Genomic DNA, 57671 nt, shown 5'->3' on the forward strand with positions numbered 1-57671 from the left:
CGTTTACGGCGTGGACTACCAGGGTATCTAATCCTGTTTGCTCCCCACGCTTTCGCGCCTCAGCGTCAGTTACAGCCCAGAGAGTCGCCTTCGCCACTGGTGTTCCTCCACATCTCTACGCATTTCACCGCTACACGTGGAATTCCACTCTCCTCTTCTGCACTCAAGCTGCCCAGTTTCCAGTGCGACCCGGGGTTGAGCCCCAGGATTAAACACCAGACTTAAACAGCCGCCTGCGCGCGCTTTACGCCCAATAATTCCGGACAACGCTCGCCCCCTACGTATTACCGCGGCTGCTGGCACGTAGTTAGCCGGGGCTTTCTTCTCAGGTACCGTCACTCCGTTAGCAGTTACTCTAACGGACGTTCTTCCCTGGCAACAGAGCTTTACGATCCGAAAACCTTCATCACTCACGCGGCGTTGCTCCGTCAGACTTTCGTCCATTGCGGAAGATTCCCTACTGCTGCCTCCCGTAGGAGTCTGGGCCGTGTCTCAGTCCCAGTGTGGCCGTTCACCCTCTCAGGTCGGCTACGCATCGTCGCCTTGGTGAGCCGTTACCCCACCAACTAGCTAATGCGCCGCAGGCCCATCCGTAAGTGACAGATTGCTCCGCCTTTCCCAAGTCCCTCATGCGAGAGACTTGCGTATCCGGTATTAGCTACCGTTTCCGGTAGTTATCCCAGTCTTACGGGCAGGTTGCCTACGTGTTACTCACCCGTCCGCCGCTAAGTTTATCAGGAGCAAGCTCCCGATAAACTCCGCTCGACTTGCATGTATTAGGCACGCCGCCAGCGTTCGTCCTGAGCCAGGATCAAACTCTCCAATAAAGTGTTTGACTTGCTCATTTAGAAAAAACTGACGAGATTTAATCTCGATTTATTACTCACTCGTTGTTCAGTTTTCAAAGATCAACTTCGTTATCACCTTATCGGCGACAACTTTTATAGTATATCACCCTTTTGAGAAACTTGCAAGACTTTTTTATTCAACTATTCAATTCCAGTCTTACTCAGCCTTTCACAAATCTCAGCGGGTAAGTAATAATATACCCCAAAACGAACCTAAAAATCAACCCTAGGAAAGAACTTCCTCGATATACAGCTGTCTGTCCACAACCAAATTGACAATTCGTCCTTGAACGGAGACCATTGGGCGCGTCGGGTGATTCCGGTCAGAGAATATAATCTCCCCTTCACTCCCATCGCTTAAACGTACCCGCGTCCCGTTATGGAATTGGGTCACCTTATCCATGAAGGTTTGCACAACGCCAGGATCCAGCTTGCCAAATGCCTCAGACCGGATTTCCTCCAGCACTAAATAAGGAGATTTCGCTTTACGGTATCGGCGGTTTAACGTCATGGCATGAAAAATATCCGCCACGCTAACGATTTTCGCGTAGATATGAATTTTATCGCCGGTCAACCGGAACGGATACCCCGTACCATCCATCTTCTCATGATGTTGCAACGCCGTCAGCCGAACGCCCTCATTAATCGCAGCAGTTTTGCGCAGCTGCTGATAGCCATAGGTCGTGTGCATTCGCATTTCATCAACTTCTTCTGGAGTCAACTGCGTTGGCTTATACAGAATCATCGGATCGATTTTCGTATTACCAATATCGTGCAGCAATCCGGCAAATGCCACCTGCATCCAATCTTTCTGGGGCAACCCATGCCATTGCGCCAGCAAATAGGACGTAATCGAGCAGAGAATGGCGTTATGATACATATAATCGTATTCGTTCATATTGCGCGGGATAAACGTCAGCACATTGTAATGCTTCAACTGACGGAAGAGCGCCTCCAACTGATTGCGGAGCTCGTAAATCGGCAACTCTGCAGCCAATACGGATTGAAACGCGCTTTTCGTTAAATGCAACATCCGGTCGTATTCGAGGTGCAACGAAGTCAATGGACTCATCGTCACTTGACTTGCGGTCCCGGCCGTCGCCTTTCCTGCTGCTCCTGTCGAAGCTAACTTGGTAGATTCATGGACCTCTGTCGCTTTACGCTCGGGAACCACAAAGTCTTCCACTTCAATCTGTTGGATCATAAAGGCGCGCAGGATGTCCAAATCCCTCGGAAGCAAAACCTTGCCCTTCTGCAACAAAAGACCACCCAATGGGCTATATACGTGATTATTCAGTTTAACTCCCGGTTTAACATCTGCGATTGAGATACTTACCATCCTTTATTCTCTCCTTAGGGTAAGACTAGGAATCCCGAGTCATTTTAAATCCCAGTATTTTCTAGGTACAAAGAACTAGTGTTCTTTAATCCTATTATAGTACTTCGGCAAAATAGCAAGCAATCTTTCTTTTTTCTAGATAAAAAGTACACCGCAATCACTTCCGTACCGTCAATCAAAAAAACGAGCCTTAGACTTGATTCTAAGGCTCGTTTACTCCTAAGGTTGGGCCGTTATTCCTAACTTTCCAGCCATGTTGTCCCGTAAACCAGGAAACTCAATTATTCTTCGTTGTGATCTTGTTCAGATTCCAAGCTTTGACCTTCAACTGCTTGGCCTTCGTCCTGGGAGGACTCAGCTTCTACGTCTTGGTCTTCTTCCTCGCTCTTATCCGTACGGCAAACCGTCGCCACGGCATCGTCCTCACGGATATTAATCAGCTTCACGCCTTGCGTGTTCCGACCCATCGTAGAAATGCCTTCCATGCTGGTCCGAATCAGCGTACCGCTGGCGGTAATAATCATCAGATCCTCTTCATCCTTAACGACTTTGAGTCCGACGACCGTGCCGTTCTTCTCTGTGACATTAATCGTCTTAATCCCCTTACCGCCGCGGCTTTGCGTGCGATATTCGGAAACTGGGGTCCGCTTCCCGTAACCTTTGGCGGTTACGATCAGGACATCCTGCCCCGGAACCACAACATCCATGCCGATGACGGAGTCGCCTTCATCCAGCGTGATCCCTTTTACGCCGGTAGCCGCCCGCCCCATGGAGCGTACATCGCTTTCTGGGAACCGGATCGACATCCCTTGTGCCGTACCCATGATCACTTCTTCATTGCCATCGGTCAGCTTCACATCAATTAACGTATCGTCTTCGCGCAGGTTGACGGCAATCAATCCGCCTTTGCGGATATTGATATAGTCTTCGATTGGCGTCTTCTTGACGATCCCCTGCTTCGTAGCAAAGAACAAATACTTGTTATCATCAAAACGCTCAACCTCGATGACCGCATTAACCGTCTCGCCCTGTTCAATCTGAATCAGGTTAATAATTGGCGTCCCCCGAGCCGTACGTCCCAGCTCTGGGATCTCGTACGCTTTGAGGCGATACGCCTTCCCGCGATCGGTGAAGAACATCAGATAATGGTGGGAGTTCGTCACGAACAAATGCTCCACGAAATCATTATCCTTGGTGTCCATCCCGACGACGCCGCGCCCGCCGCGCTTCTGGCTGCGGTACGTTGTCACCGGCAATCGTTTGATGTAGCCGGTATGCGTAATCGTGATGACCACTTCCTCTTGAGGAATCAAATCCTCGTCGAGGATGCTTTCTTCGCCGATCGTAATTTCCGTACGGCGTTCATCCGCGTAGCGGTCACGGATTTCCTGCAGCTCATCAGCGATAATTTTCAGCACGAGCTGTTCATTGGCCAGAATTTCACGATATTCAGCGATCTTCTGGAGCAATTCGTTATATTCTTCTTCAATCTTCTCGCGCTCCAATCCGGTTAACCGGCGGAGTCTCATATCGAGAATCGCTTGGGCTTGTTCGAGGCTCAGACCAAACCGAGTCATCAAGCCTTCACGAGCTTCTTCATCCGAATTCGATCCCCGGATCAAAGCGATCACTTCATCGATGTGATCCAAGGCAATTCGCAAGCCTTCCAGGATATGTGCCCGGGCTTCGGCTTTCTTCAAATCAAATTCAGTACGCCGGCGAACCACTTCAACCTGATGCTGCAAGTAATGACTTAAGACATCTTTCAGCGTCAGAATCTTCGGTTCATTGTTTACAATCGCCAGCATATTAATGCCAAAAGTGCTTTGCAGCGCCGTATGCTTATACAGGTTGTTCAGCACGACGTTCGGATTGACATCCCGCCGAAGCTCGATCACCACACGCATGCCTGTACGGTCCGACTCATCGCGCAAATCGGTAATTCCGTCAATTTTCTTCTCGCGAACCAATTCGGCGATTTTTTCGACCAGACGGGCCTTGTTGACCTGATAAGGCAGCTCTTCCACGACGATCCGCGCTTTGTTGTTATGCTCCTCAATCGTGGTCTTCGCCCGCATCGTAATGGAGCCGCGTCCTGTTGTATACGCCTGACGGATCCCCGAGCGGCCTAAAATATAAGCAGCCGTAGGAAAATCCGGACCTTTGATATAATCCATCAATTCCAGCGAACTGATCTCCGGATTCTTAATCAACGCATGAACCCCGTCGATGACTTCCCCTAAGTTATGCGGAGGGATATTCGTTGCCATCCCAACCGCGATCCCCGATACCCCATTCACCAGCAGGTTCGGGAAGCGGGAAGGCAGCACGACCGGTTCCTGCTCCTCACCGTCGTAGTTCGGCATGAAATCGATGGTTTCTTTATTGATGTCACGCAGCATTTCCATAGCGATTTTGGATAAACGCGCTTCCGTATACCGCATCGCTGCAGCCATATCCCCGTCGACCGAACCAAAGTTACCATGGCCTTCGACAAGCATATATCTCATCGAGAAATCCTGCGCCATCCGTACCATCGTCTCGTAAACGGCGGAATCACCGTGAGGATGATATTTACCGATGACTTCACCGACGATTCTCGCTGACTTCTTAAATGGTTTGTCCGGATGCATTCCTAAATCCGACATCGCATAGAGAATGCGACGATGCACCGGCTTCAAACCATCCCGCACATCCGGCAACGCACGGCTGACAATAATGCTCATGGCATAGTCCATAAAAGACTCGCGCATTTCCACATTAATGTCCCGATCTATGATTTGAGAGAATTTTTCTTCCGCCATGCTGGACCTCCTTCATAATCTATCCACGTGCCTTCGTATGGGAAAAAGCCCGAAAAACCGCCACTTTCATTATATTACTTTCACAATTCAAGCTCAATTAAACGTGACCGGCCTTGAAACACGATCCATGTAGACAGCAAAAAATTAGGGATGTGTCCACTCCCATCGAATCGAACGTTCATACACTACGGATATAGGCATTTTCTTTGAATCGCTGAAAAAGCTTATAAAATCCCCATATCTTATAATTATACCATTGTTTTTCTCTTCTGTCCTATGTTTTTCGCATAACGCGCAGATGACAACGGGCCGTCTTTCCGGTCCGAAAGAAAGGAAGGATAAACGTTTTGACGATCCAACGTATTGCAAGCAAGTGGGAGAAAACGAGAGTGATCTACCAGAAGGAATCTCTTCGTCCCTACATTCCGGATACGCGAAAATATTCCTATGAGCATCTTCAGGATATGCTGGAGGAATACGGCTATGTCTTCGTCAAACCGGATCACGGCACCTATGGCATCGGTGTGATGAGCATTGAGAAATGGACGGATGACCTGAGCCCAGGCAGCCCGCTTCAGTATAAGCTTAGATACGGAATTGAATACGAGCTCTACCCCACGATCGAGGAGCTTCATGACGCGCTTGTCGCCAAGATGGGATCTAAACCTTACCTGATCCAAAAAGGCATCCGTCTCCTCACCTACCGCCGCCGCAGGTTCGATATCCGCGCGCTCGTCCAGCAGACCCCGCGGAAGACCTGGGAAACCACCGGATTTATCGGGAGGATTGCCGCCCAGCAGAAGGTCATCACCAATTATCACGGCGGCGGCAGCGTAATGCTGATTGAGGATCTGCTCAGCCCCTATATGACCCCTAAAGAGTTTGCCGAAAAATACAAGGAAATGAAGTCCATTGGCGTTCAGGCCGCCATCCAACTTGCTCGGAAGTTTCCGCAGCTCAAGGAAATCGGATTGGACATCGCTATCGACGAAGATCATCGGATCTGGATCTTGGAAATCAATACAAAGCCCGCTCTCTTCCCCTTCAAAATGCTCCATCCGAAAGAGGTCTATCAAAAGATCCGGCGTTACGCCACCGCTTACGGCCGACTGAAAGCGAAATCCGCCAAAGCAAAATAGAAAAAAGGCTGTTCCCATTCTTCCGGATGTAAGTCCGGAGAGTATAGAACAGCCTTTTCTATTGGCTCCCGCTATCCCTTAGATATCGAGATTCTTAACGTATTTCGCATGCTCGTGAATGAATTCGCGCCGTGGTTCGACGTTATCCCCCATCAGTGTATCAAAGATCGCATCCGCCTGGATGGCGTCAGAGATCGAGACTTGCTGCATTACACGGCTCTCCGGATCCATTGTGGTCTCCCAGAGCTGTTCCGCATTCATCTCGCCTAGACCTTTGTACCGCTGCACATTCACTTTCGCGCCCTCACCAAATTCAGCGATGATTTGATCGCGTTCTTTCTCAGAGTTCGCGTAACGAACCACCTTGTTGCGTTCGATCTTAAAGAGCGGCGGCTGCGCGATGTAAACATACCCTGCCTCAATGATTTTACGCATGTAGCGGAAGAAGAACGTTAAGAGCAATGTACGAATATGCGCCCCGTCGACGTCAGCATCCGTCATGATGATAATCTTATGGTACCGTGCCTTCGAGATATCAAAATCTTCACCAATCCCGGTGCCAAGTGCCGTGATGATCGCCCGAATCTCCGCATTCCCGAGGATGCGGTCAAGCCGTGCTTTCTCGACGTTCAAGATCTTACCGCGCAGCGGCAAGATCGCCTGGAAGTGACGATCCCGTCCTTGCTTCGCCGATCCGCCCGCCGAGTCACCTTCGACGATATACAGTTCGCTGATCGAGGCATCCTTCGAAGAGCAGTCTGCCAGCTTGCCCGGCAGGGCGCTGACTTCCAGTGCACTCTTACGCCGCGTCAGTTCGCGAGCCTTCCGGGCAGCTTCCCGCGCCCGCGAAGCTTGAAGCGATTTCTCCAAAATGCGCCGGGACACGGACGGATTCTCATCCATGAACTCCTGCAGCTTCTCGGCAAAGAGCGATTCCACGATCCCGCGGACTTCACTGTTGCCCAGCTTGGTTTTCGTTTGCCCCTCAAACTGAGGCTCTGGAATTTTGACGGAAATGATCGCTGTTAACCCTTCGCGCACATCATCCCCGGTCAAGTTGGAATCGTTCTCCTTAATCATGCCCGACTTGCGTGCATAATCGTTAATGATCCGGGTCAGGGCACTCTTGAAGCCGGACTCATGCGTCCCGCCCTCGTGAGTATGAATGTTGTTGGCGAAAGAAAAAATATTCTCCGTATAGCCATCGTTATATTGCAGTGAGATTTCCACCTGGATCATATCCCGCTGACCTTCAACGTAAATTGGATCCTCATGGAGCACTTCACGGTTCTGATTCAGGAAGCGGACATACTCCATAATGCCGCCTTCGTAGTGGAACGACTCGCTCTGACCTGTCCGTTCGTCCGTCAGCGAGATGTTGATCCCTTTGTTCAGGAAAGCGAGTTCGCGAATCCGCGTCAGCAACGTATTATAATCAAAGACCGTCGTCTCTGTAAAAATTTCAGGGTCCGGGTAAAACGTCGTTTTCGTTCCCGTTTCCGTCGTGTCGCCGATTACCCGTACGTCGTATTGAGGTGTGCCGCGGTGGTATTCCTGCTGATAGATATGACCGTCGCGCTTAACTTCAACGATCACCTTTGTCGACAGGGCATTTACGACGGAGACACCTACACCGTGCAAGCCCCCGGATACTTTATACCCGCCGCCGCCGAATTTCCCCCCGGCATGAAGCACAGTCATGACGACTTCCAGCGTCGACTTCTGCAGCTTTTCATTCATCCCAACCGGAATCCCCCGGCCGTTATCCTCAACCGTTACGCTGTTATCAGGATGCACCGTAACACTAATTTTGTTCGCATAGCCGGCCAGCGCTTCGTCGATACTATTGTCTACGACTTCCCATACCAGGTGATGCAGGCCGCGTACGCTAGTAGACCCGATGTACATCCCTGGACGTTTGCGCACCGCTTCTAAGCCTTCAAGCACCTGAATATTACTCTCGTCATATGTTTGTTCGTTCATTGACAATGCCTTCACCTACTTCTTTAGAATCAAATTCAAGGCTAAACCGCCAAAATCACGTTCGCTTTCTTCTTCAGCGTAGCGGAGGAGATCGGCGAGTAATAGATCTCGTTTTGGGTCACGACAATAGACTTCGGTTCCTCCTCACCGATGCGTACCATGTTCTTCGTCTCCAACGCATGGCTGAGGAATTGCTTGGATATTTTTGAAGACTTCTCGATCGTGATATCGAAAATTGCAATCAATTCCGAAGAGAGGATCACCTTTTCTCCGCCCAAATGTATATACATCCGTTTCCCTCCGTCCTTAACCTTGGACTTGTCCTTCCTGAACATGAAAAATGCTGGCGTCCTGTAACCGGCTTGCATTGATGCTCTCGATCCCTGTAGCCGTGATGAACGTCTGCACTTTACTCTGAAACGTTTCGATCAATTGGGTTTGGCGGTACGGATCCAGCTCCGACAACACGTCATCCAGCAAGAGAATCGGGTATTCGCCGATTTCCTCATGAATGAGTTCAATTTCCGCCAGTTTCAACGATAATGCCGTCGTCCGCTGCTGGCCTTGGGACCCATACACCTGTGCTTCATTGCCGTTGATAATAAACGACAGATCATCGCGATGCGGTCCACACAGCGTCATCCCGCGGCGAATCTCCTGATCCTTCATTTGTGATAACTTTATCATAAATTGCTGCAATAGGACAGCTTCATTTTCTTCTTCGGCTGTGCCAAAAGAGGGGAGATATGCCAATTTCAAGGTTTCGCCGCCTCCGGTGATTCCCTCGTGAATCTGCTCCGCCCACTTTTGCAGTTTACTTATAAATTGTTTCCTTTTTTTGATAATTTTAACACCGTGTTGGACCAGCTGTTCGTTCCAAATCTCCAACATCGTCGTGATTTCGGGACCAGCGCCCCAAGCCTGTTTGAGCAAGTTATTGCGCTGGATCAGCACCTTCTGATACTGCTGCAAATGATATAAGTAACTCGGCTGTACCTGCCCGATCTCCATGTCAAGAAACCGGCGCCGTACCCCGGGAGTTCCCTTGACGATTTCCAGATCCTCCGGAGCAAACATCACCACATTCATTGCCCCGATAAAATCACTCAGCTTCCTCTGTTCCAGACCATTGAGCTTCGCCTTCTTGCCTTGTGGAGATAGTCGAAGCTCGAGTTGGACTGGGCCGTACTTCTTCTCCACCTCCGCGGACACCAGCGCATGGTCGCTGCCGAACGCGATCAGCTCCTTGTCTTTGCCGGTCCGGTGCGACTTCGTCAGCGCAAGGACGAATAACGCCTCAAGCAGGTTCGTTTTCCCTTGGGCATTCCGCCCGATGATCAGGTTCACGGCGCCGAAGGCGTCCAGCGTAAGGGTACCGTAATTCCGGTAGTTTTGCAGCGATAAACGATTTACAAACACGTTCTAAGCCCCCTCATTCTCCGCCAGTCCTCGGCCACAGGGCCACAGGCAGGCCACTTCAGGGAGCTTGTTCTCCCGCCACCTGAAAAGAGCCGCAACCTTCCACCTCAACGCGATCGCCCGGATACAATTTCCGGCCCCGCCGCTCTTCCGGTTCGCCATTCACCTTCACAGCACCTTCCTGGAGGATCGCCTTGGCCATCCCTCCGGTTGGCACGCAATCCGCCAGCTTCAGGAAAGAATCTAATTTAATATATTCGCTCGAGATGGGAATTATTTTCATGAGGAATCGGTTTCCTTTCTGTTGGTATCGCCAAAATGCTTCCGCTGGAAACATGCTATGACGCCAATGATCTTAGTTCGTTGTCCGGTATGGAAGAATCAGATATAAGCTCTGGCTGTCGTCCACCGGTTTAATGATGATCGGGCTCATCGCGCCTGTAAACCCGATGTGCAGCTGCTCGCTCTCTACGACCTTCAGAACGTCCAACATATATTTCGAGTTAAAGGAAATGCGCAGTGGATCCCCCGAAAAATGGGCTACATCCAACTGCTCCGTAACCTTACCCAACTCCGAGGAGCTGGAGGAAATTTCGATCGTTCCGTCTTCCATCGTTTGCAGGCGGACGATATTCGTCTTTTCCTCACGAGACAGCAAATAAGCGCGGTCGATCGAATCGCTTAATTTCTTCGTATCCAAGATCAGTTCTGTTTTATACGTGGTCGGAATAATCTTGGAAGTATCCGGATAAGTCCCGTCGAGAATGCGAGTGTAGAACAATACGCGATCAATTTTGAATAACACCTGGTTGTCAGCAACGACGATTTCAACGCGCGTATTTTGATCCGGGATGATTTTGCTCAGCTCGTTGAGCGTTTTACCGGCAATAACAATGTTGCTGAATCGTACGCCCTCTGCATCATCCAGACCGGCAATCCGGCTGGCCAGGCGGTGGCGGTCCGTTGCTACGAATTTGAACTGGTTATCTGCCAGGTTCCAGAGTACCCCAGTTAAGATCGGCGAAGTTTCGTTTGTTGAAATGGAAAATACCGTTTGCCGAATCATGTTCTTCAACAAATCGCCGGGAATCGAAATGACCTGATTTTCTTCGATGCTCGGCAATACAGGGAATTCCTCTGGATCCAGACCTACCATTTGGATATCAGTTGATCCGGAACGGATAAAGGTTTGGAATCCGTCCTGCACCTCCATTTCGATTTCGGAGGAAGGCAGCTTCTTGATGATCTCGACAAAGAACTTCGCAGGCAACACAACGCTCCCCGGACGCTCGACTTGTACGATTTGCTTCTCCTGATCCTCCGCCGGAATAAAGGCCTGAATCGAAATGTCCGTATCGCTGGCCGTCAGAGTCATCCCTTGAAAGTTCACATCCAGCTTGATCCCGGTCAAAATCGGAATCGTGGTCCGGCTCGAAATCGCCTTGGATACGTGTTGGATCGATTCATTGAGATCATGCTTCAAAATACGGACTTTCATAAATTCAACTCCTAAAAGTGGTTATGAAGCCTAAAGCTTCTATGGGCATACTTCACATGAAACATTAAGCAAAATTTCAACACTGCCTCGAAAGGGAACCGTCATAATTTTGACCTCCGAAGCATAATTTTGAGGTATGTACGGTGTTGAGGCGGTTCATGCATCCATCCTTATGATCTTCTTCGTTGAACTGGACAAGCGCAGCGGTTGTGACTTCTGCAGTGAGCGGCTTGTCCGCTACTTATGAAGATGTTTATATCTTTATAGATTAGAAGAAGTAGTAGGGGCACTGAATATGTGGATAACAATTGAAAAAATATGAAATGAAGCCTATCCACATGTGCATATCATGTGCATAGGCTTATCCCTTATTCAGGTAGCACTTTTTATTTTTTCGGTTATGTTGTTGATGATTTTATAGAGCTCCTGATCGGTTTTGAGCTGCTGGGTGATTTTCTCATGCGCATGGATGACGGTTGTATGGTCTCTTCCGCCAAAAGCATCGCCGATCTTCGGCAGCGAGAAATCGGTGAGCTCCCGGGCCAAATACATGGCGATTTGCCGCGGAAACGCGATCGCTTTGGTTCTTTTGCGCGCCTTGAAGTCGTCCAGCTTCAAATTGTAATACTCGCCAACCTTCTGTTGAATGTCCTGGATCGTGATCATCTTCGGACGACTGGATGGGATAATGTCCTTGAGCGCTTCAGCGGCCAAATGAGTCGTAATGTCCTGATTGATCAAGGAAGAGTAGGCGACGACACGGATGAGTGCTCCTTCCAGCTCGCGGATGTTCGTATCGATCTGATTGGCGATGTACATCATCGCTTCGTTAGGGATATCGAGGTTCTCCGCTTTAGCTTTCTTCCGCAAAATAGCGATCCGGGTCTCCAGATCCGGCGGCTGTATATCGGTGATCAGTCCCCATTCAAATCGGGAGCGAAGCCGTTCTTCCAGCGTCGGAATTTCCTTCGGCGGACGGTCACTGGAAATAATGATTTGCTTGCGTTCTTCATGCAACGCATTAAATGTATGGAAGAACTCTTCCTGAGTTGATTCCTTGCCGGCCAGAAACTGAATGTCGTCGATCAGCAAAATATCAATATTGCGGTATTTGTTACGGAAGCTTTCCGCGCGGTTATCCCGGATGGAGTTGATGAATTCATTCGTGAATTTCTCGGAGGAAATGTACACGACTTTACTGCTGGGGCTGTGTTCCAAAATGTAATGGCCAATCGCATGCATCAGATGCGTCTTGCCAAGTCCCACACCGCCGTAGAGGAACAGCGGATTGTACGCCCGCGCCGGTGCCTCGGCGACCGCCAACGAAGCGGCATGAGCAAACCGGTTGCCGGAGCCAATAACGAAGGTGTCAAACGTATACTTCGGATTAAGCATATGGGAAACGCTTTCCTCGCTTGGGACGGGAGCGGGGGGTTCCTTATAAACCTGAGCTTGCTCGGGGGGAGCCGACTCTTCGATCACGAATGAGACATCCACCTGCTTGCCGATCACCTCGAATACCGTCGTTGCCACCAGCTTGGTGTAGCGGCTCTCGAGCCATTCCACAGCGAACGTGGTCGGAGCGGAGATCACAATTGACCGATCGGTTAAGGAGACGACCTTCGTCGCCTTAAACCAAGTGTCAAAGCTCGGTTTGCTTAATTTCGTATTAATAATAGATAAAATATGTTGCCATATTTCCGAAGTATGGCTGTCCACAGACTGTCACTCCTTTTAAATCTTCCAATTGTGGCTTAAGCCATGCAGAAAGAAGTCGAAAAAACATAAATAAAGGGGAATTTTATCCCCAATGTTCAGTAAAGTATAATCATTATAAAATAATTTATTTTCGAATTGTTCACAATGTTATCCACAGCCTGTTAATAATTCAGCGGATAAACAGAGATATTCACAACGAAAACAATATAATCATAGCAAAAGAAGGCTTGTTTTTCAATGAGATCTCGGCTTTTATCCACAAATTCAATAACTTGTGCATAATTCTCATTCACACCACTACATATTGTTTATAATTTGTTTAAAATTCGACAGACAGCTGCAAAATCTCAAAAAAAATATTCACAGCTTATTCGGATCTCTCCTCAATCTTCGAGTTTCGGCTGTGAATAATTCAACCATCGAGGATAGAGAGCAAGTTCTGGCTATTATATAGAAAATAAAAATCCGACCGCCCAAAGGGACGATCGGATTCGTTTTTGTATGGATGTCAGAGCGTCTTTACTGCTCAGATTGTTGTTGCTGTTGCTGCTGGAACTTGGCAATCGCCTCGTATTCTTCCTCCAGCTTTCGCGAGATGCGGATGTAGATGGGCAGCAGCTGCTTATAAATCGCCGCATGCTCCGGGTTTGGCGAATGCTCATGGGTGCCGCCAACCATATCTTTGACGACTTCAAAGGAGTCAATCTCGCCTAAAGCATACAGACCGAGTACTACAGCCCCTAAGCAGGAGCTTTCAAAGCTCTCCGGAATGACGACCTGCTGGTCGAAAATATCAGCCATCATTTGCCGCCATAATGGGGAGCGGGCGAAGCCGCCTGTGGCTTGAATTTTCTGAGGACGACCGATTTGTTCCTCCATCGCCAGGAGCACGGTGTAGAGGTTGTAAATGACACCCTCCAGCACGGCGCGGATCATATGCTCCTTCTGATGATGCAGCGTCAGCCCGAAGAAGGAGCCGCGGGCATGAGGGTTCCAGAGCGGCGCCCGTTCGCCGGCCAGGTAAGGGTGGAAGAGCAGGCCGTCTGAACCCGGAGCGACGCGTTCACCGATTTTGGTCAGCACGTCGTACGGGCTGATCCCAAGCCGTTTCGCCGTTTCAACCTCAGAAGCGGCGAATTCGTCCCGCACCCAGCGGAAGATGACGCCGCCGTTGTTGACCGGACCCCCGATCACCCAATGCTGATCCGTCAGCGCGTAGCAGAAGATTCGGCCCTTGGGATCGGTTCTCGGCCGGTCGACCACGGTGCGAATTGCCCCGCTGGTGCCGATCGTGACGGCGACAACGCCGGGGTCGATGGCATCGACCCCGAGATTGGACAGGACGCCGTCACTGGCGCCGATGACGAAGCGAGTGGAGGGAGCGAGTCCCATGGCATTGGCGTAGTCAGGCGCCAGGCCTTGCAGGACGTGTGTCGTCGGCACGAGCTTGGACAGATGCTCCGGCGTAATGCCGGCCACCTGCAGCGCTTCTTCGTCCCAATCTAAGCGTTCGAGGTTCAATAATCCAGTGGCCGATGCAATGGAATAATCGACGACGTACTCCCCAAACAACTTAAGGAAAACATATTCCTTAATCGATACGAATTTGCGAGCCTTTGCAAAAATGTCAGCCTTCTCATGGCGCAGCCAAAGCAGCTTCGTGAGCGGAGACATCGGATGAACTGGCGTGCCGGTGCGCAAATATATCTCGTGTCCGCCCAGCTCATTCTTCAGCTTCTCCGACCAATCCGCACTGCGATTGTCCGCCCAGGTGAGACAGCGCATCAGCGGTTTGCCCTCACTATCCAGCGGGATGACGCTGTGCATCGCCGAGCTGAAGGAAACGAATCCGATTTGTTCGGGAGCGATGCCGCCGGTTTTCATGACCTTGCCTACCGCGGCGATCACGGCCGCAAAAATCTCTTCCGGATCCTGCTCCGCCACGGCGGCGGAAGGGGTATACAGCGGATACTCCTCATTGGCCGTAGTGATCACTTGGCCGCTGCGTTCGTATAATACCGCCTTCGTGCTGGTCGTTCCGATATCGAGGCCGATCATATGTGTAACGGTACCCATAACCTACCTTCTCTCTATTTCATATTTTCGTATTTCCATTGTAATGAGGTTTACCTTAGAAAATAAAGCTCAACACGAGGATTAGCAACAATCCTGCAACGGACAGGAGCGTTTCCATGACGGTCCAAGATTTGAGAGTTTGCGGTACCGACATATTAAAGAACTCCTTCACCATCCAGAACCCGGCATCGTTTACGTGGGAGAGTACGATTGACCCTGCACCGGTAGCAAGTACGGCTAACTCGACGTTGGCTCCAGGGGTCATCGCCAGCACAGGCGCGACAATGCCCGCTGCCGTTGTCATGGCGACCGTGGCCGAACCGGTAGCGACACGGATCAAAGCTGCCACGAACCAAGAGAAGAGAATCAGGTTCACGTGTGCACCGGTGGCGATTTCTGCAATGGCTTCGCCGACGCCGCTGTTGATCAGCACCTGCTTAAATGCACCGCCGGCACCGATAATTAACACGATCCCGGCGATCGGTGCCAGACATTCGCTTGTGAATTTGGAGAGATCCTGTTTGCTGAATCCGCGGCTGTAGCCGAGGGAGAAGAAGGAGAATACAACTGCGATCAGCAGCGCCATGATCTCGTGTCCGATAAATTCACAGAACAGCGTGATCGGATGCGTAGCCTCCGGATCGAGGATATCAGCAATCGAGCCAATTTAACATGAGAATGACCGGCAGCAAAATGGTAAACAGCGTAATCCCAAATCCCGGCAGCTTGCGATCCCCTTTGACAGCGAATTGCTCCGCTAACTCGGCCGGAGGTTCCAGCACAATCCGTTTACCGATATATTTACCGAACAGAGGACCGGATACGATCGCTACCGGGAGGCCGATTAGAATTGAATACAACAGCGTTTTGCCGAGATTTGCGCCATAAGCATCAATGGCGATCATCGGCGCGGGGTGCGGCGGGACGAGTCCGTGTACAGTGGACAGACCCGCTAAGATCGGGATACCGATTTGAAGCAGGGACATTTTTGTTTTCTTAGCAACGGTAAAAACAATTGGAATCAGCAGAATAACACCAACTTCAAAAAATACCGGGATGCCAACGATAAAACCAACGAGCATCATCGCCCAGTGCACCCGTTTCTCGCCAAATCGGTCAACCAGCGTGGTGGCAATGCGTTCTGCGCCGCCGGATTCGGCCATCATTTTTCCCAGCATCGTACCGAGACCAATGACGATGGCGATCGTGCCGAGCGTTCCACCGAGACCACTTGTGATGGAGCTGACCACGTCCAGCGGCTTCATCCCCGCCAGAAGTCCAAGCAGCAAGGCGGAGATCAGCAGTGTCACGAAGGGATTCCATTTATATTTGGAGATCAACACGATCAAAAAAACGATGGTGAGCAGCGTCCAAAATAAGAGCGTAGCGTTATGGTTCATACCAAACAGGGTGTCCAAAGGAATTCCTCCTCTTTTGGGTCATCTTGATGCGATTAAGTTCAGCGCTTTCATAAATGATCGTGCTGGAAATGTTCTTAGTATGATCAGAACCAGCGAAATTTGATTATTGTATACTTGTCGACAACAAAATAGGCACAAAGGGCCGATAGGCCGCTTCGGTTAGTTATTGTGGAAGGCTCGTATGCAGCGTGCGGTGGGAGTCAGCGAAGTATTCTTCCACGTTCCGTGCGATAATCCCGGGGTCACGGGATTCCAATCCCTGCAGCAGCTTGCGATGTTTGCCGATCACATAGTTAATTTTGTCATCGTCTTGTGACAACACCTCACGCGTTGTAATCAGCATCACCGTCATGACAATGTGGCGGATGCTGGTCCATAGATGCATGATACGCGTATGGTTAGCGCCAGCGATAATCGTTTCGTGAAAACAGAGATCCTGGTAAGCAAATTCCGCGATATCCCGGTGTTTGCCGGCAAGCTCCATTTTGTCGATGATTTGCGCGAGCGGGGCGAGCAGCGCTTCCGGATTCTCGGCCACCTGTTTCGAGGCGAAGCTTTCGATCAGATAACGAACATCGTATAATTCGTCGACGTCTTTAAGGCTGAGGCCGTTTACCACCACCCCCATGCGCTGAAGGTTGATCAGCCCTTCATTAGAGAGCGTTTTCAGTGCTTCGCGAACCGGGGAACGGCTCGTGCCGAAATCCGCGGCGATGCGGTTCTCGGACAGAACGGTGCCCGGTTTGATCGTACCGCTAATGATCTGCAGGCGAAGCTCCGCGGCGATTGACTCACCCAGCGAGCTGCCTTTTAACCAAGAAGAAGGGTATTGCATGCGATATTTCTCCTATCTAAGGGATATGATCCCGCTTAATGATCGTGAAGTTTTAAATACTTCGATCATAGCATGAAAATCGTAAAGATGGGGGAAACTCGCGCTAGGTTTCAGCAATTTTTCAGCAGTTATTTCGCAGATTCGACCGCGTGGCCGCCAAATTCGTTGCGCAGCGCTGCAACAACCTTGCCGTGGAAAGTGTCCTCCTGGAGTGAACGATAACGCATAAATAGGGACATGGCGATCACCGGCGCATTCGCTTGCAAATCCAGCGCGGTTTCCACTGTCCATTTGCCTTCACCGGAGGAGTGCATCACACCGCGAATGCCTTCCAGTTTCGGATCCTTGGCGAAAGCACTTTGCGTCAGTTCCATCAACCAACTGCGGATCACCGAACCGTTCGACCATACGCGGGCAACTTGCTCGAAATCGTAGTTGTACTGGCTTTTGTCCAGCAATTCGAAGCCTTCGGCGATCGCTTGCATCATGCCGTACTCGATTCCGTTATGGACCATTTTGAGGAAATGACCGCTGCCGGATGGTCCTGTATACAGATAACCTCCGGATACAGCGATGTCTTGGAAGACCGGCTCAACCAGACGGAAGGCTTCCTCCTCGCCGCCAATCATAAAGCAGCCGCCTTGGTGCGCACCTTCTACGCCGCCGGAAGTTCCAACATCCAGGAAGCGAATCCCGTGCTCCGCCAGTTGCTGAGCAAGTTCCAGCGAATTTTTATAATGTGAATTTCCTCCGTCGATGACAACGTCGCCTGCATCTAACAATGGTGTTAATTGGTCCACAACCGATTGCAGCGGGGCACCGGCTGGGACCATCACCCAAACGACCCGCGGTGCTTCTAATGATTTTACGAGCTCCTCCAGACTGGCAGCGGGAACCGCGCCTTTCTCAGCGGCGTTTGCTACGGACTGGGAATTCATATCGTAGGCCACGACGTTATGTCCATGCTCCAGCAGGTTTAGAACGAGATGGAAGCCCATTTTTCCAAGCCCAACCATACCTAATTTCATCTATAAAACACCTCGCAATTCTCTTTTGTATACTTGTATACAACTTACAATTTGAATATACTCCGATTCGATTCGGCTGTAAACCATAATTATGAAAGCGTTTTGGCGAGAACTTGAAGGATTAATGATGAAAATACTTTTCCACATGTGAATAACTTCTATGCGAAAAAAAATCTTAGTCAGGCCTGTGGAAAACTGTGCGGATTGAAGTTCAAAAACGAAAGCTGTGGATTGTGTATAACGGAAAAGAAAAAGGGAGGAAGGGGAAGTTCGGTTGACTTTTCCCAGGCGTTGTGGTTAAATGTATGAAGGCATTTTCTGTGGATATGAAAATGGGTAACATAAAGATAATGATGATATTCCTGTAAGGGGGTGCGATAGATGAAACCAACTTTCAAACCGAATGTGAGCAAACGTAAAAAGGTTCACGGATTCCGTAAAAGAATGAGCACGAAAAACGGCCGCAAGGTTCTCGCTGCTCGTCGTCTCAAAGGCAGAAAAGTACTGAGTGCGTAAAGCGTGCGTAAGGACCACCGCGGTGGTCTTTTTTTTTATATATTTGTACCTTGTGCGATCATTACGGCAATTTGGTCTATACTATTTAGATAACTGACTTTTGAACCACCTCGAAGTAGAAGTTTGAATCAAGGAGATAGCTCGTGCATAAACAACTTCGTTTGAGAAACCGCGCCGATTTTAACCGGATCTACCGGTTTGGCAAATCCTTTGCGAATCGCCAACTGGTGGTGTATTGGTCGAATAAACCGGAGATTGAACGTTTTCGGCTAGGGGTTTCGGCTAGTAAAAAAATCGGAAATGCCGTCGTTCGCAACCGGATGCGGCGAATGCTGAAGGAGATCGTCCGGCTGCATGAAGCCGAGATTCGCGACCATGTCGACCTGATCTTGATCGTGCGGAACGGGGCTGTCGGAATGGAATATAAGGACCTCGAAAAAAGCGTGCTCCATGTGCTTCGGAAAGCTTCGCTGCTGCGGGATTCCGGGCGTTAGGCAGGCTTGTTTCTTTGTCTCTTCAAATATGTTATGATTTACGTTGAATGGATAGGTTAAGAGAGGGGTTTTGAAGTGTCGCGATTGATGACTAACCGAAGAAGATGGCTTCTTCTCCTTCTGGCGGCCGTGATGGTGGCGGTTCTCGCAGGCTGTGCGCCTTCGAATGCACATCAGGCAACCACGACGGCTGATATGAGGACAAGTGGATCATGGTGGACTTCCAATGTGGTTTACTATTTCTCGCTCGCGTTGGATACGTTTGCAGAATGGTTTAACGGCGCTTATGGGATAGCGATTCTGATTATGGTGCTGATTGTGAGGACCTTGATTCTGCCGCTGACCTTAAAGCAAGTGAAGAGCTCCAAAGCAATGCAGGCCATTCAGCCGCAGCTCCAGAAAATCCGGGAGCAATATAAGGATAATCCGGAGAAACAGCAACAGGAGACAATGAAGCTCTTCCAAGAACACAAGGTGAATCCGATGGCGGGTTGCTTCCCGTTGCTTATTCAAATGCCGGTGTTCATTGCGCTGTATAACTCGATTTACTACAACTCGGCGATCCGAGATCATTCCTTCTTATGGTTGCAACTTGGAGAGCCTGATAAATTATTCATCCTGCCGGCGATCGCTGCGATTACGACGTTTATTCAAACGAAGATGATGTCGAGCATGAACCCGCAAGGGATGCAAGGCCCAATGGCGTTTATGATGTGGGTCTATCCGATTTTGATTTTTGTGATGGCGTACAATTTCGCCGCTGCGTTGCCGTTGTACTGGATCTTCAGTAACCTGTATACGATCGCGCAAAACTACTTTATCTACCGCAAGAAAGATCCAGCTTTGTCCGCAGCTGCCGCTACGGCAGGCGGAGGCAACGGTTCTTCTTCCGGGTCAGGGAAGAAGCGGGGCGGCTCCAATCTAAAAGCCGGTCATCCCGGTAGGGGTGCCAAGGAGGCCAAAAAATCGAAATGAATAAAATTGTGACGTCGGGAAAAACCATTGAAGATGCTGTTAAACAAGGATTGGCCAAGCTCGGCACCACCGAGGATAAAGTCGCCGTGAACGTGTTAGAGCAGCCGTCAAAAGGATTCCTGGGGCTGATTGGGGTGAGGGAAGCGAAGGTTGAGCTGACTTTGCTTGAACCACCTACACCTGCACCTGAACCTGCATCAGTACCTTCCTCAAATAGGACCCCTTCGATGTCTCACTCATCTGCTTCCTTGGTGGAGGAGAAGAGTACGGGCAGCGAGAAGGATCCCTATGCGGAGGCGGCGTCATTCATTCGGGAAGTCGGGGAGAATATGGGCTTGGATGTCAAAGTCGAAATCTCCCATAGCAAAGACCATACCGTGCTTAACATTTCGGGCCAGGATTTAGGTTTAATGATTGGGCGCAGAGGGCAAACCCTCGACGCTCTGCAATATTTGGCGAATATCATCGCTAACCGTTATTCGGACAGCTTTATTCGCATCGTCCTCGACGCGGAGAACTTCCGGGAGCGCCGGAAGAAGACGCTGGAGGACCTTGCCGTCAGATTGGCCGGACGGGTCGTTCGAACGCGTAAAGAGGTTACGCTCGAGCCGATGTCGCCGCAGGAGCGCAAAGTGATTCATTCCAAACTTCAGGATCACCCGGAGGTCAAAACTTATAGTAAAGGTGAAGAGCCCAACCGGAGGGTCGTTATTACTCTGAAGAACAGCAAATGAATGAGACGCAGGTGACGTTTGCTCGGCGTAAGCTGGGGAAGCGTCATTTTTTTTAGGGTGGACTCCTCAACCCTCCCCACCCCTCCCTTACCGTAAGGGAGGGCGCCCGAGGGCCTGCGGCCCTCTGGTCTCCCGCAAAGGGGAAGAACGTAGGAGGTCAAGAGGCGCTCCTGCTCGCTGTCCCCTTCGGGGATGCGCTCTATGTTGGTGCAAGGAACGCTTTTCCCCCCTTCGGGGTACGTCTTACTTGGGGAGCACCTGGGCTACCTGGAAAACCGTGCTGCTCAAAACTGCTGCTTTCAGCTCACCCGAGGAACGTTGAGGTTGAAGTCACTTTTCGCCCCTGCGGGGCCCACCTCTACTTTAGAGCTCCTGCTGGCTGTGAGGGCTCATGCTTAGAAGGGGAGCGAGGAGAGACGGCGGTGTTTTCGGAGGGACTGTGAGCAAGGAGGCGCTGTCTCCTACGGAGATACGCTCACGTTAGCAGGATAATGAGGGCGGATGCTTCGAAGAGGAAACGTAGAGAGACGGCGGCGATCTCGGAGAAACTATGAGCAAGGAGGCGCTGTCTCCTGCGGAGATGCGCTCACGTTGTAGAGGTATGTGGGCGGAAGCTTCGAAGGGGAGAATAGAGAGACTGCGCTGTCTTGAAGGAACTATGAGCAATGTCACGTTGTCTCCTTTGGGATGCGCTTAGGTTTGAGTGGAACCCTAGGGGATACAATGGAAAGACCAGCGCGGAGCTGTTACAATTACGAACTTTCTTATATAACAAAACTACTAGCGAGGTGAAACCCATGCTTAGTGATACAATTGCTGCGATATCGACGGCGGTGGGCGAAAGCGGCATCGCCGTGATTCGCGTTAGCGGGCCGGAGGCGCTCTCCGAAGTGGGGCGGCTATTCCGCTCCAAGACGGCGCTGCCGGAGGCGGAAAGCCATACGGTACACTATGGCTTTATCGTGGACCCGGCGACGGGCGAGAAGCTCGAAGAGGTGCTCGTCAGCGTCTTTCGCGCGCCGCGCTCCTTCACCACGGAAGATGTGGTGGAGATTAGTACGCACGGCGGGATCATCTCTGTTAAGCGCGTGATGGACCTGCTGCTCCAGCAACGCGGGATTCGCCTCGCCGAGCCGGGCGAGTTCACGAAGCGCGCGTTCCTGAACGGGCGGATCGACCTGTCGCAGGCGGAGGCGGTCATCGACCTGATCCGATCCAAGTCGGATCGGGCGTTCTCCGTGGCGCTGAAGCAGGTCGAAGGCCAGCTGTCGCGCCAAATCAGCAAGCTGCGGCACACGTTAATTGAGACGTTGGCGCATATTGAGGTGAACATCGATTATCCGGAGCATGACGTGGAATCGATGACGATGGCGTTTATCAAGGAGAAGTGCGCGGAGGTGTCGGAAGGCATCGACGCGCTGCTGAAGACGGCGAACCAGGGCAAGATTCTGCGCGAGGGGATTACGACGGCGATCGTCGGCCGCCCGAATGTCGGCAAATCCTCGCTCATGAACGCCCTGGCGCGCGAAAATAAAGCGATCGTCACTGACATCCCGGGCACAACCCGGGACGTGATCGAAGAATATGTGACGATCAATAATATTCCGCTGAAGCTGCTCGACACGGCGGGGATCCGCGAGACGATGGACGTCGTCGAGCAGATCGGCGTGGAGCGCTCCAAAGCGGCGGTGAGCGAAGCGGACCTGATCCTGCTCGTACTCAACAGCGCCGAAGCGCTGCATGAGGACGAGATTGCCTTAATGGAGCAACTGCAGGGGCGGTCCACGATCGTGCTTTTAAATAAGATTGATTTACCGCAGCAGTTGGATCGAGAGGTGGTCCGGCGTTATTTTTCCGAGGAATCGATTGTCGAGTTGTCGGTCAAAACGGAGGAAGGGCTGGATCATCTGGAGGACGCCATTGCCCGGATGTTCTTTGGCGGGGAGCTGGAGTCCAATGATTTGACGTATGTCAGCAACGTGCGGCATATCGCTTTGCTGAAGAAGGCCAAGCAATCGCTGGCAGATGCCTATGAAGCGGCGGACAGCGGCATTCCGATCGATATTTTGCAGATCGATGTTCGGCTGGCGTGGGAGCAATTAGGTGAAGTGATTGGCGATTCGGCGCCGGATGCGTTGATTGATCAGATTTTTTCGCAATTTTGTTTGGGGAAATAAAGAGGTCTTTCGTATCAGCAGCGCCTGTTCATGGTATGATGATACGGATAGCGTTTTGAATGGTGCAAGGTAAAGGAGGTTGACGATAGATGGGTTACGCTGCCGGAAATTATGAGGTGATCGTGGTTGGCGCCGGGCACGCGGGCTGTGAAGCCGCATTGGCTGCAGCGCGGATGGGCTGTCGGACGCTGATGGTCACGATCAATTTAGATATGGTTGCTTTTATGCCGTGCAATCCTTCGATTGGAGGTCCGGCTAAAGGCCACGTCGTCCGTGAAATTGATGCCTTGGGCGGCGAAATGGGCCGTAACATTGACAAGACGTTCATCCAAATGCGGATGCTTAATACCGGGAAAGGCCCGGCCGTTCATGCGCTGCGCGCGCAGGCGGATAAATTCTTGTATCAGCACGCGATGAAGGAAACGTTGGAGAAGGAGCCTAATCTAACGATGCTCCAAGGGATGGTCGAGGAGCTCATCGTGGAGGACGGCCAGTGTGTGGGCGTCATTACGAAGACCGGCGCAGAGTATCGTGCGAAAGCGGTAGTACTGACGACCGGTACGTATTTGCGCGGGAAAATCATTATGGGCGAGCTGATGTACGAAAGTGGTCCAAACAATCAGCAACCTTCGGTACATTTGGCGCAAAACTTGAAGGACCTGGGCTTTGAGCTCGTTCGCTTCAAGACGGGAACGCCGCCGCGGGTGCATAAGGATTCGATTGATTTCTCGCAAACCGAGATTCAGCCGGGGGACGAGAAGCCGAAGTTTTTTTCCTATGAGACTAAAAGTTCGGACAATGAACAACTGCCCTGCTGGCTGACGTATACTTCCGAGGAAACTCATAAAATTATTACAGATAACTTGCATCGCGCACCGATGTTCTCAGGGGTTATTGAAGGCACAGGGCCTCGCTACTGTCCTTCCATCGAGGACAAAATCGTACGTTTCAGCGATAAGCCAAAGCATCAGATATTCCTGGAGCCGGAAGGCAAAAACACGTCGGAATACTACGTACAAGGCTTCTCCACCAGCATGCCGGAAGAAGTTCAACTGCAGATGCTGCGTTCGGTTCCTGGCTTGCAAAATGTGCAAATGATGCGGACCGGTTATGCGATTGAATATGATGCGGTAGTGCCAACGCAGCTGTGGCCTTCGCTGGAGACGAAGCGATTGCCGGGGTTGTTCACGGCGGGGCAAATCAACGGTACGTCCGGTTATGAGGAAGCGGCGGGACAAGGCATCATGGCCGGGATTAATGCTGCGCGCAAGGTGCAAGGCAAAGAGCCGATTGTGCTTGATCGTTCGCAAGGCTACATTGGCGTGTTGATCGATGATTTGGTGACCAAGGGAACCAATGAGCCATACCGTTTGCTGACTTCACGGGCAGAATATCGGTTGCTGCTCCGCCACGATAACGCCGATTTGCGTTTGACGCCGCTAGGTTATGAAATTGGATTGATTTCGGAAGAGCGGTATGCTCGGTTTTTGGATAAGAAGCAGAAGGTCGAGCAGGAGATTGAACGGTTGAAGGCGACAAAGATTCGCCCGTCTGAAATCAATCCGCTGCTGGAGTCGATTGGTTCTGCCCCCATTCAGGACGGAAGCAATTTGCTGACGATTTTGCGCCGTCCGGAAGTGACGTATGCGCATATCGCTTCGATTTCTCCATCTGAGGTTGAGCTGGATGAGGAAATGCAGGAGCAGGTTGAGATCCAAATCAAGTATGCCGGTTATATCGAGAAGCAATTGATTCACGTTGAAAGATTACAAAAAATGGAAAAGAAAAAGATCCCTGAAAATATCAACTATGACGATATTCAAGGCCTGGCCATTGAGGCGCGGCAAAAGCTGTCCAAAATCCGCCCGATCTCCATTGGGCAAGCTTCGCGGATTTCAGGGGTTACGCCTGCGGACATTTCCATTTTGTTGGTGTATTTAGAGCATTATAACCGGGTCACGGCTGCGGGAGGGTAACTATTGGATTCGATACAAGCCCAGTTTTGCTCGCTGCTCCAGGAACATGGCATTGCGGTGTCGGAGGAGCAGCTCAAGCAATTTGAACGTTATTATGAAGAACTAGTTTCCTGGAACGAAAAAATGAACCTCACCGGGATCACCGAACGGGATCAGGTTTATATCAAGCATTTTTATGATTCGATTAGCCTGGCTTTTCATGTCCCGATGGGGGAGATCGAATCCATGGCGGATATCGGTTCTGGCGCCGGGTTTCCCGGCATTCCTCTAAAAATTTGTTTTCCGCATCTACAGCTCACGATCGTAGATTCGTTAAACAAACGGATTCAGTTCTTGCAGCATGTGGTGGATGAATTAGGGTTGTCCCAGGTGCGTCTGCTTCATGGACGTGCAGAGGATTTAGGACGCCAGGAAAACCTTCGTGATGCCTTCGATTTGGTTACCGCCCGGGCGGTGGCTCGTATGGCGATTCTTAATGAGTTCTGTTTACCATTTGCGAAACCAGGCGGCTTATTCGTGGCGATGAAGGGGAGTAATCCAGAGGATGAAGTGAAGGAAGCGGCCCGAAGTTTATCCGAACTGAACGGGAAATGGGTCAGCACGCCTGCATTTTCTCTTCCATTGGAAAACTCTGAACGTCATTTGGTGCTGATCCAAAAAACCGCTCCTACGCCAAAGAAATATCCGCGAAAACCAGGAATACCAGCGAAAACGCCGTTGGTTTAAATGATTATAGATGTATCCCCCTTAGCAAAATGTTCCACGTGAAACATCGCTAAGGGGGCTTTTTGTCCGTTTGCAGGCCTATCCTATTTCTTTTCTATAACTTATCTAAATTAGAGAATAGGATTATAGAGGAAAAAGTGGTAGAATAGATATATCGGGTTGGTTGAGGGTTGGATGGACGTGTTGAAGCCACGGTTTATTTGGTGGACAAACCCTTAACGAACGTGCATTTCGTTTAGAGCAATGTCATCCAACGGGGATGATCCGTAAGGCTTAGCCTTATGTCACTTTGAAATTAGGTGGTAATCGACGGAATGAAAGAACAATTTTCTAAATTGTTTGGGCTAACCGAACGAAATAGCGGAGATGAAGTGAGACAAATTCCGGTGGGGGAAATTGTCGGCAGTCCTTATCAGCCGCGGACGATCTTTGACGACGAGAAAATCGATGAACTCTGCCAAACGATCCGTACTCATGGCGTGATTCAACCAATTGTCGTACGGTATCGGAATGATAAGTATGAGATCATTGCCGGAGAGCGTCGCTGGCGTGCCGTCAAAAAGCTGGGCCTAGAGTCCATTCCTGCGATCTTGCGCGATTTCAATGATTCGCAAGCCGCGTCTATTGCTTTGATCGAGAACCTCCAACGGGAAGGGCTGACTTCGATTGAGGAGGCGATGGCTTACCAAAACTTGATCGATTTGCATCAATTGACGCAAGAGAGCTTGGCTCAACGTCTTGGGAAGAGCCAATCCACGATCGCCAATAAGATCAGGCTGCTTCAGCTTCCAGATGAGGTAAAGAATGCGCTGATGGAACGGAAGATTACAGAGCGTCATGCGCGTGCTTTGCTATCCTTGGACTCGGAAGAGCTGCAACTGAAGGTGTTGGGTGAAATCATCAGCAAAGAGCTGAATGTAAAACAGACAGAAGCCCGCATTGCCTTTTATAAGGAAGTAGCTAAAAACAAAAAGTCTCCTTCGAGACGAATCTCCTTTACTAAGGATGTTCGATTGGCTCTTAATACGATTCGCCAGTCGATTGATATGGTTACAGGTTCGGGTTTGCAAATTAAAACGGAAGAGAAGGATCATGAGGATCATTATGAAATTGTGATTCAGATCCCGAAACGTTCATAAACTCGCTCGCTGACCCTAACCGCGAGGTTCTGGTCAGCTTCTTTTTCGGTCTTTCTTGAATAGTTGTGAACATGCGATTGCTGAACTATCTATGCACATGTGGATAATGATTATCCTTATGTACATGGGGTGGATATATCGGTTCATAGCTGCTCATCTCTCGATATCGACCGGCAGGTGTATTCACCACGCATTGCTATAGGTCTTTTTGTAGCTGCAGCCTAGAATGCGTACATGAGTACTACAAAGAGATTCTTCTATTATATTGAGGTGAACTGGATTGTCTAAAATCATCGCCATAGCGAACCAAAAAGGGGGCGTCGGTAAGACGACGACTTCTGTCAATTTGGGAGCGGGATTAGCTGCCATCGGAAAGAAAGTACTGCTGATCGATATTGACCCCCAAGGGAATACGACAAGTGGTGTTGGCATTAATAAAGCGGATGTTGCGAATTGCATTTATGATGTACTCATTAACGAGGTTCATCCAAAAGATGCAATTGAACATACGGAGATTGAAAATTTGCATATCATCCCGGCTACGATTCAACTCGCTGGGGCTGAAATCGAATTGGTTCCCACCATTTCGCGCGAAGTCAGACTTAAGAAATCGTTACAACCGATTCGGAACTTATACGATTATATTTTGATTGATTGCCCGCCTTCGCTAGGAATTCTTACCATTAACTCCTTGACCGCCGCTGATTCCGTTCTCATTCCTATTCAGTGCGAATATTACGCTTTGGAAGGACTTAGCCAACTATTAAACACGGTGAGATTGGTTCAAAAGCATTTAAATACTTCGCTGCAAATCGAAGGGGTCTTACTAACGATGTTTGATGCCCGGACAAATCTGGGTATTCAAGTCATTGAAGAGGTTAAGAAGTACTTCCAGCAGAAGGTTTATAAAACTGTGATTCCACGTAATGTGCGTTTAAGTGAAGCGCCGTCCCATGGTCAATCCATTATTACGTATGACCCTCGTTCGAAGGGTGCGGAAGTATATCTTGAGTTGGCAAAGGAAGTGGTATCTTATGAGTAAACGATTGGGCAAAGGATTGGATGCTCTGATCCCGGCACTGTCTATTCAGGAAGATGATAAGGTTATAGAGATCCCACTTAACCAACTACGTGCCAACCCGTATCAACCACGCAAGACCTTTGATGAGGAGGCTATACGGGAATTGGCCGAATCGATTCGGCAACATGGGGTTATTCAGCCAATTATTGTACGCAGCGTACTTAAAGGTTATGAAATTATCGCAGGGGAGCGCCGGTTCCGTGCTTCACAATATTGCGGTAATACAACCATCCCGGCGGTTGTTCGGAGTTTTTCAGACCAACAGGTTATGGAAATTGCGCTAATCGAGAACCTGCAGCGTGAAAATTTGAACGCGATGGAAGTGGCGGTAGCGTACCAAGGGCTGATGGATCAATTCCAGCTCACACAGGAAGAGCTTTCGTTGAAGGTAGGAAAGTCTCGTTCTCATATCGCGAACTTTTTGCGATTGCTTTCCTTGCCGGACGAAGTGAAGGAATATGTTTCACGTGGAACATTATCGATGGGACATGCCCGAGCTTTGGTTGGGTTGAAGGATCCAGACATAATTAAGCAGTTGGCTCAGCAATGTATCGATCATGAATGGAGCGTTCGTGATCTGGAGAATGCGGTGCAACAACTGGATCGCAAAAAGCAGGAAAAACCAAAACCGGCTGGAAAGAAACGGGACCCTTATATCGAAGAAGTGGAAGAGAGTCTGCGTGAACGGTACAAGACGACAGTCAAAATTAAAGCGAATAAAGATAAAGGGAAAATCGAAATTAACTATTACAGCCAACAGGATCTGCAACGGCTGCTCGATATGTTAACTTCGGGATAAATGAAATGACATATCCAACTTTTGGATAGCTCCTAAAGTGGGGGCTACAGAAGGAGGGTATGTCATTTCTTGGTCTGGCATTCGATTGAACTGGAATGAATGGTGAGGTTGAAACTCTAATCCAAACTTACACCAATATCCTAAGGAGGGAATGTGTTTGCGTGAGGGAAAATCCATTATCTATTTGGATCATGCGGCGACATCTTGGCCAAAACCTCCTAGGGTAGGAGAAGTGATGTTGGAAATACTAAACGGACCAGCTGCTAATGCAGGACGAGGGAATCATGGGATGGCGCTCCAAGCAGGAAGGGTGTTGTACAAAACGCGTGTCAAGCTGGCCCAGCTATTTGGAGTCTCCAATCCCAATGATATTGTGTTAACCTCCAGCACAACTTCGGCTTTGAACTTAGCCATTAAAGGATGGCTAAAACCAGGGGATCATGTGGTGGCGACCACCGTTGAACATAATTCGGTAAGACGTCCTCTTGAGTTTTTGAAGCGGACTTCAGGCATCGAAGTAGATTATGCTGAGGTGGATGCTTACGGTCGATTAGATTTGGAGCAGGTGGAGAAACTTTTTCGCCCTCACACACGTTTACTTGTATGCTCTCATAGTTCGAACTTGTTGGGATGTATTTTACCGGTTCAAGCTTTAAGCCAGATAGCTCATGCACACGGAGCGATTTTATTGGTGGATGCTGCGCAAACGGCAGGGTGCTATCCGGTGAATGTTCAGGAAATGGGGATTGACTTGCTTGCCTTTCCAGGGCATAAAGGGTTGCTTGGTCCACAGGGGACTGGGGGATTATACATCCGCTCGGATCTTGATCTAGAACCGCTAATGCATGGGGGAACAGGCAGTCAATCCGAAGAACTTGAACAGCCGTCGGTACGTCCTGACCGGTATGAAGCTGGCACGGTGAATACGCCCGGGATTGCCGGGTTAGGTGCTGGCGTGGAAACCGTGCTGGAACGTGGTGTGGAGCAGATTCATCGTCACGAGTGGGAGTTAACCCAATTTTTAATGAAGGAACTGTATGAGGTTCCTGGTGTTCGTCTGATCGGTCCAGAGATCGGTCAGCCTCGAACGGGTATCGTATCGTTTACAATCGAAGGACGAGATGCCTCGGAGGTCGCCTTTGTGCTGGATCGGGAATATGGCATCGCAGTTCGTGCAGGATATCACTGCACGCCGTTAGGCCATCAAACGGCCGGCACACTGGAAGGCGGAGCCGTTCGCGCCAGTGTAGGTTATCTGACGACCGAGGCAGATCTTCAGAAGTTAGTGGATGCAATTCATAAGTTGATGAACTGATCTCAAGCACAGAGGAGTAGAAAGTCGCATGCGGGAATGGAATGATCTCATCTTTGAGCAACTAGTCTGGATCGTTGGAGGTTTCGTTCTCCTGATCCTTTGGATGTTGATCTGGAATTTGATTCAGGGAAGTAAGCTTCGTAAGATGAAACGAAGATACGAACTGATGATGAAAGGTGCCGGCGTACAAGACCTGGAGACCTTGCTCATCGATTTAAAAATGCAGCAGGACAAAATCGAAGATGTCCAGGAAGAACAGAAGCAGCAACTCACACAAATTCAAAAGTGGATGCCTATGCAAAAATCAAAAATCGGAATCAAACGCTACAATGCTTTCGGTGAAAAGGGGAACGACTTGAGCTTCTCCATTGCGATCATTAATGATCAGCAAGATGGCGTAGTCCTAACGGGCCTGTACAACCGCGATGGTTCATTTGTATATGCTAAGGGCTTGGAAAAAGGGGAGTCACCGCATGCGCTCTCTCCGGAAGAACGGGAAGCTATAGCTCTTGCCGGGCTAAAGAAATAGAACCCTGAGTCCACTCTTTGATCGCGGTATACAAGCATTTTGATATAATTTCTGAAAGACGCATAACTAGACTGAGACGTGTGTTCTGCAAAACAAAGTATTCCATGAAGCCGCCGACATTGACGATGCCCGTAAGATGGATATCGCCGACCGGCGGTAATTCTTTATTTACCCCTGCGCCAGGACGGAGGGGGCCTTGCACTACTTGAATCGATCCAACGCTGGATGTTTGACCGAGGCAGGCGTCTATGCTGATGATATAAGGGTCAGGGAATCGGGCGTGGATTTCATCTAACGTTTCTTTTAGATTCATAGCATGTACAGGCTCATCGAGAGTACCGTAGAGGTGAAAGTATGGGCAGCGATACTTTGCCAACGCGCTGCCAACCAGAGGGCCTAAGCAATCTCCGGTGGAACGATCGGTCCCGATGCAGACGACAACGATGTCTTGTCCTGGGGTAACCTGTCCAAAATGCAGAAGCAACCGGTGAATGATGGCCGAATGAATGCCGGGTTCGGTATGAGGGATTTTTAAATAAGGAATTTCTTGTCCTGGAATGGTCGGTTGAATCTGTGACATGGAATCTTCCTTTCCGCTGAAGATCAAGTGCGTATCCGCACTTTAAAGATTTAGTAGATAGTATATGGAAGAAATGCGTATTATATACTCGTACCAAAGTCTTAATGAGTAAAAAGGAGAGGAATCTGAGTGGAAGAGGAATGGTTGGTGATGGCGTTTGATTCAACCCAGCAGGCACTGCGTGCAGAGATGCTGCTGGAGTACGCTGAGGTAGAGATCGATTTGTTTCCTACCCCCAAAGAAATCACGGCAGGATGTGCGTTATCGATTCGTTTTCCGCAAATGTCGTTAGACGTGGTGAAACAAATCATCACTTCGGAATCCGTAGAGATTCGAGGGATTTACTCCCACGACGGGATGAGCTATCATAGCATCAAGCTTTAGAGCATTGCAGTTTTTGACTCATATCTCATATATTGATGAAACTCACAAAGGATTGATAGATATGCTGCTGGCGAATGAATCGGAAGTGATCCAGGATGCGGCCGAAACGGTGACCACTTGGAAGGATAAATTATGGAATTGGTTTACAGATATGGATATGTGGACGGATGTGCTTTTTTCAGGGATTAAAATCATTTTAATTTTTGTCCTTACCCGATTGTTTGTTCGAATTTTATTTCGAATAATCGATCGATCGTTGCAGAAGAGGGAGAAAAGCCGGTTACATATGAACCCGCGACGGTTAGTTACCGTTGGCGAACTACTCAAGAATGTCACCACCATCACCAGCAATTTTATTATGGTTATGTTAGTGTTGGGGGAGATTGGGTTTGATCTGGCACCGCTGCTGGCGGGTGCCGGAGTTCTTGGCTTGGCGATTGGTTTTGGTGCTCAAAGCATGGTGAAGGATGTAATTACCGGCTTTTTTATCATTCTGGAGGATCAGTTTGCTGTCGGCGACGTCATTCAAACCGGAAGTCTGAAGGGAACGGTGGAGATGATTGGACTGCGCTCCACACGGCTGGTAAGCTGGACGGGGGAGGTTCACATCATCCCGAACGGAATGATAACGAACGTAACGAACTATTCCGTGGGGACCGCATTAGCGGTGGTTGACTTGCCGTTTAGCAACTCCAGGAAGCTGGAGGACAGCGTAGAGCTGCTGAAAAGGGCTATGCAGCGCCTGAAAGGAGAGCAGGAGGAGATCCCTCAAGTTCCGAATGTACTGGGCATTCAGTCGTTAACTTCGAGCGAATATGTTATTCGAATTGCGGTGGAGTGTGCGCCAGCCATTCGATCGGAAGTGGAGCGCCAGATTCAGGCGTATGCCAAAGAAGCCCTGGAGCAAGAAGAGATGGAGAACCAGCGAGGGCGTGCATAGATCTAAGGTTCGCTTCAATTTATTGGGATTTAATTAAAAATTTAAGAATAGATCGGGGGAATGTGTGATGGAGCGGAAATCCTTTCAATTAGGCGATATCGTACAGATGAAGAAAAACCATCCTTGCGGGAGCAATGAAATGGAAATTATTCGGATGGGCATGGATATCCGCATTAAATGCGTTGGCTGCAAACACAGCGTGTTGGTGCCTCGGGCCAAGTTCGAGAAAAATATGCGTAAGGTGCTTCGGTCCGCTGCTCCAACACCCGATAATATGGCGTCGGATGAGCAATTACCTTCTGGGGAATAAGTAATTTATGAGATGAAGGATCCTCTCTATTGCATTTCGGATGAATTCATGGTACAATCATTCTTGCTGTGGAGAGGTACCCAAGAGGCCCAAGGGGGTTGACTCGAAATCAACTAGGCGTCGCAAGGCGTGCGTGGGTTCGAATCCCACCCTCTCCGCCATTTAATAACTCAACAGATGATGATAAGGCCTTCTACGTGATGAACGTAGAGGGCCTTTTTTGTTTTCTAAGAATGGATTGTCCCATAGGACTTTGTGACATGAAAGCTTAGTACCGGTTCAGAATCAGGTTGGTTTTAAGGGAATCGGCATGAACGAGCCAACCTTTCGCTTCCAGCGTGTTCATCAGCTTGGTTCGATTTAATGCAGCTTCGCCGTAGCTGTCCGTCTTAAAGGAGATCTCGATCAAATTCTCCATACCTGTACCGTCTTCGGTTCGAATTGGCATGACTTCGATATTCGTTTCAAGACCGTTAAATTCACCTTCATATTTACTGACGATTACTGGGCCATGGGCGCGGGAGCTTTTTAGCATGTCTTTCCCCCAGCCGGACCCATTAGTATTTTTAAGCTTACCCGGAATGTTGTCTACCAGCATGTTCAATACTTTGCTCTCTGACGGGATGGTAAGTCCCTTGGATGCAGATTCTTCTTTATCATTTGAGAAGCTCAGCGTCTGCTTGCTGTAGCCCCAGTCTACTTCAGCCTCATAGTTATCATCAGAGGAATCAAAGCCGGCTTGATTCGCTGCGGTAAGTGCGGCGTTGATGTCCCCGTTTGTTACGGTGAATCTTTTCTTATAGGTCAGTTCGTATTTCTTCTTGTCTTCCTTCTTGCGGAATCTGACATTCCAGCCTGAGCCGTTCAAATCCTGCGCATGGGTGTCAAAATACTCCACGAGCTGTTGATCAGCAGGACTTGTGATGTGAAATTCGCTGGTTACGGAGCTTTGCAGAGAGCCGTCGGCGTTTAGCACTTTCCCGGCATCCAGCAGGAATTTTACTTCGTAAGAAGGGACAGCGTTGGAAGCTGCCTGGACATCCGTTGCGGTTTGCCAGCCTGTCAGCAGAACAGCCGCAGTTAATGCGGTAGCAGTCATAGATTTGACAATCTTAGCTTTGATATTCATGATTTTCACTCCTTTTTAAAGTGGGGAATGCCTACAGACTTCACTTTAAAGAGGTTGTATAAGGATGATGTCAAAGCTGTTTTATGTTCTGGTAAAAAAAAGAAACATTTTCTTTAGGGCATCCAAGATTTATTGCTGGTCAGGATTTAGGCATTGAGACAGATGGGCGGTAAACTTGCGCAGCAGTGCAGAAGGATGGCGGTTTCGGTTAGTAGCCATATAGACGTAACGTTTGGCCTCATTGTCGGGTATCTTTCTCATTTGCAGTAGTCCGCGTTGTACCTCATCCTCAACTGACATTCGAGAAACGAAAGAAACATACTTGCCAAGCATCACCGCTTGTTTAATGGCTTCCAGAGAATCAAGCTCCAGTGAGAAGGGAAGACGCAGGCGGTTGCTTTCAAGCCATTTTTCCGCAAAGCGGCGGGTGCTGGACTCCATACCGTGCAAAATAAAGGGGGAAGAAGCAATTTGATCCGCAGTGGGTTCAGGCTGTGCGGCCAGAACATGATCTGGCGATAAGATCAGCACCAAGTCGTCTTCGCAGATGGCTTCCGTTTGCAGTTCCGCCGATATAAAAGGTTCCGTTGAAATAATACCTAAGTCAATTTGGTGTTTCTCAAGCATTTCCCGGATCACCGGCGCTGGTTTGACGGACAAGGAGATGTGTATACCAGGATATTCATTGGAGAAACGATGAATCATTACGGGCAGAAGATAAGTGGCCGGCACGTAGCTGGCCCCGATCTGGAGATGGCCCTTTCTTAGGGCATCAAACTCGATAACAGCTCGCTGCGCTTCGGAAGCCAAGGCCCCGATTTTAATAGCGTAATGGTGCAGGGCATAACCCGCGTCTGTCAAAATGATTTTCCCCATACGAGTATCAAACAGCTTTACACCGAAATCCCTCTCCATATTTTTCATGTGAAAAGTAACCGTTGGTTGTTTAAGGTCTAAGATCTCAGCCACGGTTGTAATCTTGTTGTATTTCTCAAGCAGTTCGACGATTCGCAGCTTGAGCAGATTTAGATTCATGATCTCCATTTAACCTCACAATCCCTTCCTTTTGTACGGGCCCATGTCTATATATTTAATCTATGAATGTTAAAACAAATCATTGAAAAAATTAATTTTGCATTTACATTGCTATAACACAGGTATTGAAATCGGTAGGTAAACTAAGGAATGTAAGCGGCATGGCGCCGTTTACCAGTTAACTGGGCAAGGAAGGGAACCTAATGGATTTATATATTAAAGGGTTGGAAAAGCGTTTTGGCTCTACAACTGCTTTATACCCCACTGATTTGAAGGTTAGGCAAGGCCGGTTTACTACTTTGCTTGGTCCTTCGGGTTGTGGGAAAACAACGCTGCTACGAATGATCGCTGGATTAGAAACCCCGGATCAGGGCTTGATCTCTTTTGGTGATGAAGTTTTGTATGACGGACCGGGAAGCAAGGTGACACCGCCGCATAAACGCGGATTCGGTATGGTTTTTCAGGATTTTGCCTTATGGCCGCACATGACGGTGTTTGAAAATGTAGCCTTTGGTCTGCGGACAAGTCGGCAGACGAATGGACTTCGCAAAACGGTATTGGAAGCATTGGAGAAGGTTAAGTTGGGCGGCATGGAACAGCGGTACCCACATCAGTTGTCTGGCGGACAGCAGCAACGGGTCGCTTTTGCCCGGGCGGTGGCCGTGCGTCCCCGTCTTGTCTTGTTCGACGAACCGCTGAGCGCGCTGGATGCCGTACTTCGTGAAGAGATGCGTGTTGAAATGATGGCGCTCGTTAGAGACTTGGGCCTGACAGCCCTTTATGTCACACACGATCAGATTGAAGCCATGTCGATGTCCGACGAGGTTGTGGTGATGAATGCAGGACGCATTTTGCAGACCGGTTCACCGGAGGAGGTGTACGGAAAGCCAGCAGATCCGTTTGTGGCCCGATTTATCGGCAAATCCAACTGGTTAAGGCATTCTAGCCAACCAGGCTCGCATTTGGAGCTGGCATCCGGAACTCAGTCTGCTGCAACTGCAATGTTCAGACCGGAGCACCTCTTTTGGGAGCAGGATCGAGAAGGGAGCCGCCAGTCTTATGAGGTGGAGGTCCTGCAGGTTAGTTACATGGGGGATCGGTATGAGATGCACATTCAAGCTGAGGGACAGGAGGTTTGGACGGCTTATCATCACAGCCGAATTCCGGTAGGAAGCCGTTTAAATGTATACCTGCCAAAGGGCCGGGTTACAAGTTTCTTGGAGATTGATCAGGCTAACCAAGGTAGTGGGAATATCAAAGTCGGCAGTTTGAATAGCGCCGCAAAAGTCGTAGGGATAGGCTACGGCAAAAGCCCAGCTATCGCTGGGAAATAAGGGATAACAGTATAAATCAAGGGGGAAAAGAAACATGGCGAATCACATTCCTAACAAGAAAAAGGGTAAATGGGGGACAGGCAGCGCGCTTGCTCTAATGCTCACTTTCGGCTTAGCCTTGACGGGCTGCGGCAGTAACACAACTTCAGGGGGAGCAGCTAGTTCGAACAATGGCAATTCTGCTTCGACCAATACCGCATCAACGGTTGCTTCTGCACCGGCCTCTAATGAAAGCAACAGTACTTCCGATTCAGCAGATAAGAAACTGACGGTGTACACAGCAGGGCCGGAAGGTTTGGCAACAAAACTGATTGAAGGTTATCAATCGAAAACCGGAGTAAAGGTTGAGGTATTCCAAGGCACGACCGGTAAAATTTTAGCCCGGCTGGAGGCTGAGAAGTCTAACCCGGTGGCGGATGTTGTGATCTTGGCTTCTCTTCCATCTGCACAAGGCTTGAAGCAGGAAGGATTAACGCTCCCTTATCCGGAAGCCGTAAATGCTGATAAGCTGAATCCGGATTGGTCCGACGCTGAAGGCAATTACTTTAGCACAAGTGCATCAGCGCTGGGCATCGCTTATAACACCAATCTGGTGAAGACCCCGCCAACATCATGGGAAGATCTAGCCAAACCTGAATTCAAAGACCAAGTAAACATCCCTGATCCGTCGTTGTCCGGTTCTGCGCTCGACTTTATGACCGGTTACCTGAGTGTTAAAGGAGACAGCGGTTGGTCCTTGTTCGAGGACTACAAGAAGAATGGCGTCGCTATGGCCGGAGCTAACCAGGAAGCATTGGATCCGGTTATTACGGGGGCTAAAGGCATCGTAGCTGCTGCGGTTGACTACATGACCTACAAGGCGAAAGCAAAAGGCGAACCGGTTGACATCGTGTATCCGAAGGAAGGGACCGTTATCAGCCCGCGTCCTGCACTCATTCTGAAATCAACTCAGCATGAAGCCAATGCCAAAGCATTTATTGATTACCTGTTGTCGGATGAAGCTCAAAAAATGGTTTCCGATGCAGCCCTTCTGCCGGGACGTACGGATATCAAAGCGGAAAACCGGGCCAATCTGGATGAAATTGGACAGTATCAAGTGGACTGGAATTGGATGAACGAGAACGGCGCAGACATCACTGAAAAATTTACACAGCTGTTCAAATAAAATGATGAAGTACTTGTCACTCAAATCCGCTAGGGTCTGGTTTATCGGATTGGCCCTGTTGGTTCTTACCGTCATGATTGTTGTTCCACTGATTGAAATCTTCATTCAAACGGTGTATCGAAACGGGGAGCTGCAGTGGTCAGCTCCTTTCCGTACGCTGGCGAAGTCCGGACTGACCGGTGTAATGTTTAGCTCCATTTGGCTTGGGATCTGTGTCATAGCTGGTACTACGGTATTGGCTTTGCCCCTGGCTTGGATAATGACTGCTACAAGGATCGGCCGCTGGAAGTGGTTGGACATTGTACTGCTCATTCCTTTTATGACGCCGCCTTACATCGGATCCATGGGTTGGATTCTATTTATGCAGAAGAACGGATACCTGGAGCAGCTGATCCCGTCTCTATCCCGAATTACGCCTTACTTCTTCACCTTTGGCGGCATGGTATTGATTATGAGCCTGCATCTTTATCCTTTTCTGTATTTGCTGCTGCGCGGCGCGCTTGAGCGAATTGGAGGGAGTATGGAAGAAGCGGCGGCTGTGATGGGAGCCCCGTTTTTGTATCGTTTCCGCCGGATCGTGGCACCGCTGCTTCTGTCTGCATACGGCATGGGCGCCATGCTGATCTTTGTTAAAACTATCGCGGAGTTCGGCACACCAGCTACTTTTGGCAAAAGAATCGGATATGAGGTCATGACCTCGGAAATCCATAAATATATCTCCAGCTGGCCGATTGATTTCGGCAAAGCTACAACCCTGGCATCGTTGCTGCTGACGGCCTGTCTGCTGATGTGGTATGTCCAATCCATACTGAGCCGCCGCTTTACTTACAGCATGGTAGGTGGGAAAGGCAGCCGCCGCGGCGCACTGAGGGAGAGCGGCTGGCCAGTTTGGATTAGCGCTATTTTTGTGGGACTTCTGCTTGTTTTCTCAATCGGGGTTCCTTATTTCTCGATCCTGGCGGCCTCAATGATGAAACTTCGCGGTGTGGGCCTGGCTTGGAACAACTGGACGTTCGATTACTATAAACAGCTGCTCACCTGGGGAACACCGAGTATGAAGGCACTGATGTCCAGCATCTGGTTGTCTTTCGTCGCTTCTACGGTTGCTGTGGTGCTGGGCACCTGGTTTGCACTGGTGATTCAACGCTCACGTACTATTGGACAGCGGTCGGTTGACTTGTTAAGTCTGCTGCCGAATACCGTGCCTGGCATCGTGATGGTGGTTGGCCTCATCCTGTTATGGAACTCACCTTGGATGCCCATTCACCTCTATAACACCTATGGCATGGTCATTTTAACGTATGTTATTTTATTTGTTCCTTATACCGTTCAATATGTAAAAAGCGCTGCAGGCCAGATAGACAGTTCCTTATTTCAGGCTGGGCAAGTATTTGGTGGACGCGCCCTTTATATTTTTAGAAGAATCATGCTGCCTTTGATTGTACCGGGGATGATTTCCGGCTGGATGATGACCTTTACGATTGCTTCGCGGGAACTGGTGGGCTCACTATTAATCCTTCCACCTTCAGTTCAGACCTCGGCCACCTACATTTTTGCTCAATTTGAGCAGGGGCAGGTTTCGTTAGGGATGGCGATGGCCGTCGTTTCGGTTGGTTTTACCACCTTGATGTTATTAATTATCGAGAGCTTGGGCTCCAGAAGAAAGTGGAATGCAAAATGATGAAACTTCATATATGGGGAGGGGCCGGAGAACATGGCCGCTCCTGTTATTTACTTGTCGGCGACCATCATCGGATATTATTGGACTGCGGCGTAAAAAAAGAAGACGAAGGCCAGTATCCGCTGCTCGATCCTGAGGTCATTCCTCAACTAACGGCGGTTTTTCTGTCGCACGCTCATGAGGATCATTCGATGGCACTTCCGTTACTATATAAGCACGGCTATAAAGGTCCGATCTGGACGACCAGGCCAACCGTTGATCAATTAAGCAGCTATTTCGCCAACTGGCGCAGTTATGTGAATGGCAGAGGCGCCAAGCTCCCATATACGGAAGAGCATATTGAAGCACTGCATTTCCGCTATCTTGAGGATCTGGCTCCCGCCATGCAATGGGCAGATTTGGGCATGCATCCAGCTTCTGTCCGGGTGAAGTGGGGGAGGAGCGGCCATTTGGCTGGTTCCATTTGGCTGCGGCTCGAGGTGGAGGATCACCAAATCTATTTCTCGGGTGACTATAGCTCGGAGTCGTTGCTGCTGGCTGTTGACTCGCCTAAGGAAAACGAGAGGGGAGCTGGCTTGGGGCCGGAGGATCCTGCCGATTTAGCCATTGTAGATAATGCCTATGGCAATGATCAAGAATCTCAAGAAGACAAACTGTTTCATCTTACCAAGGTTGCTCAAAAGACACTGGAACTAGGCGGGCATCTGTTGTTACCTGTGCCGGCTTACGGAAGAGGCCAGGATATGCTGATTTGGACCTGCGAGCAGTTCGAATCCTATAACATCATTGTTGAAGAGAAAATATGGGCTGGTCTGCAGCGGCTGCTGGAACAGCCGGAATGGCTTAAGGTTGGAATGAGCGAACGAATTCGACAGGCGCTGGATAACAGCCGACATAGAATCATTTTACCGAAGAATAATGAGGAACGTCTTCAAGCCTTAGGTCAGAAGGGGCCATGTGTCATTTTCACCAGTGACGGTATGATGGAATCCCCAAGAGCTCGCTGGTACTTCGATCAAGTAGCCGGGGATCCCAAGCATGCGGTCGTGATTACAGGACATGCTGCGCGTCATACGTTTGCTCACAATATACTGGTGGGGGGTATAAATAAACCGGATTGCCGCGTTCATCATATCCGTTACAAGGTACATCAAGGGCTGGGGGATGTAAGAAGGATGCTTGCAGAAGTTCCTGCTTTAAAGACATTACTTGTACATACTTCCAAAGTGAAAACGGACGAAGTATGCAGATTACTGTTAGAGGAAGGCCACCAACATATTTATTCCCTGCAACCAAGCGAAGAATTGGGGTTCTAAAACAAATGAAAACAGGACCCCGAAGGGTCCTGCTGACGGCGTTACTGTGGAGATTCTATGCTCACATCAAGGAATAGGATTTACTGCCCCTGAAGGCAGCCTTGCCGTAAAGCGAAAACTTTGCGGTGTTTCTCCTTACTCCAATCTTGAGTTAGACTCCTAACAGCTCATGAAAAGCGATCTGGACCAACGGAACCACACCTCTCTTGTCGCCGTCGATTGTATTATGTGCAGATTCCCTCGTTTTATACACATCCATTACGAAAAATATAAATTAGTGAACACGAGCCTTTTCTTCTTTCTTCCACTTGCGATTCTTGTTTGTCGTTTCAGGGAATTTATCGCCCTTGTTCAACGTGATCCGTTTTGGATCTTTAATCTGCGTATGAAAGCTGCGCGCCTCGCCTACCTCAACGTAAACCCCCGGGTTCGGAGCGCGCATGCCTTCCTCGAATTCGGTTTGTTCACCCATACTGCGTTCCTCCTTTGCAATGCATTAGACTACATGGATATTGTTTGTCATGCGTTTTTTTTCATGTATCTTTATGGACCGATAATTATTTACAGGCAGCGTAATTTGAGGGAGCATACGGTTAGCATGGTAAAGCGCATGGGAGCGATCGATATGAGTATCGTATGGGCACATGGTGATCAATAGCAAAGGCAAGTTGTGGGAACTTGATCTGATCCTTGCGTGCCGACTTTGGATTTGATATACTATTACGGTGCGAGTTTACTCTCGCTCCTTGCTCCCAAACGGGACACGTATTGGGGGCCATAGTCCAAGAGGAGGTGAATCAGAATGCGCAAATACGAAGTGATGTACATTATTCGTCCTGACGTTGAACAAGAAGCTGTTCAAGCTACAGTCGAAAAATTCCAAGGCATCATCCAAAACGGCGGTGAAATTACCAAACATGAAGTTTTGGGCAAACGCCGGCTTGCGTATGAGATTAACAAGGTTCGTGATGGAATTTACGTTCTCGTGAATTTCACCGCTGCTCCAGAAGTTGTTGCTGAGCTGGAACGGATCTTGAAGATTTCCGACGAGGTTATCCGTTATCTCATCACGAAAGACGTAGCCTAATTCAAGTTTGAGTAACCATTGCCCGAAGGAGGGGATTTGATTGTTGAACCGTGTCATTCTCATCGGACGTCTTACCCGGGATCCGGAGCTGCGATATACGCCAGCTGGCGTAGCGGTAACTCAGTTTACTCTTGCTGTGGACAGACCGTTCACCTCGCAAGGGGGCGAACGTGAGGCGGATTTCATCCCGGTTGTTACCTGGAGACAGCTTGCCGAGACTTGCGCGAATTATTTGCGTAAAGGGCGGTTAACGGCTGTTGAAGGACGTATTCAAGTACGGAACTACGAAAATAACGAAGGTAAACGTGTATACGTAACCGAAGTTATTGCCGATAATGTCCGTTTCTTGGAATCGAACCGCGAGGGCGGTTCAGGTGGCAGCGGTACGCGGGAAGAATCACCGTTCGGAGGCAACAGCAACCGTGGCGGAGGATTCTCGCGCAGCAATCAGAACGATCCTTTCTCCGACGACGGGAAACCGATCGATATATCGGATGACGATTTGCCATTTTAACAACGGAAAGGACTGAAAAGCATGAGCTTCAAGCAAAGAGAAGGCGGAGACGACAAAAGACCGGCTCGCCGCGGCGGCCGCAACAAACGTCGTAAAGTGTGCTACTTCACTGTGAATAAAATTACTCACATTGACTATAAAGATACGGAGCTGTTGAAGAAATTCATCAGCGAGCGCGGCAAAATTTTGCCTCGTCGTGTAACTGGCACTAGCGCGAAATACCAACGCCTTTTGACGATCGCGATCAAACGCTCCCGTCAAATCGCATTGCTTCCATACACAACGGAATAAGCGTGATCAGTTAGAACAACAACCGAACCTCAGGGTTCGGTTGTTTTTTGTTTCTATACAAAAAGGACTTAAGTCATAGAGCTTCGCTTACGACAAATCCAAGTAAACCTATTTAAAATAAAGTCGATTTATGACGAGAAAGATAGAACGAACTCGAAAAATGTTAACATCAATAGTACAGGACAAGTAAGAAAAATTAACGTTCAACTTTTTGTAAACGCTTCATATTAAATATTTCTATAAAATACTAGTAAATTAGGGTTAATTAGGAGCCGACAATCGACTAAAAAAATTATTGACGTAAGATATTTTCACATGTATTATGATCAATAATTGAACTGGTGCATATCCCTGATAGGGACCGGCTTAAGATGCTTATTAACCGATGGTTTATATCAAACCTATGTCACACTTTGTTACAAACGGCTGACGTTGTGTCTCTGTTTTTAGGGTATAAGTCATGGGGAGATAGAGCCATAGGGGCGTAAGTGAGTTGTTTTGTCCAGGATTAAGCACTGTGAGAAGCAACTAGAGAGTGTTGAAGGGGGAGGTCGAAAGGAACATCCTGGCAAGAGGAAAGGCATGACGAACTGCACGTTCTCAACAATTAAACAAGGAGGAGTCAACTCACATGGTGGCAAAGAAGAGAAGATTATGGTCCATCTTACTTATTTTATCTCTCGTAGGTATTTTGTTTGCAGGTTGCAGTACCAATAACACAGCTTCCAATTCGCCGACTCCGACAGAGAACAACACAACTCCAGAAAACACAACGGAACCGGAAACAGAACCATCGGCAGATGAGCCGGTGGACGGAGGTACAATTGTCCTTTCAACTTTTTCGGATATTGTTACTTTAAATCCTATTTTTATTGGTGATACTTCTTCCGGAGATGTGGAGCAGTTCCTTTTCTCCAAATTGTACGATCTAGACCGTGAAGGAAATGTAGTTGTCGAGCCTTGGTCTTTGGCAGCCGAGCCTCCACAAATTTCTGAGGACGGTTTAACTTATACCGTGAAGCTGAAAGATACCGCAAAATGGAGTGACGGGCAGCCGGTAACGGCCGACGACATCGTATTTACATTTGATACGATTCGTAACCCAGAAACGGGTTCCCCAGCGATCAGCTCCTTCGATAAGGTAGAGAGCGTTACAAAAGTGGATGATTTGACCGTCAACATTAAGTTGCAATCCGTTTACGCTCCGTTCTTATATACGCTGGTTACCGATTTGGTCCCTTACCATGTGTTGAAGGATGTTCCTGTGAAGGAGCTTCAACAACATCCATATGGTACAGATCCATCGAAAACCGTAACGAACGGGCCATGGAAGTGGACAGAATGGAAACAAGGCGAAAGCCACACGTTGGATCTCGATCCAAACTACTGGGGTACGCAGAAGCCGCATATTCATCAAGTCATCTATAAAATTTATGCCGACCAAAACACCCAAGTTCAAGCCTTGTTGAAAGGTGATGCAGACCATATCAGCGCCATTCCGGTGACGCAGGTTGAAGCTGTTAAATCGAATAAGGATATTAACGTCATCCAAAAACCGGGTCCGACTTATGAATACGTCGGGTTTAACTTCGATCCGAAGAACTTCCCGGACAACTACGGTTTGTTCCAAAGTCAAAAGACAAGACAGGCGATTGCATACGCAATTAACCGTCAAGGGATGGTTGACAATGTCTTGAAAGGTGTCGGTGCGCTGATGAACGCTCCGTTCCTGCCGGACACTTGGGCGGATCCGAAGGATGCTGCTGTCAACTATAACTATGATACGGAGAAAGCAAAACAATTGCTGGCAGAAGACGGTTGGGTTCCTGGCAAAGACGAGATCCTTGAGAAAGACGGTCACCGCTTCTCCTTCGAACTGCAATATAACGCCGGTAACAGCCGCCGTGAACAAGTGGCTGCGATTATCCAGCAAAACTTGAAAGATGTTGGTATCGAAGTTACGCCTAAAGGCATCGACTTTGCCGCATGGATCGATCAGAACGTCAACCCAGGTAAGTATCAAGCCATTTTGTTGGCATGGTCTCTGAACAACCCGGATCCGGATGCAGAAAGCATTTATTCTTCGAAATACTTCCCACCGGCAGGTCAAAACACCGGTTGGTATAAGAACGAAAAGCTCGACCAATTGTGGGTAGACGGATACTCCACAGTTGATCAAACGGAACGTCAAGCGATCTATAAGGAACTGGCGAAGGAAATCTCTACAGACTTGCCATATGTCTTCCTTTATCAATATGGTAACGCCATCGGTACGGGTCCAAGAGTTCATTGGAAAGAAGAAGACCGTCCAGAACCATCGTTGGGCTACGGATACTACTTCCATCTGATCAACTGGTGGGTAACGGAATAAGAAGAGCGGATACAGGAAATAGAACCGCAGGAGGGGGAAAGGGAGTATTCTCTTTCTCCTTCTCCCTTTCAAGCTCTATTTTTATCCTGTGGTTCTATACCTAACTATGTTTAGGAGGATAAAAGATGACAGAATATCTGATCCGTCGCTTGCTGCAATCGGTCTTGGTCATTTTCTTGATCACCGTCGTGACGTTTTTGCTGATCCATGCCGCTCCGGGGGGACCAACGCAAGTCTTCCTTGCTCCGGGTTTATCGCCGGAAGCATTCGAGCAGCAGAAGCAAAACCTCGGTCTGGATAAGCCCTTACCTATTCAATATCTACGGTGGGTTGGGGACTTGCTGCAAGGTGACTTAGGATATACGTTCAAAAACCATTTGCCAGTTGGGGATTTATTGTGGCCTCGTATCGGGAATACGTTCGTTTTAATGGGCTCCGCTTGGTTGTTAACCTTGATTATTGCGCTCCCTTGGGGCATTTATAACAGTACAAAAGAATATGGATTATCTGATCAAACGGCATCCTTTATTTCTTATATCGGATTTGCGATGCCAACCTTCTGGTTCGGTATACTTTTGCAACAGTGGTTCTCACTAGGCCTCGATTGGCTTCCCCTATCGGACATGCACTCCAGGGGGAAGGAAGACAGCCTGCTTGACCTATTACTGCATCTAGTGCTTCCCATCACGGTATTATCGTTAGGATTCCTTGCTTCTTATATTAAGTATGCCCGTGCAAGTATGTTGGAGGTCCTTGAAATGGACTACATCCGCACGGCTCGGGCAAAGGGTGTTAAGGAAAGAAAGGTTGTGTTCCGACACGCCTTACGGAATGCGCTTATTCCGATCATCACCATTTTAGGACTGGATTTACCGCTGCTTGTCGGCGGCGCTGCCCTCACGGAAAACGTGTTTAACTGGCCGGGGATGGGGCGCCTCTATGTCGAGATGGCTACGGCACGGGAGTATTCTGTTCTGATGGCGATTACGATCGTTACTTCGGTTATGGTTATCCTTGGTAGCTTACTCGCGGATATTTTATATGCCATTGTAGATCCACGGGTTAAATTGGGTGGAAAGGGGACGAAAGCTGCATGAGTGATCTCAAGGTAACGATATCGCCGGGAACATCTCCCGACGTGCCAACTCCTGAACCAAGTCATGCATCGGATCCCCAGAATGCGGTAGCTGCACTTCCAGCCAAGAAGCCGCTGGGTCCTTGGGGCCTATTATGGAGAAAATTCTCGCATAATCCCTATGCAATGACAGGGTTAGTCGTGTTACTGATTTTTATTCTGGCTGCGATTTTTGCCCCTTGGCTTACCAAGTATGATCCGGCCAAGATCGATCTGATGTTCCCGAATCTCCCAGCAGGGACCGATGGGCACCTGTTAGGCACGGATGAATTAGGACGTGACGTGTTCACAAGACTGCTGTATAGTGCAAGAATTTCCTTATTAATTGGTTTTTCCGTCGCCGTAGCTTCGGTCATCATCGGTTCGATTATCGGTGCGTTATCCGGTTATTTCGGCGGATGGGTCGATACGGTCTTCATGCGGATCGTCGATGTGATGAACTCGGTACCTACGTTGTTCCTTAACATTTTGGTACTGGCGATTTTTGGGTCGGATATGAAATATATGATTATGATTTTGGCCTTTACCAGCTGGATGAGTATTGCACGGTTGGTGCGCGGGAATTTCCTTCAATTGCGGGAAATGCAATACGTTGAAGCTGCGCGTGCCATCGGGGTATCGAATACAGGCATTATTTTCCGTCATTTATTACGGAACTCTACGTTTCCGATTATTGTGAATGCAACCTTGATGGTTGGTTCGGCGATTTTGAGCGAATCGGCTTTGTCTTACCTTGGTTTAGGCATCCAACCACCGGCAACAAGCTGGGGATTGATGTTAAGTAATGCACAAGAATTTATGCTCGTTGATAAAATGCAGGCAGTTTATCCCGGCTTATGCATCTTGATCGTCGTTCTGGCGGTGAACTTCATCGGGGACGGCATCCGCGATGCGCTGGATCCAAGACAGAATCTGAATAAATCCCGGAGGAGGCTGGCAAAATGGCGGAGAAACTTCTCGAAATCCGGAAACTGACGGCGGGCTTCTTAACGGAAAATGGGGTTGTGAAAGCGACCGACCGGATCTCGTTATCCATAGAAAAGGGACAGACGGTTTGCTTAGTTGGTGAATCGGGGAGCGGAAAGAGCGTGACCTCACTCGCCATCATGCGGCTGATTGATTATGCCGGCGGAGTGATCATGGATGGCAGCATTAAGTTTCGCGGTCAGGATTTAGCCACCAAGAAACAGGAAGAGATGCGGCAGATCCGTGGCAACCAAATTGCGATGATCTTTCAGGATCCCATGTCGGCGTTAAACCCGGTATTTACGGTAGGGGAACAGATTGCCGAAAGCTTGCGGTTGCATCAGAATAAGGATGCGGATGAGGCTTGGAATATGGCTGTTAACCTGTTGAAGCTCGTAGGCATCCCTGCGCCGGAAATTCGCGCCAAGCAATATCCCCATGAATTGTCGGGCGGCATGTGCCAACGGGTCGTCATTGCCATTGCCTTAGCCTGCAACCCGGAGCTGTTGATTGCTGACGAACCTACGACCGCGCTGGACGTGACGGTACAGGCGCAAATCCTTGATTTGCTGCGGAAGCTGCAGGCCGAGCTCGGCATGTCCATTCTGCTGATTACCCATGATATGGGCGTAGCTGCGGAAATGGCAGATCGGGTCGCTGTTATGTATGCGGGGGCGATCGTTGAAGAAGGTCCAGTGGAAGATATCTTCAATCAACCCAGTCATCCATACACCACAGGGCTGCTCCAATCGATCCCTGGATTTGAAGGGGAACGGGGAGGAGAACTGTACACGATCCAGGGGACAATCCCGCCAATCGGTCAATTGCCTTCCGGCTGCCGGTTCCACCCCCGCTGCCCGCATGCGAAGGAGGTTTGCCGGCAGAAGGAACCACCGGAGTTTATGATCGGAGCAGATCATCGTGCTTCCTGCTGGCTCTATGAGGATAAGCCGGTAAGCAAAAGCGATGACCACAGCAGCAGAGATGAGGTGAAACCCGCATGACGACAGAAACGGCGAATGTAGAAGTAAAGCGACCGAGCGGTTTGAAGTCCGATGAGATTCTGGTAGATATCCGCGGGATTAAGAAGTATTTCCCGATTCATAAAGGCTTGCTCAGCCGGGTCGTTGGTCAAGTGAAAGCGGTAGATGACGTATCCTTAGCGATTCGAAAAGGGGAGACCTTCGGGCTCGTCGGAGAATCCGGCTGCGGCAAGTCAACGCTGGGACGTGTCATTCTTCGCTTGCAAGGAGCTACGGAAGGAGAAGTCATCTACCAGGGGCGGGACATTCATTCTTTACGGGGGCAAGAGCTGCGGAAGCTTCGGGAAGAGATGCAGATTATTTTCCAGGATCCGTTCGGTTCCCTAAATCCTCGTTTTCTAGTAAAAGACATCATCGGCGAACCTTTACGCGTTCATCGCAACCTATCTTCCAAGGAAATAGATGCTAGAGTCGTGGAGCTCATGGAATTGGTAGGGCTGGATGCCAGCCGGCGCAATCGCTATCCGCACGAATTTTCCGGCGGTCAGCGGCAACGGATTGGTATTGCCCGGGCAATAGCTCTGAATCCGAAGTTTATCGTCGCGGATGAGGCGGTATCGGCACTGGACGTGTCCGTGCAATCACAGGTCATTAACCTGTTGATGAAGCTGCAACGTGAGCTCGGATTGACGTTCCTCTTCATTGCCCATGGCCTTAACGTCGTTCGGCATATCTCCGATCGGGTCGGCGTCATGTATTTGGGTAAGCTGGTAGAGGTCGGAGAAACGGAGACGTTATTCAATTCTCCGCTGCATCCATATACAGCCGCTTTATTGTCGGCCATTCCAAAGCCGACGCCAGGTCGGAAGCGGGAACGGATCGTGCTACAGGGGGATGTTCCTTCTCCCGCAAATCCGCCTTCCGGATGCCGCTTCCACACCCGCTGTCCGTTTGCCCAGGAGCAATGTGCCAAGGTGGAACCGCCATTGATTGAGGCAGCTCCCGGACGCCAAGTGGCCTGCCACTTCCCGTTGCAACCGGAGACCGTGTTGGCTTAAACAGACGCCTTCTCGCAAAAAACAGGCTGGTTCATGACGGTAGAGGTCCGATCTCCGGTAGGAGCGGGCCTCCCTTCTTTTTTCGTCCAAGCTTCATTGGTTAGTAGACCAGCATCTACATATCCCGCATTGTTGTACCCGATTTCCTCGATGTGTTATAGTACAAAGCGGTAGAGTTGTTTTGAAAAATGATAGATAAGTTAAGCAAGGATGAGTAAAAACGTAGTGATATGGCAGATAGAGAAGGAAATCAACCAGAATGGCGATGGAGGCGTAAAAAACCATGATCGAACGTCGTAGCAGAAAGAAGATGAAATCGAAGAATAAACGCAAGAAAATCGCGTGGATTGTACTCATAGTTCTGTTGGTGGCGGGGGCCGGGGGATATTTGTTCCGCAAGCCGCTTGCCGTGATGGCCTTTGACTTGTTCCTGTCAGGCAAAGTTGAGCAGACGTTGGAACGCTCGTATTCGCCAATTGAAGGGGAAGAGCCCCGTCCGGTGGAGCCGGTGGAAGAGAAGATGAAGCCATTCAGCACTCTGCTGTTAGGTGTGGATCAACGGAATAACGAGCCAGCTCGCTCCGATACGATGATCTATGCGGTGGTGCGTCCGGAGGATGCCAAGGTGTTGCTGATCTCCATCCCGCGCGACACGTATACCGAGATCGTCGGCAAGGGTAAGGAAGATAAGATTAATCATGCGTATGCGTTTGGCGGGGAGAAGATGGCCAAGGATACGGTGGAGAACTTCATCGGCTATCCGGTGGATTACTATGCAGCCGTGAACTTCCAAGGGGTGCGTGACATCGTGGACGCGTTGGGCGGTGTAGAGCTGCCGATTACGAAGGATATTGTCAATAAACAAGCGGATCATGAGAAGTTTACGATTAAGGCAAATAAACCGTTGTACGACGGTACGGAGGCGCTCAACTTCGTCCGTTATCGGGAAGACAGTGATTTTAACCGGACAAAACGACATCAGGTGTTCCTGAACGCCATGGTGAACCGGATGTTAAAGCTGAACCAAGTGACAAAAATCCCTGAATTAATCAACCTGATGGGGGATAATTTTAAGACCGACTTGCCGCCAAGCCAAATCATCGAATTGTCCAAGAAGGTCTTGTTGGGAGATACTTCTCCGCAAATTAGCGGCTTTACGATTTTAGGCAAAGGCATTCGGATCAATGGGGTTTATTATGATAAAGCGAATGAAGAGGATGTTGATTTCGCCAAAGAGATGATCGACAATTGGCTGAACCCGGATACGGAGGCGTTTGAATTGATCCTTCCGGAATCCCGTGATGCAGAGAAGACAGATGCGGGGCAAAACGGCGCGCAGGGAACGGCGGCAAATACGAGCAAGAATGAGTGATCGTGGGGCATCATACCTTAGATTATAATGTGAATATACCCTGATTTCAGACAACGGCAGTCCGGAGTACCGGCTGCCGCTTTCATGCCGCCGGTTCTGGAACAACTTCGGTTTCGAAACGTATCAAATAGGGGAGTCTGAATGAAAGGATGAGGAGGATTTCGTTCTCATGAATATAGCGTTTTTTCTGCTTCCGAAAAATGACGTGGTCACCATGACGTTGGAGTCCACGTTACGCCAGACGCTGGAGCGTATGGAGTATCACCGTTATACGGCCGTGCCGATCATCGATCACGATGGGGTGTATGTCGGTACGGTCACGGAAGGCGATTTATTATGGCACATGAAAAATTCGAGCGGCAAGATTACTTTTGAGACCGCTTCAAAATTTCTCCTGAAGGACGTGCCGCTGAAGATGGACATCAAGCCGGTACGAATCGATGCCGATATGGAGGATTTGATTAATCTGGCGAAGGTGCAGAACTTCGTGCCGGTTGTCGATGACCGGTGCCGGTTTATTGGGATCGTGCGGCGTAGTCAGATCATCGAATATTGCGAGAAGTTCGTGACCCGAAATACGGCACAAACCCAATAAATCCTAAAGGTTTGCGTCTTTTGTCGCGTTTGCTATATGCTATAATGAAGAATAAAGCTTTTTTCGGGGAGGGTCGAAGCTGTCCGAGATGCAAAGGGAAATGGATGTAGCCAAGCGTGCCAAAGTGATTGAATGGCTCAAAACGGAAGTAGTCGATCACGTATCCCGTTTGTTTAAGGCATTATGGGAAGGCAGCACGACACGGGTAACGGACAGTCTTGCCAGCCTTATCGTCAGCAGTTATATTTTGGGGCGGAGACTCGGTGTTTCCTATCGGGATATGGATGACAGTATCTTGGAGAAACTGAGAAAACATAAGCAGGAGGGTCACCAGCTCGAGGATTGGTATCAAGATATTTCTACCCTGGAAGAACATATGTCTAAGAGGTGAACCCATTTGAAGTTACGCTGGACATCAGTGGCCTGGAGCGCCGTATATTTGCTGCTTCTGTTGTCACTTGCAACTCCGCTGACCGTGATCACGATGTTTTTTCTGATCGTGCCGGGTATTTTGCTGTACACCACCTTGTCGACAAGAGCGTTTCTTGTGCACGTCGCGGTGGTCTGGCTGGCGGTTGCATTGATCTTCGGCCCGCTGATCTTGTTGCAGGCCGTCTATTTTATTGTTCCTTCGATCGTGATGGGCTATTTATATAAGAAAAGAAGCCCGGCGTTCCGCACGGTCATGGCGGGAGCCGGCACCATTTTGCTGGAGTTTTTGCTGGTACTGCTGATCAGCACCGTCTTCTTCAACTTTAATCTGGCGAATGCGATTGAGGACCTGGTGAATGCGGCGATGGCTCCGTTCACGAATGTCGCTGACAGCTCGTTGACTGGCACCATTGTCTGGTCGCCAGAGATGAGCCAGCAATTCTCCAGCTTGACGGTGCGGATGATTCCCTTTACGATGATCGTCTGCTCGCTGCTCATGGCTGCAGTAGCCCATGCCATCTCCCGGCCTACGTTGTCCAGCTTGGGTCATGCGGTGCCGAAGATGCCGCCAATCCGTGATTGGCGGTTGCCGCGTTCGCTGATTTGGTACTATTTGATCGGCGTATTGCTGCAGTGGTTTGGCGGAGAAGCAGTAAGCCAAGGATTCTTGGGCACGATTGTGCTGAATCTGATGCCGCTGCTGCAATTTCTCTTCATGGTGCAAACGGCAAGCTTCTTCTTCTTTGCCGCCTACCATCGCAAGTGGAATCCGGTGATTCCGATTCTGCTCATTGTAGCGCTGTTGTTTATTCCGCCGCTTCGAATCGTGGGGATTTTGGACATTGCATTCCCGCTGCGGGATATGATTACGAGACCAAGACGATAGGGTGAGAAGGCATGCCAAATGTTTTGCAAAAACGTTGGTACGGTTACCAGACCGTATGGATGTTCATGCTCCAGTTGCTGCTCGTCATCTTCGTCTCCTTCTTTAATTGGATCCTGGGACTGGTTTGCTTATGTCTCGTGAGTGTGCTGACCTTCAGCATGCTGCGGGCGGAGCGGCAGTTCCGCCAAGAGCTGATTCGCTACGTGACCGATTTGAATTACCGGATCAAACGGGTGGAAGGCGAGGCTGTCAGTAAGCTTCCGTTTGGTTTGATCCTGTATAGCGAAGAACGGACAGTTGAGTGGCATAATCAGTTCGTGGCTGGCATGTACGACAAAGATTCCGTCGTGGGCCAACCGTTGTCCGAGCTGCTGCCGCAGCTCCCCTTGCCAAGTAAAGACAAGAAGGATGCGGCGGGCGCTCGGACCACGGCAGAAGTCATGGTCGGGGAGCGTTACTATGAGCTTACCGTCGATGCGAACGAGCGCATCATTTATCTCCATGATATGACGGAGCTGGCGGTACTGCGCAGACGGTACGAAGACGAACGGGCTGCGCTGGGGATCGTGCTGCTGGACAATCTGGATGAGGCCACCCAGGGCATGGACGACCAGCAGCGCACCGCCTTAATCGCTCGCGTGGCGACGGCGATTACGGAATGGGCCAAACAGTACCGCGTGTACTTGCGGCGACTGTCCTCTGAGCGATATCTGATGATTCTGAATCAGAAATCGCTGGACGAACTCGAGCAGAGCCGGTTCGTCATTCTGGACGAGGTCCGCGAAATGACCGCGGACCTGAAGGTGCCGATTACGCTCAGCATCGGCCTCGCTTTTGGCGCCGAGCGCTTCAGTGAGCTGGGCGAACTCGCCCAGTCCAGCTTGGATATGGCGCTCGGCCGCGGGGGCGACCAGGCCGCAGTCAAGGCCGGTCAGCGGCTCTCGTTCTATGGCGGGAAATCCGGCGCCATAGAGAAGCGGACGCGCGTCCGCGCCCGCGTCATCGCGCATGCCTTGCGCGATTTGATGCAGGAGAGCGACCGCGTCATCATCATGGGCCATCGCGTGCCGGACCTCGACGTGATCGGCGCCTCCATCGGCGTGCTGAAGGCTGCCGATATGTACAAGGTCGAGGCCCACATTGTACTGGATGGCCCGAACCCGGCGATCGAGCGCCTGATGGAGCGCATCGGCAAAGAAGAGACCTTGCTCCGGCGGTTTATTTCGCCGGAGCAAGCCATGCATTTGATGACCGAGCACACGCTGCTCGTACTTGTCGATACGCATAAGGCTTCCATGACGATGGAGCCTCGGCTTGTGGAAGAAGCAAGCCGCGTCGTCATCGTGGACCACCACCGCCGCGGCGAGGAATTTGTAACCGACGCGGTGCTCGTCTACCTGGAGCCTTATGCTTCCTCAGCCTGCGAGCTCGTCACCGAGCTGCTGCAGTACATTCATGAGAAGGTGGAGCTGAGCCCTCTGGAAGCGACGACGCTGCTCGCAGGCATCACCGTCGATACGAAGCATTTCGCGCTTCATACCGGCTCGCGGACGTTTGAGGCCGCAGCGTTCCTCCGCCGAAATGGAGCGGACACGGTGATGGTGCAGCGATTGTTGAAGGAAGATTTGCAGGAGTACATCGCCAAGGCCGATATCATCAAGCATGCCCGAATGATACACGGGCATATCGCTTTGGCGGTGACGGAGCCGAATCGCAAAATTCCACAGATGTTAATTGCTCAAGTCGCGGATACGCTGCTGAATATGACCGGCGTCCTGGCGTCTTTTGTGATCAGCGAGCGGCCAGACGGCTTAATTGGCATCAGCGCCCGGTCGCTGGGGAACATGAACGTGCAGGTGGTCATGGAGCGGCTGGGCGGCGGCGGACATTTAACGAATGCAGCTGTTCAATTGGAAGGCACCCAGGCGGAAGCAGAGAAGAAGCTGCTCGCCGTGCTGGATGAAATAGAGAAGGAAGAGGGGTTGTTCGAATGAAAGTGATCTTCTTGCAAGATGTCAAAGGTCAAGGGAAAAAGGGAGAAATCAAAAACGTCTCCGAAGGGTATGCGCAAAACTTCCTGATTCCCCGGGGGTTGGTGCGTCCGGCCACCGAAGGGAATGTGAAGACGTTGGAGCAGCAAACAGCAGCGGAGCAGAAGCGGAAGCAGAAGGAGAAGGAAGAGGCCATCGAACTCGGCAAGAAGCTGGAGGAGATGACCGTGCAGCTGAAAGCGAAAGCCGGAGAAGGCGGCCGCTTGTTTGGTGCGATTACGAGCAAGCAGGTTGCCGAAGCGCTGGAGAAAGCCGGCGTGAAGCTGGATAAACGCAAAATTGAAATGCATGACCCGATCCGGACGCTAGGCGTAACACAAGTGCCGGTGAAGCTGCATCCCGAAGTGAAGTCGACGTTGAAGGTTCAAGTGACGGAGGAATAAGATGAGCGGCGATCTGTTTTTTGACCGGATCCCCCCGCAAAATCTAGAAGCAGAGCAGGCGGTACTTGGGGCAGTGCTGCTGCAATCGGAGGCACTTATTACCGCGATGGAGCGGGTGCGGACCGAGGATTTTTACGATAAGCCTCATCAATTAATCTTTGAAGCGATGGTTCAACTCGGCGAGGAAGGCAAGCCGATTGACCTTGTGACGTTAACTGCCAAGCTGAAGGACCGCGGTGAGCTGGAGGAGATCGGCGGCGTCAGTTATTTGGCCAAGCTGGCTCATGCCGTACCGACGGCAGCCAACGTGGATTATTACGCGCGGATCATTGAAGAGAAATCGATGCTGCGGCGCTTAATTCGCACGGCTACGCAAATCGTCAGCGACGGTTATGCCGGCGGCGAAGATGTGGCCGACATGCTGAGCGATGCCGAGCGACGCATTCTGGAGATCTCCAACCGCCGTTCGGGCAGCGGGTTTATCCCGATTCGCGATGTGCTGATGGAAGTGTTCGAGCGCGTTGAGACGCTGCATCAGAACCGCGGAACAACCACCGGGATTCCTTCCGGGTTCGTTGATTTAGACCGCATGACGGCGGGCTTCCAGCGCAGTGACTTGATTATCGTTGCGGCGCGCCCTTCCGTAGGTAAAACGGCGTTTGCCTTGAACATTGCCCAGAATGTCGCCGTACGAGCGAAAGAAACCGTGGCCATCTTCAGTCTGGAGATGTCCGCAGCTCAGTTGGTGCAGCGGATGATCTGCGCCGAAGCGAACCTCGATGCCAGCGTAATGCGGACCGGGGATTTCAAGAGCGATGACGATTGGGCGAAGCTGACGATGGGGATTGCGGCCTTGTCGGAAGCGGAGATTTATATTGACGATACCCCTGGCGTAACCGTGGCGGATATTCGGGCGAAATGCCGCCGGCTCAAGAAGGAACGCGGTCTGGGTATGATCGTGATCGACTACCTGCAGCTGATCCAAGGCCGGGGCAAACCCGGCGAGAATCGGCAGCAGGAGGTCTCGGAAATCTCCCGGACCCTCAAGCAAATTGGCCGGGAGCTGGAAGTGCCCGTGATCGCCTTGTCTCAGTTAAGCCGGGGCGTGGAGCAGCGGCAGGACAAGCGTCCGATGATGTCTGACCTTCGGGAATCGGGTTCCATCGAGCAGGACGCCGATATCGTAGCGTTCCTGTACCGGGACGATTATTACAACCAAGAAACCGAGAAGAAGAACATTATCGAAATCATCATAGCGAAACAACGGAACGGCCCAGTAGGGACCGTTGAGTTGGTGTTCTTGAAGAACTTTAACAAGTTCGCCAATTATGAGCGGGCGCATGCGGATGCGTTCGCAGGTTAGGCTGAACTGAGAACAGGAATCCTCTTGATCCAAGGACTGACGATCTTCGTCAGTCCTTTTTTTTCGTGTTTGGGATAGATTTCGAGTTAAACAATCGAACCTTCCATTCTCATCTATGGGACAATTATGGGACAATCTAGGGGATTAAACCAGAAAACCAAACAATTTTCGACACATTCCATATCATGGAATATATGCCTGCGACTTGTCTGTACGCAGGAAGAAATGACTGTATAATTTAGATTTGTAAGGAAATGAAAGTTGCGGAAAGAGGGTGTAAATTATAAGTTCTCATTCAAGCAATCGGACGAGCTTCTTCAACTTCGTGATCCAGTAGAGAAAGAACTCAAATAGAGGTATGGGAGAGGATGAAGATGGAAATGAACGGCAAGCCAGATGTACGGGATTGGTTCCCAAGTGAAGACGGAAATTCGGCACAGCAGAAGCGAATGTTAGATCTAATCGAACAACTGGTTCGCGGCGTAGATGAGTTGAAGGACCCCGAAGGCGTTAACTTGAAAGGGGAGAAGCGGCGGGATGCGAATTTCTATGGCGAGCTGGCGGCGGAAAGCGAGATCCCCCAAGTAGGTGCCCCGATGGAAAATGTCAACGAAGAGTTACTCAAGTTACTGCACGGCCATCCCTATCATACGAAATACTTTTTTACGAATATTTTGCCGATGGCTTCGATTCCCGGCATGCTGGGGATGCTGACGGCCATGTTGGTCAATGGGAACAACCTTTGGGATGTCTATGGGCCAGCCGGTGCCGAAGCAGAGGTTCGGGTCATCGCCATGATGTCCAAGCTTGTCGGCTATGATGCGGCAACCAGTGGAGGCTATACGACATGGGGCGGGCAAGGAGCAGTCTTTTCCGGTCTGCGTATTGCGATTGCCAAAGCGGTGCCGGACGCACTGAAGCGGGGGGTTCCCAACAACCTGTTCGCTTTCTGTTCCGAGGCAGCCCATTACAGCTTGCTCAAATCGGTGGAAGCTACCGGGCTGGGCAGCGATCGACTGGTGAAGGTCAAAACTTTACCTGACAGCTCGATGGACATTGCCGATTTGAAACGGAAACTGGAGACCGTTTCCCGAATGGGGGGCGTGCCGGTATATATCGTAGCTACAACCGGAACGACGGATGCGATTGGGATTGACGATATCCGACAAATTCGTGCCGCCGCAGAGGAAAACGCGGATCGGTTCGGTTTGCCATGCCCGCATATCCATGCGGATTCAGCTCTAGGCGGTTTCTTTGCCTTCTTTAACGACTACGATATGGAGCAAAATCCGCTGGGGTTCAGCGAAGGTGTCCTCGCCATGCTGGAGCCGATCCGGCGGAAAATGCAGATGCTCTCGCTTGCAGATTCCCTCTGCTTTGATTTTCAGAAGCTGGGCCAGGCTCCGTACGTATCTAGTTTGTTCCTCTTGAAAAATGCTGCCGATCTTAAGCTCATGGATCTGGAAGCGGAGGATACGCCGTACGTCGGTCACCGGGGTTATGGCGAGTACCATACCGGCTATACGCTGGAATGCTCCCGGATGGCAAGTTCGATCAGCATGTACAGCTTGCTGCTGTCTTTTGGCACAGAAGGGTATCAGCGCTTGTTAGGGCAGTTCCTAGAAGTGAACCGGGTATTCCGAGAGCAGTTGACCGCGGAAATTCCGCAGGCGGACATTGCGAATCCGGACAATCCGGGCATTTCTACGCTGATCCGCATCTATTTGCCAGGATGCCCGC

52 protein-coding genes, 1 tRNA gene, 1 rRNA gene and 1 pseudogene (1 of these 55 running past the window's edge) are annotated in these 57671 nt (G+C 49.9%); 37 read left to right on the top strand and 18 right to left on the bottom strand.

The genetic code is table 11. The features are described 5' to 3' along the window. From RW092_RS10520 to gyrA, 3 genes are all read right to left on the bottom strand, one after another. Positions 1–827, bottom strand: a 16S ribosomal RNA gene (locus RW092_RS10520); the annotation flags it as partial. A 247-nt stretch (positions 828–1074) separates the two neighbouring features. After that, a complete protein-coding gene (locus RW092_RS10525; protein WP_028540083.1) occupies positions 1075–2187 on the bottom strand; it encodes an HD-GYP domain-containing protein in 1113 nt (370 codons plus the stop codon). Positions 2188–2468: 281 nt separating this feature from the next. Further along, the gene (gene gyrA / locus RW092_RS10530; protein WP_316010184.1) at positions 2469–4991 is read right to left on the bottom strand and encodes a DNA gyrase subunit A; all 2523 of its coding nucleotides are present in this window, start codon (positions 4989–4991) and stop codon (positions 2469–2471) included. Positions 4992–5338: 347 nt separating this feature from the next. On the opposite strand from gyrA, the gene RW092_RS10535 reads away from it, so the two are divergent. Continuing rightward, on the top strand, positions 5339–6130 hold the full coding sequence (locus tag RW092_RS10535; RefSeq protein ID WP_085279486.1) for a YheC/YheD family protein: 792 nt from the start codon (positions 5339–5341) through the stop codon (positions 6128–6130). A gap of 78 nt (positions 6131–6208) precedes the next feature. On the opposite strand, the gene gyrB is transcribed toward RW092_RS10535, so the two are convergent. The 10 genes and pseudogenes from gyrB to gnd all read right to left on the bottom strand — a co-directional run bounded on the left by gyrB (position 6209) and on the right by gnd (position 18109). Then, positions 6209–8113: a DNA topoisomerase (ATP-hydrolyzing) subunit B gene (gene gyrB, locus RW092_RS10540; protein ID WP_085169969.1), complete on the bottom strand. Its 1905-nt coding sequence runs from the start codon at positions 8111–8113 to the stop codon at positions 6209–6211. A 41-nt stretch (positions 8114–8154) separates the two neighbouring features. Beyond that, positions 8155–8403, bottom strand: coding sequence for an extracellular matrix regulator RemB (remB, locus tag RW092_RS10545; protein WP_316010185.1), 249 nt, complete (start codon positions 8401–8403; stop codon positions 8155–8157). 16 nt (positions 8404–8419) lie between these two features. Continuing rightward, entirely contained in the window at positions 8420–9532 is a 1113-nt protein-coding gene (gene recF, locus RW092_RS10550) for a DNA replication/repair protein RecF (RefSeq protein WP_316010186.1), read from the bottom strand. A gap of 58 nt (positions 9533–9590) precedes the next feature. Then, positions 9591–9815, bottom strand: a complete 225-nt coding sequence (gene yaaA / locus RW092_RS10555) for a S4 domain-containing protein YaaA (RefSeq protein WP_016314594.1) — start codon at positions 9813–9815, stop codon at positions 9591–9593. Positions 9816–9887: 72 nt separating this feature from the next. Then, positions 9888–11030, bottom strand: coding sequence for a DNA polymerase III subunit beta (gene dnaN, locus RW092_RS10560; RefSeq protein ID WP_028540078.1), 1143 nt, complete (start codon positions 11028–11030; stop codon positions 9888–9890). Positions 11031–11402: 372 nt separating this feature from the next. Beyond that, entirely contained in the window at positions 11403–12749 is a 1347-nt protein-coding gene (gene dnaA / locus RW092_RS10565; RefSeq protein WP_016314593.1) for a chromosomal replication initiator protein DnaA, read from the bottom strand. A gap of 519 nt (positions 12750–13268) precedes the next feature. Beyond that, on the bottom strand, positions 13269–14825 hold the full coding sequence (gene gntK, locus RW092_RS10570) for a gluconokinase (RefSeq protein WP_316010187.1): 1557 nt from the start codon (positions 14823–14825) through the stop codon (positions 13269–13271). 55 nt (positions 14826–14880) lie between these two features. Next, a pseudogene (locus RW092_RS10575) lies at positions 14881–16243 on the bottom strand (GntP family permease). Positions 16244–16409: 166 nt separating this feature from the next. Next, on the bottom strand, positions 16410–17081 hold the full coding sequence (locus RW092_RS10580) for a GntR family transcriptional regulator (RefSeq protein WP_028540075.1): 672 nt from the start codon (positions 17079–17081) through the stop codon (positions 16410–16412). Positions 17082–17209: 128 nt separating this feature from the next. Beyond that, complete coding sequence (gene gnd, locus RW092_RS10585) at positions 17210–18109, bottom strand: phosphogluconate dehydrogenase (NAD(+)-dependent, decarboxylating) (protein ID WP_028540074.1); 900 nt, start codon at positions 18107–18109, stop codon at positions 17210–17212. Positions 18110–18490: 381 nt separating this feature from the next. On the opposite strand from gnd, the gene rpmH reads away from it, so the two are divergent. From rpmH to RW092_RS10645, 12 genes are all read left to right on the top strand, one after another. Further along, complete coding sequence (gene rpmH, locus RW092_RS10590) at positions 18491–18625, top strand: 50S ribosomal protein L34 (RefSeq protein ID WP_009223341.1); 135 nt, start codon at positions 18491–18493, stop codon at positions 18623–18625. A gap of 143 nt (positions 18626–18768) precedes the next feature. Then, positions 18769–19119 (top strand): ribonuclease P protein component, encoded by a 351-nt coding sequence (gene rnpA, locus RW092_RS10595; RefSeq protein ID WP_009223342.1) that lies wholly within the window; start codon positions 18769–18771, stop codon positions 19117–19119. A 75-nt stretch (positions 19120–19194) separates the two neighbouring features. Continuing rightward, complete coding sequence (locus RW092_RS10600) at positions 19195–20094, top strand: YidC/Oxa1 family membrane protein insertase (RefSeq protein WP_028539975.1); 900 nt, start codon at positions 19195–19197, stop codon at positions 20092–20094. Beyond that, complete coding sequence (gene jag / locus RW092_RS10605) at positions 20091–20828, top strand: RNA-binding cell elongation regulator Jag/EloR (protein WP_316010188.1); 738 nt, start codon at positions 20091–20093, stop codon at positions 20826–20828. The genes RW092_RS10600 and jag overlap by 4 nt, the downstream gene beginning before the upstream one ends. Before the next feature lie 797 nt (positions 20829–21625). Further along, positions 21626–23005, top strand: coding sequence for a tRNA uridine-5-carboxymethylaminomethyl(34) synthesis GTPase MnmE (gene mnmE / locus RW092_RS10610; RefSeq protein ID WP_316010189.1), 1380 nt, complete (start codon positions 21626–21628; stop codon positions 23003–23005). A gap of 89 nt (positions 23006–23094) precedes the next feature. Continuing rightward, positions 23095–24981 (top strand): tRNA uridine-5-carboxymethylaminomethyl(34) synthesis enzyme MnmG, encoded by a 1887-nt coding sequence (mnmG, locus tag RW092_RS10615; protein ID WP_316010190.1) that lies wholly within the window; start codon positions 23095–23097, stop codon positions 24979–24981. A gap of 3 nt (positions 24982–24984) precedes the next feature. Beyond that, on the top strand, positions 24985–25707 hold the full coding sequence (gene rsmG / locus RW092_RS10620) for a 16S rRNA (guanine(527)-N(7))-methyltransferase RsmG (protein WP_316010191.1): 723 nt from the start codon (positions 24985–24987) through the stop codon (positions 25705–25707). A 314-nt stretch (positions 25708–26021) separates the two neighbouring features. Then, positions 26022–26846, top strand: coding sequence for a nucleoid occlusion protein (gene noc, locus RW092_RS10625; protein WP_016314583.1), 825 nt, complete (start codon positions 26022–26024; stop codon positions 26844–26846). Between the two features lie 280 nt (positions 26847–27126). Next, positions 27127–27888 (top strand): ParA family protein, encoded by a 762-nt coding sequence (locus tag RW092_RS10630; protein WP_016314582.1) that lies wholly within the window; start codon positions 27127–27129, stop codon positions 27886–27888. Then, positions 27881–28726 (top strand): ParB/RepB/Spo0J family partition protein, encoded by an 846-nt coding sequence (locus RW092_RS10635; RefSeq protein ID WP_016314581.1) that lies wholly within the window; start codon positions 27881–27883, stop codon positions 28724–28726. The genes RW092_RS10630 and RW092_RS10635 overlap by 8 nt, the downstream gene beginning before the upstream one ends. Before the next feature lie 151 nt (positions 28727–28877). Next, the gene (locus tag RW092_RS10640; RefSeq protein WP_085169962.1) at positions 28878–30041 is read left to right on the top strand and encodes an aminotransferase class V-fold PLP-dependent enzyme; all 1164 of its coding nucleotides are present in this window, start codon (positions 28878–28880) and stop codon (positions 30039–30041) included. A gap of 28 nt (positions 30042–30069) precedes the next feature. Continuing rightward, complete coding sequence (locus RW092_RS10645) at positions 30070–30570, top strand: DUF4446 family protein (protein WP_016314579.1); 501 nt, start codon at positions 30070–30072, stop codon at positions 30568–30570. On the opposite strand, the gene yyaC is transcribed toward RW092_RS10645, so the two are convergent. Then, positions 30542–31150: a spore protease YyaC gene (gene yyaC / locus RW092_RS10650; protein WP_016314578.1), complete on the bottom strand. Its 609-nt coding sequence runs from the start codon at positions 31148–31150 to the stop codon at positions 30542–30544. The two genes, RW092_RS10645 and yyaC, sit on opposite strands and share 29 nt — an antisense overlap. 150 nt (positions 31151–31300) lie before the next feature. On the opposite strand from yyaC, the gene RW092_RS10655 reads away from it, so the two are divergent. The 4 genes from RW092_RS10655 (at position 31301) to RW092_RS10670 (ending at position 32945) form a co-directional block, all read left to right on the top strand. Next, positions 31301–31534 carry a putative Se/S carrier protein gene (locus RW092_RS10655; RefSeq protein ID WP_036626237.1) on the top strand — a complete coding sequence of 78 codons (234 nt, stop codon included), beginning with the start codon at positions 31301–31303 and terminating at the stop codon, positions 31532–31534. 61 nt (positions 31535–31595) lie between these two features. Then, positions 31596–32474 carry a mechanosensitive ion channel family protein gene (locus RW092_RS10660; protein WP_036701091.1) on the top strand — a complete coding sequence of 293 codons (879 nt, stop codon included), beginning with the start codon at positions 31596–31598 and terminating at the stop codon, positions 32472–32474. A gap of 67 nt (positions 32475–32541) precedes the next feature. Then, positions 32542–32784 carry a DUF951 domain-containing protein gene (locus RW092_RS10665; RefSeq protein ID WP_016314575.1) on the top strand — a complete coding sequence of 81 codons (243 nt, stop codon included), beginning with the start codon at positions 32542–32544 and terminating at the stop codon, positions 32782–32784. Positions 32785–32854: 70 nt separating this feature from the next. After that, a tRNA-Ser gene (locus RW092_RS10670) sits at positions 32855–32945 on the top strand. A gap of 107 nt (positions 32946–33052) precedes the next feature. Here RW092_RS10670 and RW092_RS10675 read toward each other — a convergent pair. Next, positions 33053–33913: a hypothetical protein gene (locus RW092_RS10675; protein WP_028539968.1), complete on the bottom strand. Its 861-nt coding sequence runs from the start codon at positions 33911–33913 to the stop codon at positions 33053–33055. A 129-nt stretch (positions 33914–34042) separates the two neighbouring features. Continuing rightward, positions 34043–34948 carry a LysR substrate-binding domain-containing protein gene (locus RW092_RS10680; protein ID WP_028539967.1) on the bottom strand — a complete coding sequence of 302 codons (906 nt, stop codon included), beginning with the start codon at positions 34946–34948 and terminating at the stop codon, positions 34043–34045. 203 nt (positions 34949–35151) lie between these two features. Between RW092_RS10680 and RW092_RS10685 the strand changes: the two genes are divergently transcribed. From RW092_RS10685 to RW092_RS10700, 4 genes are read left to right on the top strand one after another with little or no spacing between them, the layout of a single operon-like run. Next, a complete protein-coding gene (locus RW092_RS10685; protein ID WP_084628936.1) occupies positions 35152–36282 on the top strand; it encodes an ABC transporter ATP-binding protein in 1131 nt (376 codons plus the stop codon). A gap of 34 nt (positions 36283–36316) precedes the next feature. Next, positions 36317–37447, top strand: coding sequence for an ABC transporter substrate-binding protein (locus RW092_RS10690; protein WP_085169961.1), 1131 nt, complete (start codon positions 36317–36319; stop codon positions 37445–37447). A 4-nt stretch (positions 37448–37451) separates the two neighbouring features. Then, positions 37452–39128: an ABC transporter permease gene (locus tag RW092_RS10695; protein ID WP_028539965.1), complete on the top strand. Its 1677-nt coding sequence runs from the start codon at positions 37452–37454 to the stop codon at positions 39126–39128. Further along, positions 39128–40444, top strand: a complete 1317-nt coding sequence (locus RW092_RS10700; protein ID WP_258956162.1) for an MBL fold metallo-hydrolase — start codon at positions 39128–39130, stop codon at positions 40442–40444. The genes RW092_RS10695 and RW092_RS10700 overlap by 1 nt, the downstream gene beginning before the upstream one ends. A 274-nt stretch (positions 40445–40718) precedes the next feature. On the opposite strand, the gene RW092_RS10705 is transcribed toward RW092_RS10700, so the two are convergent. Further along, positions 40719–40916 (bottom strand): YjzC family protein, encoded by a 198-nt coding sequence (locus RW092_RS10705; RefSeq protein WP_028539963.1) that lies wholly within the window; start codon positions 40914–40916, stop codon positions 40719–40721. A 330-nt stretch (positions 40917–41246) separates the two neighbouring features. On the opposite strand from RW092_RS10705, the gene rpsF reads away from it, so the two are divergent. From rpsF to rpsR, 3 genes are read left to right on the top strand one after another with little or no spacing between them, the layout of a single operon-like run. Next, a complete protein-coding gene (gene rpsF / locus RW092_RS10710; protein ID WP_009223358.1) occupies positions 41247–41531 on the top strand; it encodes a 30S ribosomal protein S6 in 285 nt (94 codons plus the stop codon). Positions 41532–41571: 40 nt separating this feature from the next. Beyond that, a complete protein-coding gene (ssb, locus tag RW092_RS10715; RefSeq protein WP_016314566.1) occupies positions 41572–42045 on the top strand; it encodes a single-stranded DNA-binding protein in 474 nt (157 codons plus the stop codon). 21 nt (positions 42046–42066) lie between these two features. Further along, positions 42067–42336, top strand: coding sequence for a 30S ribosomal protein S18 (gene rpsR, locus RW092_RS10720; RefSeq protein WP_009223360.1), 270 nt, complete (start codon positions 42067–42069; stop codon positions 42334–42336). Between the two features lie 627 nt (positions 42337–42963). On the opposite strand, the gene RW092_RS10725 is transcribed toward rpsR, so the two are convergent. Continuing rightward, positions 42964–43254: a hypothetical protein gene (locus tag RW092_RS10725; protein WP_316010192.1), complete on the bottom strand. Its 291-nt coding sequence runs from the start codon at positions 43252–43254 to the stop codon at positions 42964–42966. Between the two features lies 1 nt (position 43255). Between RW092_RS10725 and RW092_RS10730 the strand changes: the two genes are divergently transcribed. From RW092_RS10730 to RW092_RS10790, 13 genes are all read left to right on the top strand, one after another. Further along, positions 43256–44707, top strand: a complete 1452-nt coding sequence (locus RW092_RS10730; protein WP_316010193.1) for an ABC transporter substrate-binding protein — start codon at positions 43256–43258, stop codon at positions 44705–44707. A 125-nt stretch (positions 44708–44832) separates the two neighbouring features. Beyond that, positions 44833–45804: an ABC transporter permease gene (locus tag RW092_RS10735; protein ID WP_127575746.1), complete on the top strand. Its 972-nt coding sequence runs from the start codon at positions 44833–44835 to the stop codon at positions 45802–45804. Next, complete coding sequence (locus RW092_RS10740) at positions 45801–46817, top strand: ABC transporter permease (RefSeq protein WP_016314564.1); 1017 nt, start codon at positions 45801–45803, stop codon at positions 46815–46817. Before RW092_RS10735 ends, RW092_RS10740 begins: the two co-directional genes overlap by 4 nt. Beyond that, a complete protein-coding gene (locus tag RW092_RS10745) occupies positions 46784–47812 on the top strand; it encodes an ABC transporter ATP-binding protein (protein ID WP_016314563.1) in 1029 nt (342 codons plus the stop codon). The genes RW092_RS10740 and RW092_RS10745 overlap by 34 nt, the downstream gene beginning before the upstream one ends. Continuing rightward, entirely contained in the window at positions 47809–48849 is a 1041-nt protein-coding gene (locus RW092_RS10750) for an ABC transporter ATP-binding protein (protein WP_028539297.1), read from the top strand. The genes RW092_RS10745 and RW092_RS10750 overlap by 4 nt, the downstream gene beginning before the upstream one ends. A 283-nt stretch (positions 48850–49132) precedes the next feature. Next, positions 49133–50221: an LCP family protein gene (locus RW092_RS10755; RefSeq protein ID WP_028539296.1), complete on the top strand. Its 1089-nt coding sequence runs from the start codon at positions 49133–49135 to the stop codon at positions 50219–50221. Between the two features lie 169 nt (positions 50222–50390). Then, positions 50391–50816: a CBS domain-containing protein gene (locus tag RW092_RS10760; RefSeq protein ID WP_016314560.1), complete on the top strand. Its 426-nt coding sequence runs from the start codon at positions 50391–50393 to the stop codon at positions 50814–50816. An 88-nt stretch (positions 50817–50904) separates the two neighbouring features. After that, positions 50905–51207: a MazG-like family protein gene (locus tag RW092_RS10765; protein WP_028539295.1), complete on the top strand. Its 303-nt coding sequence runs from the start codon at positions 50905–50907 to the stop codon at positions 51205–51207. A 6-nt stretch (positions 51208–51213) separates the two neighbouring features. After that, positions 51214–52134: a DUF2232 domain-containing protein gene (locus tag RW092_RS10770; protein ID WP_016314558.1), complete on the top strand. Its 921-nt coding sequence runs from the start codon at positions 51214–51216 to the stop codon at positions 52132–52134. A gap of 11 nt (positions 52135–52145) precedes the next feature. Next, positions 52146–54128: a DHH family phosphoesterase gene (locus RW092_RS10775; RefSeq protein WP_028539294.1), complete on the top strand. Its 1983-nt coding sequence runs from the start codon at positions 52146–52148 to the stop codon at positions 54126–54128. Continuing rightward, positions 54125–54568 (top strand): 50S ribosomal protein L9, encoded by a 444-nt coding sequence (gene rplI, locus RW092_RS10780; RefSeq protein ID WP_009223371.1) that lies wholly within the window; start codon positions 54125–54127, stop codon positions 54566–54568. The genes RW092_RS10775 and rplI overlap by 4 nt, the downstream gene beginning before the upstream one ends. A 1-nt stretch (position 54569) precedes the next feature. Continuing rightward, positions 54570–55931, top strand: coding sequence for a replicative DNA helicase (dnaB, locus tag RW092_RS10785; protein ID WP_009223372.1), 1362 nt, complete (start codon positions 54570–54572; stop codon positions 55929–55931). Positions 55932–56305: 374 nt separating this feature from the next. Then, on the top strand, positions 56306–57671 hold the 5' portion of the coding sequence (locus RW092_RS10790) for a pyridoxal phosphate-dependent decarboxylase family protein (RefSeq protein ID WP_316010194.1). It continues 296 nt past the right edge of the window; only the first 1366 of its 1662 coding nucleotides appear in the window; it begins with the start codon at positions 56306–56308; its stop codon lies beyond the right edge, outside the window.

Source organism: Paenibacillus sp. 3LSP (assembly GCF_032465655.1).
Classification (GTDB): Bacteria; Bacillota; Bacilli; order Paenibacillales; family Paenibacillaceae; genus Fontibacillus; species Fontibacillus barengoltzii.

Excerpts from the sequence above, each read along its gene's own strand:
- RW092_RS10755 (WP_028539296.1), top strand. The coding sequence starts at position 49,133 with ATGATCGAACGTCGTAGCAGAAAGAAGATGAAATCGAAGAATAAACGC.
- mnmE (WP_316010189.1), top strand. The coding sequence starts at position 21,626 with ATGCTTAGTGATACAATTGCTGCGATATCGACGGCGGTGGGCGAAAGC.
- RW092_RS10775 (WP_028539294.1), top strand. The coding sequence starts at position 52,146 with ATGCCAAATGTTTTGCAAAAACGTTGGTACGGTTACCAGACCGTATGG.
- yyaC (WP_016314578.1), bottom strand. The coding sequence starts at position 31,150 with ATGTCACAGATTCAACCGACCATTCCAGGACAAGAAATTCCTTATTTA.
- RW092_RS10750 (WP_028539297.1), top strand. The coding sequence starts at position 47,809 with ATGACGACAGAAACGGCGAATGTAGAAGTAAAGCGACCGAGCGGTTTG.
- dnaN (WP_028540078.1), bottom strand. The coding sequence starts at position 11,030 with ATGAAAGTCCGTATTTTGAAGCATGATCTCAATGAATCGATCCAACAC.
- RW092_RS10765 (WP_028539295.1), top strand. The coding sequence starts at position 50,905 with ATGCAAAGGGAAATGGATGTAGCCAAGCGTGCCAAAGTGATTGAATGG.
- RW092_RS10580 (WP_028540075.1), bottom strand. The coding sequence starts at position 17,081 with ATGCAATACCCTTCTTCTTGGTTAAAAGGCAGCTCGCTGGGTGAGTCA.
- RW092_RS10525 (WP_028540083.1), bottom strand. The coding sequence starts at position 2,187 with ATGGTAAGTATCTCAATCGCAGATGTTAAACCGGGAGTTAAACTGAAT.
- jag (WP_316010188.1), top strand. The coding sequence starts at position 20,091 with ATGAATAAAATTGTGACGTCGGGAAAAACCATTGAAGATGCTGTTAAA.
- RW092_RS10660 (WP_036701091.1), top strand. The coding sequence starts at position 31,596 with ATGCTGCTGGCGAATGAATCGGAAGTGATCCAGGATGCGGCCGAAACG.
- gntK (WP_316010187.1), bottom strand. The coding sequence starts at position 14,825 with ATGGGTACCGTTACACATATGATCGGCCTCGATATCGGAACGACCAGC.
- noc (WP_016314583.1), top strand. The coding sequence starts at position 26,022 with ATGAAAGAACAATTTTCTAAATTGTTTGGGCTAACCGAACGAAATAGC.
- RW092_RS10645 (WP_016314579.1), top strand. The coding sequence starts at position 30,070 with ATGCGGGAATGGAATGATCTCATCTTTGAGCAACTAGTCTGGATCGTT.
- yaaA (WP_016314594.1), bottom strand. The coding sequence starts at position 9,815 with ATGAAAATAATTCCCATCTCGAGCGAATATATTAAATTAGATTCTTTC.
- RW092_RS10640 (WP_085169962.1), top strand. The coding sequence starts at position 28,878 with ATGTGTTTGCGTGAGGGAAAATCCATTATCTATTTGGATCATGCGGCG.
- RW092_RS10695 (WP_028539965.1), top strand. The coding sequence starts at position 37,452 with ATGAAGTACTTGTCACTCAAATCCGCTAGGGTCTGGTTTATCGGATTG.
- RW092_RS10655 (WP_036626237.1), top strand. The coding sequence starts at position 31,301 with ATGGCGTTTGATTCAACCCAGCAGGCACTGCGTGCAGAGATGCTGCTG.
- rpsF (WP_009223358.1), top strand. The coding sequence starts at position 41,247 with ATGCGCAAATACGAAGTGATGTACATTATTCGTCCTGACGTTGAACAA.
- RW092_RS10665 (WP_016314575.1), top strand. The coding sequence starts at position 32,542 with ATGGAGCGGAAATCCTTTCAATTAGGCGATATCGTACAGATGAAGAAA.
- RW092_RS10685 (WP_084628936.1), top strand. The coding sequence starts at position 35,152 with ATGGATTTATATATTAAAGGGTTGGAAAAGCGTTTTGGCTCTACAACT.
- RW092_RS10735 (WP_127575746.1), top strand. The coding sequence starts at position 44,833 with ATGACAGAATATCTGATCCGTCGCTTGCTGCAATCGGTCTTGGTCATT.
- RW092_RS10705 (WP_028539963.1), bottom strand. The coding sequence starts at position 40,916 with ATGGGTGAACAAACCGAATTCGAGGAAGGCATGCGCGCTCCGAACCCG.
- rpmH (WP_009223341.1), top strand. The coding sequence starts at position 18,491 with ATGAAACCAACTTTCAAACCGAATGTGAGCAAACGTAAAAAGGTTCAC.
- RW092_RS10740 (WP_016314564.1), top strand. The coding sequence starts at position 45,801 with ATGAGTGATCTCAAGGTAACGATATCGCCGGGAACATCTCCCGACGTG.
- remB (WP_316010185.1), bottom strand. The coding sequence starts at position 8,403 with ATGTATATACATTTGGGCGGAGAAAAGGTGATCCTCTCTTCGGAATTG.
- gnd (WP_028540074.1), bottom strand. The coding sequence starts at position 18,109 with ATGAAATTAGGTATGGTTGGGCTTGGAAAAATGGGCTTCCATCTCGTT.
- RW092_RS10700 (WP_258956162.1), top strand. The coding sequence starts at position 39,128 with ATGAAACTTCATATATGGGGAGGGGCCGGAGAACATGGCCGCTCCTGT.
- dnaB (WP_009223372.1), top strand. The coding sequence starts at position 54,570 with ATGAGCGGCGATCTGTTTTTTGACCGGATCCCCCCGCAAAATCTAGAA.
- gyrA (WP_316010184.1), bottom strand. The coding sequence starts at position 4,991 with ATGGCGGAAGAAAAATTCTCTCAAATCATAGATCGGGACATTAATGTG.
- RW092_RS10635 (WP_016314581.1), top strand. The coding sequence starts at position 27,881 with ATGAGTAAACGATTGGGCAAAGGATTGGATGCTCTGATCCCGGCACTG.
- RW092_RS10745 (WP_016314563.1), top strand. The coding sequence starts at position 46,784 with ATGGCGGAGAAACTTCTCGAAATCCGGAAACTGACGGCGGGCTTCTTA.
- RW092_RS10690 (WP_085169961.1), top strand. The coding sequence starts at position 36,317 with ATGGCGAATCACATTCCTAACAAGAAAAAGGGTAAATGGGGGACAGGC.
- RW092_RS10675 (WP_028539968.1), bottom strand. The coding sequence starts at position 33,913 with ATGAATATCAAAGCTAAGATTGTCAAATCTATGACTGCTACCGCATTA.
- RW092_RS10680 (WP_028539967.1), bottom strand. The coding sequence starts at position 34,948 with ATGAATCTAAATCTGCTCAAGCTGCGAATCGTCGAACTGCTTGAGAAA.
- gyrB (WP_085169969.1), bottom strand. The coding sequence starts at position 8,113 with ATGAACGAACAAACATATGACGAGAGTAATATTCAGGTGCTTGAAGGC.
- mnmG (WP_316010190.1), top strand. The coding sequence starts at position 23,095 with ATGGGTTACGCTGCCGGAAATTATGAGGTGATCGTGGTTGGCGCCGGG.
- rpsR (WP_009223360.1), top strand. The coding sequence starts at position 42,067 with ATGAGCTTCAAGCAAAGAGAAGGCGGAGACGACAAAAGACCGGCTCGC.
- RW092_RS10760 (WP_016314560.1), top strand. The coding sequence starts at position 50,391 with ATGAATATAGCGTTTTTTCTGCTTCCGAAAAATGACGTGGTCACCATG.
- rplI (WP_009223371.1), top strand. The coding sequence starts at position 54,125 with ATGAAAGTGATCTTCTTGCAAGATGTCAAAGGTCAAGGGAAAAAGGGA.